This is a genomic window from Streptomyces sp. NPDC000075 (genome assembly GCF_040301925.1).
Classification (GTDB): domain Bacteria; phylum Actinomycetota; class Actinomycetes; order Streptomycetales; family Streptomycetaceae; genus Streptomyces; species Streptomyces polychromogenes.
Window position 1 is genome coordinate 1 of sequence record NZ_JBEPFL010000048.1, and the last position, 51,953, is coordinate 51,953.

Sequence of the window (51,953 nt, forward strand, 5' to 3'; positions counted from 1 at the left end):
CCGAAACCCGCGCGGTGCTCGTCAGCGCCCTCGCGATGCTCCGCACCAAGCACGCCGACCTGCCGTCCCGCAAGCACGGCAACCCGCCGCAGTAACCGGTGTCAGGGCAGGTGAGCCATGATTGAGAAACTCGTGCCGGCCTCCGGGGTCGCCACGGCCGAGGCCTTCGGCGACACGGTCCGCGCTCCGCTCCTGGGCGGCGAGCCGGAGATCGTGAGCAGCGCCGTCGAGAAGCGCAGGCAGGAGTTCGCCACCACGCGGTGGTGTGCCCGGCAGGCCCTCGCGGAGCTCGGCGTCGGCCCCGTCCCGATCCTCACCGGGGAGCGCGGGGCCCCCGTGTGGCCCGAGGGGATCGTCGGGAGCATGACCCACTGCGAGGGATACCGGGCGGCGGCCGTGGCCCGGGCCTCCGGGATCCTCACCGTCGGGATCGACGCCGAGCCCCACCTCCCACTCCCCAAGGGCATGCTCGACCTCATCGCCCTCCCGTGGGAACGCCGCCGTACGGCCGAGATGTCCCGCCTGGAGCCCGAGGTCCACTGGGACCGGCTGCTGTTCTGCGTGAAGGAGTGCGTCTACAAGGCCTGGTTCCCCGTCGCCCGACGGGTGCTGGACTTCGGGCAGGCCGAGATCACCATCGAGTACGGCGGGGCGTTCTCCGCCCGCCTCCTGGAATCCGACCCCGGGTTCCCGCGCCGGCTGCTGAGGGGGCGGTGGCTCATCGACCAGGGCCTCATCGTCGCCGGAATCACGGTGCCGTGCCCTGCGTGAGCGGTAGATGAATATGATTGTCGCCCGCTAGTGTGTGGCCCGCCCGCGTCACGGCGGACGACGAGCGAAGGGCGCGGTGTGATGGAGGGTCCGGCGAGCACGGCGACGCAAGCGCCGCCCCACTCCTCGGGCCCGCGGGACGGCGAGGCCGGGACGGGGCGGCGGCGCCGGGCGGGCATGGCCGCGGCCGGCCCGGCCCTGGTCGGCGCCGCGGTGGCCGCCGTGCTCGCCGGCCCGTGGCTGGAGCGGCGTTACGGGCTGGCCGCGTTCGGGGCGTGGCGCACCCTGCTGGTCGCCATCGTCATGCAGGGCATACCGTTCCTGATCCTCGGCACCGTCGTCTCGGCGGCCATCGGCGCGTTCGTCCCCGCCCGGGTCTTCGCCAAGGTCCTGCCCCGTAACCCCGTCCTCGCCGTTCCGGTGGCCGGCGCCGCCGGAGTGGTGCTGCCGGGGTGCGAGTGCGCCTCGGTGCCGGTCGCGGGCAGCCTGATGCGCCGGGGAGTGGCTCCCGCGGCGGCCCTGACGTTCCTGCTCGCCGCGCCCGCCGTCAACCCGGTGGTGCTCGTCGCGACGGCGATCGCGTTCCCCGGCAGGCCGGAGATGGTGGCCGCCCGGTTCGGGGCGTCGCTGCTCACCTCCGTCGTCATGGGCTGGCTGTGGATCCGGTGGGGCCGTGAGGAATGGCTGCGGCCGCCCGCCGCGCGAGCGGAGCAGCCGCCCGGCGCCGGCCGGCTGGACGCCTTCCGGCGCGGGATGCAGCACGACTTCCTGCAAGCGGGCGGATTCCTGGTGGTCGGCGCCATGGCCGCGGCGACCTTCGACGTCCTCGTACCGCCGTCCGTCCTGGAGGCCTTCTCCGGGTCCCCGTGGCTGGGCGTGCTCGTGGCGGCGGCGCTCGCGGTGCTCCTGTCGGTGTGCTCGGAGGCGGACGCGTTCGTCGCGTCCTCGTTCACCGGCTTCTCGCCCACCGCCCGCCTGGCCTTCATGGTGGTGGGCCCGATGGTCGACCTGAAGCTGATCGCCCTGCAGGCGGGGGCCTTCGGACGGGCGTTCGCGGTCCGGTTCTGCGCCGCCACGTTCGTCGTGGCGATCCTGTGCGCCGTACTCGTCGGGGGCGTACTCCTGTGACCGGACGACCCCCCGCCCGCGCGGACCGCGACCGCCTGCTGGGCGGACTCGGCGCGCCGCTCCTGCTGGTGCTGACCGGCACGGGCCTGCTCCACACCACCGTGCGCAGCGACGTGTACCTGCGGTACGTGAAGGCGGGGCTGGGGCCCTACCTCGTCGCGTCCGGAATCCTGCTGGCCGCCCTGGGCTTCGCCGGCCTCGGGGCCGAGCTCGTCCGCCGCCTGCGGGAGCCGGCGGACGGCCACGAGGAAGAGCGGCACGAGGGCAGCGGCCACGGTCACGGGGCTGACGGCCACGACCACGGCGCTGACGGCCACGACCACGGCGGGGTCACGCCCGTCGCCTGGCTCCTCGCCGTACCCGCCCTCACCCTGATGTTCGTCGCCCCGCCGGCGCTCGGCGCGTACACGGCCTCGCGGGGCGGGGCCGCGTCCGGCGCCGGGCAGAGCGCCTACGGGGAGCTGGGGGACGCGCCGGTGACGCCCCTGGCCCTGGAGGAGTTCATCGGGCGCTCCGTGCACGCGCCGAAGACCCTGGACGGCCGCGAGGTCCGGCTGCTGGGGTTCGTCTCCGCCGGCAAGGCCCCGGGCACCTGGTACCTCAACCGCCTGAAGCTCAGCTGCTGCGCTGCCGACGCGCGGACCCTCCACGTGGAGATGCACGGCGCGAAGGCGCCCGCCGACGACACCTGGGTCGAGGTCACGGGCGTCCTGAGGGCCGGGCGCGTCACCGTCGAGAACCCGGTCCCGGCCATGGAGGCCGGCGTCCTGAAGCCCGTCACCCCGCCGCGCAACCCCTACCTCGACGCGCCGCCCACGGGACTGGGCTGATCCGCCGCTCAGGCGGAGGGCGGGCGGCCCTCCGCAGGCCCGCCGGATGCCGGCCCGCCGAGGGTGATGGCCCCCGACGGGCACACCCCGGCGGCCATCCGCGCGGCCGCGAGACGGGCGGCGTCCGGCTCGGCCTCCAGCAGGACCACCAGGCCCTCGTCGTCCTGGTCGAAGACGTCGGGGGCGGTCATGGCGCACATCCCGGCGCCGATGCAGCGTTCGCGATCGACGCTCGGGCGGGCCGCGCTCACTTGGCGTCCCAGGTGACCGGCAGGCTCTTCACCCCGTAGATGTCGGCGGTCTCCGGGCGCAGGCGGACCTCGTCGGCCGGTACGGCCAGGCGCAGCGTGGGGAAGCGCTCCAGCAGGGCCCGGAAGGCCACCCGCATCTCCACGCGGGCCAGCTGCTGGCCCAGGCACTGGTGGATGCCGTGGCTGAAGGCGAGGTGTCCGTCGTACGGGCGGCGGATGTCGAGGACGTCGGGGTCGGCGAAGCGCTCGGGGTCGCGGTTGGCGGTGTTGAACGACAGGACGACCGTCGTTCCGGCCTCGATGGTCCGCCCGCCCACCTCGACGTCCTCCAGCGCCGTCCGGTGGAAGGTCTTGGCGACGCTCAGGTACCGCAGCAGCTCCTCCACCGCGCCGTCGGTGAGCGAGGGGTCGGCGCGCAGCGCGGCCAGCTGGTCCGGGTTGCTCAGCAGGGCGAAGGTGCCGAGGGAGAGCATGTTCGCGGTGGTGTCGAAGCCGGCCGCGAGCAGGATGAGGCTGATGCCCTTCAGCTCCTCGTCGGTCAGGTCGCCGTCGGTGAGCTCGCTCAGCACGTCGTCGGTGGGGTTCGCGCGCTTGGCGGCCACCAGCCGGGCAAGGTATTCCTGGGTCGCGGTGTAGGCGGCGATCAGCTCCTCGTCGCTCACCTCCCCGCCCATGAAGGCGTCGATCTGCTCCTGGAAGGAAGCCCGGTCCTCGTAGGGCACGCCGAGGATCTCGCAGATCACGATGGTGGGGATCGGCTTGGCGAACGCGGTCACCAGGTCCGCGGAAGGGCCGGCCGCCTCCATGGCGTCCAGGCACTCGGCGGTGATCCGCTCGATCCGCTCGGTCAGCAGCCGCATCCGCCGCACGGTGAACTTGCCGACCAGGGGCTTGCGGTAACGGCCGTGCTGCGGTTCGTCCATGAGGAGGAACTCGCCGGGCGGGGCCGGAGGGAGCTCGAAGTCGGCGATGTTCATCAGCTCCTTGCGCGAGCTGAACCGGGGGTCCGCCAGCACCGACCTGACCAGGTCGTACCCGGTGATCAGCCAGCCGGGCCTGCCCCCGGCGTGGGTGAAGCGGCTGATGGGACCGTGCCGCCGGGCCTCGCTCAGCTCCGCCGGCGGATCGAAGGGACAACCGGCCCGACGCTCCGTCGGCATGGCCTCGACGGTGTGGAGGGACTCACTCATGACCATTCCTCATCTCGCGATATGACGCGTTCGGCGCCTCTCGAAAGCTACGTTGCGTTCAGGATCCGGTCAATGGACTTAGCGCATAACTCCAGGTCAAAGGCCATGAATTGATGCAATGACCTGCCATCGAATGCAACGCTTCGTTGCAATGAGTGGCGGCGAAGGCAATGTCGCGGGGTGCCCCCGGGAGGGTGGGACCGTAGCGTGGAGGTGGGGTGGGCGGGGTTGTGGAGGGAGTGGCATGCGTCGACGCCGATATCCGCCGATCGGGGACCACGGGCTGATCGGGGACCTGCGGACGGCCGCGCTGGTCTCCTCCGAGGGGGTGATCGACTGGTTCTGCGCGCCGCGGTTCGATGCGCCCAGTCTGTTCGCCTCCCTGCTCGACCACGACCGGGGCGGGTTCTTCGCCGTCGCGGCCGAGGGGGACGGCGCCGTCACCCGGCAGTTGTACCTGGCCGACACCGCCGTGCTCGTCACCCGGTTCATGACCGAGGAGGGGGTCGGTGAGGTCGTCGACTTCATGCCGCTGGGGGAGGCCGAGGCGCCGCCCGGGCTGCACCGGATCATCCGCGTCCTGCGCGTCACCCGGGGCACCGTCCGGTTCGGGATCGAGTGTCAGCCCGCGTTCGACTACGGGCGCGCCGAGCCGGAGTTGGCGGTGGAGGGGGCCACCGCCCGGTTCGGCGGGCCGGAGGTGTCGGCGTTCCTCCAGGTCAGCGGACCGGTGCGGATCCGGCGGGACGGGGCCGGGGTGCGGGGGGAGGCGGAGCTGGGGCAGGGCGGGCTCGCCGCCGCCGTACTGACGGTGTGTCACGACCCCGCCGCCGGGCCGCCGGAGCCGATGGGCGCGGAGGAATTGCGCCGCGCGTTCCGGGCCACATATGACCACTGGCACCGCTGGCTGAGCCGCAGCCGGTACCGGGGCCGCTGGCAGCAGATGGTCAACCGGTCCGCGATCACGCTGAAGCTCATGACCTACGCCCCCACCGGCGCCCCCGTGGCCGCCGTCACCATGGGCCTGCCCGAACGGATCGGCGGGGAGCGGAACTGGGACTACCGCTACACCTGGGTGCGCGACGCCTCGCTGTCGGTGAAGGCCCTGCTCGACCTGGGGCTGGAGGACGAGGCCGAGGCGTTCCGGCGCTGGCTCGGGGCCCGCGTACCCCAGGGCGGTACGGTGACCGGCGAGCCGCTGCAGATCATGTACCGGGTCGACGGGGACCCCCGCCTGGACGAGGAGGTCCTGACGCACCTGGAGGGATACCGCGGCTCCGCGCCCGTCCGGCTCGGCAACGGCGCGGCCGGTCAGCTCCAGCTCGACATCTACGGAGAGGCCGTCTTCGCCCTCAGCCACGCCGCCGACCTGGCCCGGCTCGCCGGGTACGACGGCTGGCGGAACCTGAGCGCCCTCCTCGACTGGCTGGCCCGCTCGTGGGACCGGCCCGACGAGGGCATCTGGGAGACCAGGGGCGGCCGCCGCGACTTCACCTACAGCCGGCTGATGTGCTGGACGGCCTTCGACCGGGGCATCCGGCTGGCCGCCGAACTCGCCCGGCCCGCCGACGTGGCCGGCTGGACCGCCGCACGGGACGCCGTCTTCCGCCAGATCATGGAACGCGGCTACAGCGACCGCCGCGAGGCGTTCGTCCAGCACTTCGACGGCGACGTGCTCGACGCCTCCCTCCTGCTGATGCCCACCGTCGGCTTCGTCTCCCCGAGGGACCGCCGCTGGCTGTCGACCCTCGACGCGATCGAGGCGGGGCTGGTCTCCGACAGCCTCGTGCACCGCTACGACCCGGCCGAGTCCCCGGACGGCCTGCGCGGCGACGAGGGCACGTTCTCCCTCTGCACGTTCCTCTACGTCGGCGCCCTCGCCCGCGCGGGCCGCCTCGGCGCGGCCCGGTACGCCTTCGACAAGATGCTCACCTACGCCAACCACGTCGGCCTCTTCGCCGAGGAGATCGGGCCGACCGGCGAGCAACTGGGCAACTTCCCGCAGGCGTTCACCCACCTGGCGCTCATCGCGGCGGCGCTCGCCCTGGACGAGGAGCTGGACCGGTCCGGAGCCTGACCCGGACCGGGAGCCGCGCCCGCCCGCCATCGAGGCACCCTGTCGCGCACCGCGTTCATTCCCCTACAGTGCGTGATGCCCGTACCGGTCGAAAAACACATGGACCGTACGGGCGCCCTTGCGGAACACTGCGGAACCTTGCCTGACGGTCCGACACAGCAGGGTTGGTACGGGAATGCCAGAATCGTCCAAGAGTTCGCCGAGCAGGGGCTCGGTGTTCCTCGCACTTCGCTACTACGGACGGGAGATGGCCCGGCTCCGCCGCTGGACCGTCCCCGCGATGCTGCTCCCGGCGCTGGGCAACGTCGGCATCAACTACGTCGCGCCCCTCGTCGTCGCCAAACTCGTCGGCCGGATCTCGCAGGGCGCCGCCACCCGTCCGGGTGACATGCTCCCGTACGTGGCGGTCTTCGCCGTGGTCCTGCTCCTCTCCGAGGGGATGTGGCGCCTGGGGCTGCACTGCCTCAACCGGGTCGACGCCCTCGGCGTCGAGCGCCTGTACGTGATCGGGCTGGACGAACTCTTCGCCAAGGACGCCGCGTTCTTCCACGACAACTTCGCCGGCTCGCTCACCAAACGGGTCCTGAGCTTCGCCACCCGCTTCGAGGAGTTCGTCGACGCGCTCACCTTCAACCTCGTCGGGCGGCTGGTCCCGCTGGTGTTCGGGTCGGTGGTGCTCTGGCGGTACGACCCGCTGCTCGTCGTCGGGCTCCTGGTGATGATCGCGGTGACGGCGGTGGGCGTGGCCCCCCTGGTCCGCCGCCGGCAGGCGCTCGTCGACCGCCGGGAGGAGGCGATCGCCCGGGTCTCGGGGCACGTCTCCGACAGCCTGATGAACATGGACACGGTGCGGGCCTTCGCCGCCGAGCGGCGCGAGGCGGCCGAACACCGGGCGCGCGTCGCGGAGTCGCGCCGGCTCATGCTGCGCTCCTGGGACTACGGAAACCTGCGCATCGACACCCTCGTCGCGCCCATGTCCGTACTGACCAACGCGCTGGGCCTGTTCCTCGCCGTCGGGCTCGCGGCGGACGGGCGCGGGGTGGAGGCGGTCGTCGTCGCCTTCACCTACTACGGCAACGCCACCCGCATCATGTTCGAGTTCAACCAGATCTACCGCCGGCTGGAGAGCTCGATGACGGAGGCCGCCCAGTTCACCGAACTGCTGCTGGACCCCCCGAAGGTACTCGACCCGGCCTCCCCGGAGCCGCTGGCGCCCAAGGGCGCCGACGTGTCCTTCGAAGGGGTGCGCTTCACCCACGCGGGCGGCTCCGAGCCCCTGTTCCAGGGCCTCGACCTGGCCGTCGCCGGCGGGTCGAAGATCGGCCTGGTCGGCCGGTCCGGTGGCGGCAAGACCACCCTCACCCGGCTGCTGCTGCGGATGACGGACATCGACTCCGGCCGGATCCGGATCGGCGGACAGGACATCAGCCGGATGTCCCAGGCCGACCTGCGCGGCCTGATCGCCTACGTGCCGCAGGACCCGGCCATGTTCCACCGCACCCTGCGCGAGAACATCGCCTTCGCCCGGCCGGACGCCACGGACGCCGAGATCCGCCGCGCGGCCGAGGCGGCGCACGTCACCGAGTTCGCCGACGCCCTGCCGGACGGGTTCGACACCATGGTCGGCGAGCGCGGGGTGAAGCTCTCCGGCGGCCAGCGCCAGCGGGTCGCCCTCGCCCGGGCGATCCTGCGCGACGCGCCCATCCTGCTGCTCGACGAGGCGACCAGCGCGCTGGACTCCGAGAGCGAGATCCTCGTCCAGGACGCGCTGTGGCGGCTGATGGCCGGACGCACGGCGCTCGTGGTGGCCCACCGGCTGTCCACCGTGGCCACCATGGACCGGCTCGTCGTCCTCGACCGCGGACGGATCGTCGAGCAGGGCACCCACCACGAGCTGCTCGCCGCCGACGGCGCCTACGCCAAGCTGTGGCAGCACCAGTCGGGCGGCTTCCTCGACGACACCCCGGCCGCGGCGGACCTGCGTTAGGGGGTGCCCGCCCCGTCCGGCAGTCTTATACCTAGCCGGACGGGGGCGGGCCGCCCATCATCCGGAGCATGTCCCGCCCGTCGGTCCGCAGGAAGCGGACCACGAAGGCCGCGGCCAGGCCGAGGAAGGCGATGTCGAGGAAGGTGGTGTAGTTCCAGGAGACGCCCTCCTGCGGCAGCCGGGCCGCGGCCTGGTCCGGGATCAGCCCGAGGCCGCCGAAGGCGAACTCGACGGCGTACCCGGCGACCACCGCGGCCAGGTAGAACGTCCCCAGCAGGAACAGGGTCATCCGGAGGCCGTAGTACTTCCGGTAGATGTTCAGGACCGGCAGGATCAGCAGGTCGGCGAAGACGAACGAGACCACGCCGCCGAAGCTGATCCCGCCCTTCCACAGCACCACGGCCAGCGGCACGTTACCGATCGAGCAGACGAACGAGGCCATCGCCACCAGCGGCCCGATCACCGGCCCCCACAGCCGGGCGGCCAGCGGGTGTCCCTCGAAGAAGAAGGCCCGCCAGAAGGCGTCCGGCACCCAGGCCGCGACGGCCCCGGCGATCAGCAGCCCCACCACCAGGTCCCGCAGGATCGCCGCCCACTCCATGACGAAGACGTGGCTCGTGGCGGTGAAACCCCGCCCCGACAGCAGTCGCCGGACGAACGAACCCCCTCCGCCCACCGACATGTCCATCGCGGCGTGCCCCTCCATGGCCCCCGCCACGCCCCGCCCGGCCTGTGCGCGCGCCGGCCCCAGCAGCCCGTCGCTCAGGAACAGCCGGAACAGCAGCGCGAGTACGACGATCATGACCGGGCCGCCGGCGAACTCGGCGGCGGTGAACTGCCAGCCCATCAGCAGGGCCAGGACGATCCCCAGCTCGACGACCAGATTGGTCGAGGCGATCTCGAAGGCCATGGCGGCGGTGAAGTGCGCCCCCTTGACGAACAGTGAACGGGCCAGGGCGACCGCGGCGTAGGAGCAGGAGGAGGAGGCCGCGCCCAGCCCGGCCGCCACGGCGAGGGTGCGGGGGCGGTCGTCACCCAGCAGGCGGACCACGGTGGACGTGCGGACCACCGCCTGGACCATCGCCGACAGGGTGAAGCCGAGGATCAGCGCCCAGGTGATCTCCCAGGTCATCGAGCCGGTGATCGACAGCGCGTGCGCCACTGCGTGGATCATGCCCGCAGCTTCCCCCGGACGCCCCGCCGGCGGGCGCGCGACACGGCAGGCCGAAGGGGTGGGGGCGGGCCGGGAGCCCGCCCGGTCAGGACGCGGGCGCCGGGACCAGGGCGGCGATCAGGCGGGCGGTGGTCTCGCGCGGGTCCGGGCCCCCGGGGTCGCGGGTCATCAGCAGGTGGTGGACCGTGCCGACGAGGGCCAGGGCCACCGCCCCGGAGTCCAGCCCCGCCGGGACCCGGCCCCGGGCGCGCTCCTCGTCCAGGTACGCCCGTACCGACTCCTCGATCCCCGCGAACCCCGGCGCCCCCGACCGCAGGGCCTCGCGGGTGTGCAGGGCGGCTGCCGGCCGGGTCAGGGCGAGGCCGACGACGCCCGGATCCAGGGACTCCAGCAGCCCCAGCGCCACCGCCGCGAGGTTGCCGGCCACCTCGCCCCGCCCCGCCCGGCCGGGCAGCGCCCGCGCCAGCCGGGCCGTGCGCGCGAACCGGTCCAGGACCAGCTCCGCGACGAACTCGTCCAGACCGGCGAAGTGGGTGTGCAGGACCCCCTTGGCGCAGTCCGCCTCGGCGGTGACCGCCCGGCTGGTGAGGGCGGCCGCGCCGTCACGCGCCACGACGCGTTCGGCGGCCGCGAAGAGGCGCTCGCGCAGATCGGGGATGGCTACTCCGCGGGGTGACATGGGGGCGCTCCGGCTGGGGAAGGTGATTGCGGGTATGGGCGGTTGCCCATACTGTAGCGCGAGGGTTTGGGCGTCTGCCCATTCTCGTCGTCCGACCGACCGGAGGAGACCGAGCCATGCACCAGCCGCCCCGCACGGCCATCGCCAACACCGCCCAGGCACAGGCGTGGAACGGCTACGACGGCACCTACTGGGCCACCCACCAGACGCGCTGGGACGCCGTCAACGACGGGTTCAACGAGCCCCTGCTCACGGCGGCGGGGATCCGCCCCGGCGACCGCGTCCTCGACGTCGGCTGCGGCGCGGGCCGCACCACCCGGCTCGCGGCGCGGCTGGCCGCCGGCGGCGCCGGGGCCGGGCAGGGGACGGCCGAGGGGCTGGACCTGTCCGCCCCCCTGCTCGCCCGGGCCCGTGCGTCCGCCCTGGCCGAAGGGGTCGGCAACGTGGCCTTCACCCAGGGGGACGCCCAGGTCCACCCCTTCGCCCCGGGCTCCTTCACCCACGCCGTCAGCCGGTACGGCGTGATGTTCTTCGACGACCCCGCGGCGGCCTTCGGCAACATCGCCCGCGCGCTGCGCCCCGGCGGCCGCCTGGCCTTCGTCACCGCCGCCGAGCCCGGGGCCAGCGAGTGGATGCAGGCCTTCCGCGCCCTGGACGGCATCCTGCCCGTCGGTGACTTCGCCGCCCCCGGCAGCCCCGGCATGTTCTCCCTCGCCGACCCGGACCGTACCGGGGCCCTCCTGCGCTCGGCCGGCTTCACCGGCGTCGAGGCCGTGCGGACGGAGGCGGACGGGGTGTGGGGCGCGGACGCCGAGGACGCGGCCGGCTTCCTGCTGGGCTCCGGGCCCGGACACCACCTGCTCGCCCAGGTCGGCCCGGAGGCGCGGGCCGACGCCCGCCGCGCCCTGGCGGACCACCTGCGCCCGTACGAGCGCGACGGCGCCGTCCGTCTGCGCGGCACGGCCTGGCTGGTCAGCGCGGACCGGGGGTAGAGGGGGTATGCATGCATAGGGGGCCGGGTCCGGGGCAGGTGCAAGGAAGCGCGCGGGAAGGATGATGCCGGATGGTGATGCCGGGAACGGAAGGCGAACGGTTCAGCGTCGCGGTACGGACGGTGGACGGGACGGTCCTCCTCACGCTCGGTGGCGAGCTGGACCACGACACGGCGGAGCCCCTCCGGCAGGCCCTGGAGGGGGCGGCCGTCCGGGGCGGACGGCTGGTGGTCGACATGGCGGGACTGCGGTTCTGCGACTCCACCGGGCTGAACGCCCTGCTGCACGGCCGGATCGCCATCGAGGAGGCCGGCGGCTCCCTGGAGCTGGCGGGGCTCGGCGGGCCGGTCGCCCGGATGTTCCGCATCACCGGCGCGGACACGGTCTTCCCGGTGCACTCGGACGTGACACGGGCCCTGGGCGGAAAACCCGGCCCCTGAGGAGAGGGAAGCGGGACCATGGAACAGCGACGGCCGGTCAACCGGAACTGGCTCCTGGTCCTCGACGGGCTCATGGATCCCGTCTCCCGCAGCCGCGACTTCACCCGCCGGGCGCTGACCGCCTGGCACTGGCTGCCCGGTCCGACGCCGGGAGTGCGTCAGGCCGCCGAGGACGTCCTGCTGCTGGTGTCGGAGGTGGTGGCCAACGCGTGCCTGCACGGGGGCGGTCCCGGGGCGCTGGTGCTGGACTGTACGCAGGACCGCCTCCGGATCGAGGTCACCGACATCAACCCGGCGTCGCCCGTGCCACCGGGGTCCGTCCGCGGGAGCGGTGCGGGCCCCGGTGCCGGGCGGCGGGACGGGAGGACGGGGCCCGGCCGGTCGGGGGATCCGGGGTGGCCGGGCGGGTACGGGCTGCTGATCGTCGACCGCCTGGCCCGTGCCTGGGGTTCGCGCCCCGGGGCGGCCGGCAAGTGCGTCTGGCTGGAGGTGCCCTCCCCGCCCGAGGTGTGCGGCCCGCCGGATTCGCGGGCCCGGGTGGGGCTCAGCGGAGGGCGTCCAGCGCGGCGATGACCTCGGCGGTGGAGCTGACCCGGCCGATGCGGGGGAAGATCTTCCCGAAGGTGTGCGCGTGCGAGTCGGCGTCCAGGTCGGCGGTGGCGTCCTCGGCGAAGACCAGCCCGTAGCTGTGCTCCCAGGCGGTACGCGCGGTGGACTCGACCCCGATGCTGGTCGAGATCCCGGCCAGCACGATGCGGTGGACGCCGCGCCGGCGCAGCTGGAGGTCCAGCTCGGTGCCGGTGAAGGCGCCCCAGTGGCGCTTGGTGACCGTCACGTCTCCCAGGGCCGCCAGTTCGGCCGGGATCTCGGAGAACGCGGCCGGCGGGGCGGCGGCGGGGCCGGGACGGTCGACGTCGGTGGTGGGGAGGTCGCCGCCGTCGGGCGACCAGGCGACGTTGACCAGGACCACGGGCAGCTTGTGCGCGCGGAAGGCCTCGGCGAGGGCGACACCGCGGGCGAGGACCTCGCCGGAGGGGCGGGCCGTGGGCAGGGCGAGGATCCCCTGCTGGAGGTCGATCAGCACCAGGGCGGTGCCGCGGTCCAGGGTCAGGGCGGGGGTGGTCATGCGGGCTCCTCCGGGCGTGGCGGCTGACGGACGCCCCAGTCTGCCGCGTACCGCGCGCCGTGCCGAGGACTGTCGGGGACTGCGGTCGCGCGGCGTTCGGCCCGAAGCCGTCCAGACTTGACAAGATCGTAAGAAACGATCTTCATATGCCGTCGGACCCGACATACTGACCCCTGTGAAGACCGAAGACGAGACCGTTCAGATCGGCACCGAGGGCTGTACGGGCCTGATCACCCTCAACCGTCCCGAGGCGCTCAACGCCCTCACCCGTCCCATGGTGCTGAGCATCGGTGAGGCCCTGACGGCCTGGGAACACGATCCCGCCGTCCGGCAGGTCCTGCTCCGGGGGGCCGGTGAACGGGGGCTGTGCGCCGGCGGGGACATCCGCGCCATCCACGCCGACGCGAAGGCCGGCACGACCGGCTCCCTCGCGTTCTGGCGGGACGAGTACCGGCTGAACGCCCGCATCGCGCGCTACCCCAAGCCGTACGTCGCCCTCATGGACGGGATCGTCATGGGCGGCGGGGTCGGCCTGTCGGCCCACGGCGGCGTCCGGATCGTCACCGAGCGCTCGCGGGTCGCCATGCCCGAGACCGGCATCGGCTTCGTCCCCGACGTCGGCGGCACCTACCTGCTCTCCCGCGCCCCCGGCGAACTGGGCACCCACCTGGCCCTGACCGGGACGGCGGTGGGCCCGGGCGACGCGATGCTGTGCGGGCTCGCCGACCACTACCTCCCCTCGGACTGGCTGGAGGAGTTCACCCGTGAGCTCGTCGCCGCACCCGTGGCCGAGGTGCTGGGCAAGTTCGACGGCGCCACCCTCCCGGCGGCCCCGCTCGCCGCCGAGCGGGAGTGGATCGACCACTGCTACGCCGCCGACACCGTCGAGGAGATCCACCGGCGGCTGCTGGCCACCGGGCTGCCCGCCGCCCGCGAGGCCTCGCAGACCCTGCACGCCAAGTCCCCGACCTCGCTGAAGGTCACCCTCGCCGCCCTGCGCCGCGCCCGCGCCCTGGACTCGCTGGAGCGGGTGCTGGAGCAGGAGTACCGGGTCTCGAGCGCCGCGCTGTCGGCCCCCGACCTCGTCGAGGGCATCCGCGCCCAGGTGATCGACAAGGACCGCCGGCCGCGCTGGTCCCCGGCGGCCCTCGTCCAGGTCCGCGAGGCGACGGTGGAACGCTACTTCGCCCCGCTCGGCGAGGGCGCCGAACTGACCTTCCCCTAGGCCGTCCCTTCCGGATCTTGCTCCCTCCAGCTACCGCTGGGAGGCGCCCCCAGACCCGCGCCGCCCGGCACCGCGCCTCGCCGCCTCGGCAGGGCGCCAAGTACGACGAAGTCCTCGTCGTCCTCGTACGCCTGGACCACCGGCGCGAGTCGGATGTGAAGACCTCGACGGGCATGGGGAGTCGGGACGACGAGCAACCCGGCAGACCTTCCCGGTCGCAGCGCTAGCCCTTGAGGAACGGGGCGAGGTCGGGTCCCGGACCGGGGCTGGGTGCCGGGCCGGTCCAGGACTCAGGGCCGGTGCCGGTGGTCGCACCGGTAGTGGGGATGGTCGTCCTGGGGGCGTGGTGCGGGGAGAGCACGGCCAGGGAGGCGCTTCCGGCGATCACGAGGGCGGCGGCCAGGAGGGGGACGAGATGGCGGGCGTTTGTGGTCATTGGAAGGAGGCTCCTCGGGTGGGGGTCCTGAAGCGGCGGAGACGGTGTCTGCGGTTCCATTGCGCCCCGCCCGGGGTGGTGGGGGCACCGCACGGAAAGTCGTGACTTGACGGCTCCGCCGGACATAGGGGGCGGACCTCTGGGGCTCGCGCGAACGCCCTCTACCAAAATCGGATCCCGCTTTCAAGTCCCGTATTCCTGTGACATGACCCGTGCGCTCCCGCTGGGTTTATTGGAAGCAGGCCCTGACGGGGAATCCCGCAAAGGTCGAGAGAAATGGAAATGTATGGCGGGTGGCTTTCAGTGACCTCCGCACACCGAAATGGAGAAGGCTTATGATGAAGATGTCCCGCAAGATCATGCTGGGTCTGGCTGCTTCTGTGGCGCTGGCTGGCGGCGCTGCCCTGCCGGCTACAGCCATGGCCGCGCCGGTGCCTCAGATGGCGGTCGCTGATCACACACCCAACACGCCGAACACTCCGAACACGCCCAACACCCCGGGTGGTGGGGGCAATACTCCGAACACCCCCAATACTCCGAACACGCCCAACACTCCGGGTCGGGGCAAGAACACGCCCAATACTCCCAACACGCCGAATACCCCGAACACGCCCAACACTCCGGGCCGGGGCAAGAACACGCCCAACACTCCCAACACGCCGAATACTCCGAACACGCCCAACACCCCGGGCCGGGGCAAGAACACGCCCAACACTCCCAACACGCCGAACACCCCGAATACGCCCAACACTCCGGGTGGCGGGGTCAATACGCCTAACACCCCCAACACCCCGAATACGCCCAACACCCCGGGTGGTGGGGGCAATACGCCTAACACCCCCAACACCCCGAATACGCCCAACACCCCGGGTGGTGGGGGCAATACTCCGAACACCCCCAATACGCCGAACACTCCGAACACGCCGGACGGCGGGGACACCCCGAACACTCCCAACACCCCGAACACCCCCAATACCCCCGACTGAGGTGAGGAAGTCGCGCTGAAACACAAAAAGGCACCGCGCAGTGGAATTCGCTGCGCGGCGCCCTCGTGTGTCGCGGAGGGGTCCTGCTTACGTGCTCGGGGTATTCGGTGTATTCGGAGTGTTCGGGGTATTGGGCGTATTCGGCGTGCTCGCGTCGGCCGGGGTGTTCGGAGTGTTCGGGGTGTTCGGCGTGTTGGGGGTGTTCGGCGTCGCGCCGCCGCCCGGGGTGTTGGGCGTGTTGGGGGTGTTCGGGGTGTTGGGCGTGTTCGGGGTGTTCCCGCCGGCAGGCGTGCTCGGTGTGCTGGGGGTGGCGGGGGTGGCGGGGGTGCTCGGGGTTCCCGCCCCGTCCAGCGCGTACGGAGCATAGGGCGCGTAAGGTGCGTAGGGCGCGTAAGGCGTGTACGCGCCGTACCCCGCGTACCTCACCACCTGCCCCGCATGCGTCACGCTCTTCTGCGACACCGCCCGGTGCTGCGCGACCTGCGGCAGGGCGACCCGGGGGAGCTTGGGCAGCGGCGGTAGCGGGGGGAGCTGTGGCAGTTGTGGGAGCCGGGGGAGTGGTGGCAGCTGTGCAGCCCGCGGGGTGATCACATCGGCGGCGTGAGCGCTTCCCGCACCAAGGACGGCCAGACTCGCCACCGCCGCAGTGGCGATCACGACCTGCTGGAGCTTCCGCATGAATACCTACCTCCGTACCGGCTTCGTCTGCGCGCCCCTGATGACCCGATGCGCGCAGTCGGTCGCTAAAAGTAGACACGGGAGCGGCTCGCGCATCTGCCAGGAGGGACGCGTCGTCGGCTCCATCACCCGTTCGTCGTCACAGCACCGGTAGTGCGGTGTCAGCTGGGGACGTGGGGCTGCGAGGGCACGGTCTGCTGCCAGGTGGGGCGGGTGCCGGTCCAGGTGGCGAGTCGTCCACCAGCCACCCCTGCGGCCGCACCATCCGCACGGCCCGCCACGCCGGCCGGCCCCGCGAGGAACGGGCCCCGCGCATACTGGGCCCCTTCTCCGGCCAGTCCCGCCGCACCAACGGCGCGAACGCCTCGGAGGCTAGGCCTGCTTGAGCCGGGTCGCCAGGCCGTCGAGGACCCGCTGGAGTCCGTAGTCGAAGTTCTCCTCGCGCAGCCGCGCCGGGTCCCGGCCCTGCCAGGCGGTGGCGTGGTCCTGGGTCAGCGGGTGGTCCTCCAGGGCCTGCTGGGAGGCGGGCACCAGGGACCGCAGCCACTCGGTCTCGCTCTTGCCGCTGCGGGCGAGCAGGGAGAGGTAGGAGGCCTCGCTGGTCGCCGCCCCGAGTACGTAGGACATGACGGCCTTCATCGCGAGGTCCGCCTCGGCCTTCGGGAACCCGGCCGCCAGGGCCATGGCCAGCATCCGCTCCGACATCCGCATCAGGTTCGGGCCCAGGTGGGCGAGGCCCACCTGGCCGAGGACGGACGCCACCCAGGGGTGGCGCAGGACCATGCCGCGCAGGCTGTGCCCGCTGTGCGCCAGGGCCTCGCGCCATCCGTCAGGGCCGGTGGTTTCGGGCAGTTCGAGCTCCCCGTAGACCTCGTCCACGACCAGCTCGATCAGTTCGTCCTTGTTGGCCACGTGCCGGTAGAGGGACGTGGCGGCCGTGCCCATCCCGGTGCCGAGCCTGCGCATGCTCAGCGCCTCGATGCCTTCGGCGTCCAGCAGCCGTACGGCCGCCGCGACGATCTGCTCCCGGCTGAGCGCGGGCTGCTCCTTCTGCCGGCGGGGCCGGGTCCAGACGGAGGGGACCGGCGCGGAACTCTGCTGCTCTGATGAGGACATGCCCCCAGCCTACCCCGGTGCGCACACTGTACGCATCATGCGTACACCTGAACGGCGGCCTGGCCGGGAAATCCGGGAAACCCCGTCGGAAGCGATCGTGAACACCCCCGCGACGGGCCTGGGCGGGCCCCCGGGCGGGCGCGTGTCCAGGGGTGCGGGGGAGGCGGCCGGGGGTGGCGCGAAGGGCGCGCACACGGTCGTACGGCGGATCCGTGAATGGGCTCTGACCTGGGGTTATGTGGCCGAACTCGATACGATGTCCCCCTAGGAAAAGGGGAGTTCATGGATCGCGACATACGCTCGGTGGAAGACGTGCTCAGCCTCCTGGACGGACTGTTCGCGCCGGGGGCGGACCGCTGGACGGCCGGCGGCGCGGACTGGTGGGACGGCTTCTACGCCGACCGCTCCAAGCCGGTGCCGTTCTTCGTGGCCAAACCCGACGAGAACCTCGTCTCCGCCCTCGACCGCGGCCTGATCACCCCCGGCCGCGCCCTCGACCTCGGCTGCGGCCCGGGGCGCAACGCCCTCCACCTCGCCTCCCTGGGCTTCGAGGTGGACGCCGTCGACCTGTCCCCGACGGCTCTCGCCTGGGCCGGGGAACGCGCCCGGGAAGCGGGCGCCCGCATCCGCTTCCACCACGGCGACGCCTTCGCGCTCGCCGCCTCGGGCGAGCTCGGCGGACCCTACGACCTGGTCTACGACTCGGGTTGCTTCCACCACCTGCCGCCCCACCGCCGCGTCAGCTACCTCGCCCTCCTCGAACGCGTCCTCGCCCCCGGCGGCCACCTCGGGCTCACCTGCTTCGCCTCCGGAGCGATGGGCTCCGAACTCCCCGACGCCCAGCACTACCGGGAGGGCGGCCTCGGCGGTGGACTCGCCTACACCCCCGAATCCCTGCGCTGGATCTTCTCCGGCCTGGAGGAACGGGAGGTGCGCCGCATGAGCCGTGAGCCGGAGGACTCCCCGCGCTTCGGCGAGGACTTCCTCTGGACCGCCCTCTTCCGCCGCCCCGAGGCGGCCCCCGCCGCCGGGCAGCGGTAGCCGGCGAGCGGCCCGGGGTTGCGGCAACGGCGTCGAGGCGCTCCCGGCCCGGCTCGGCACGGCGGTCTGACGACCGGCCGCCGCACGGGGGTTCGCGGCTACGGCGGACCGGCGGGGGCGGAGAGCTCCGTGCTCAGCCAGCCCAGCGCGTCCGGGTACATCCCCGTCCACGTCTGGAAGTTGTGGCCCCCGGCCGGGCGGACCAGGGTCTTCACCCGGACGCCGCTGCCCTGCGCCGCCCTGCTGAACGCCTCCAGCTGCTTCGGCGGGCTGTCCCGGTCCTGCGCGGAAGTGGCCAGGAACAGCCCGACGTCCTCGCCCTTCGCCTGACCGACCAGCCACATCGGGCTGTTGTGCTCCCGCAGCACCGGATCGGGCAGCACCTCCGGATCCCCGGTCAGCGGATCCGGGTCCAGGGCCGCGCCCGCCCGGAACACCTTCGGGTACTGCAACGGCAGCTTCACGGCGCAGAACGCCCCCGTCGACACGCCCATCAGCCCCCACCCCTTCGGCTCCGGCAGGGTGCGGAAGTTCTTCCGCACCAGGTCCGGCACGTCCTCCGCCAGCCAGGTGGCGATCTTGCGCTGCGGGGTGTCGGTGCAGTCGGTGTTCACCCCGCCGGGGTACAGCTCCGGGATGACGAGGATGAACGGATGGGCCGCGCCCAGGCGCACCAGCTGCTCCAGCGCGTCCGGCATGGACCCCAGGTCGATCCAGGAACGCGGGGTGCCCGGATAACCGTGCAGCAGGGTCAGGACCGGGAAGCGGGTCTTCTGCGCGCCCGGGGCGTCGTACTCGGGCGGGGTCCACACGACCACCTGGCCGGCCAGCTTCGAGTGGCTGCCCCGGAAGTACGTGCTCCGCGTGCCGTTCTCGCCCGGGGTGAATCGGGCCCGGCCGAGCGGAGGCCCGGTCATCGTCGAGGCGTCCGCGTCGGCGCCGGTGCCCAGCAGGTCGTCCCATGAGGCGTACAGCCCGTAGCCGTCGTTGATCCAGGCCGCCACCACGCCGATGGCCGTCAGCTGGCACACCCCGATCATCAGCACCCGCGCGACCCACCGCAGCACCGCCGGACCCGGCACCCGGTTCCACAGCAGCAGCGCCAGGAGCATCGCCAGGGCGGTGACGGCGATCAGCGTGACGAGGAACGACGTACTGGTCAGCTCCACGGCGTCGGCTCCTGACGTACGGCCTCATGTCGTCATGTCCCAGGGGATGTCCGGCATCACGGGTATACCCGGCATCCCCGGTATCCCCGGTATCCCACCACAATGTACGGGCCGGGAACGGCTACGCGTGGACGCTCACCGTGACGGAGTGCCAGCCCGTCGCCCCGTCGGGGAGGGTGCCCCGGCGCTCCTGCGGCTGCACCGCACCCCGCCCGTCGGTCGCGCGGACCTCCAGGGTGTGTTCCCCGGGCACCGCCTCCCACGGCCACACCCACTGCCGCCAGGTGTCGTCGCCGTCCGCGTCGCCGAGCCGGGCCTCCCGCCAGGGGCCGCCGTCGGCCCGCACCTCCACGCGGGATATCCCCCGGTGCTGCGCCCACGCCACCCCGGCCACCATCACCCGGCCCGGGGCCGGCCGTGCGAAGGGGCGCGGAGTGTCGATGCGCGACTGCGTCTTGACGGGGGCCTGCTGCGCCCAGGAGCGGCGCACCCAGTAGGCGTCGTACGCGGCGAAGGTGGTCAGCCGCAGCTCGGTCAGCCATTTGCAGGCGGAGACGTACCCGTACAGACCGGGGACGACCATCCGGACCGGGAAGCCGTGCGCGAAGGGGAGGGGCGCGCCGTTCATCCCGACGGCCAGCAGCGCGTCGCGGCCGTCCATCACCGTCTCGACGGGGGTGCCGATGGTCATCCCGTCCACCGAACGCGCCACCAGCTGGTCGGCCGGGCCGCCCTGCGAGGGCGGCCGCACCCCGGCCTCGCGCAGCAGGCCGGCGAGGCGTACGCCGAGCCAGCGGGCGTTGCCCACGTACGGTCCGCCGACCTCGTTGGAGACGCAGCACAGGGTGATGTCGTGCTCGGTCAGGGGCCGGGCGAGCAGGTCCGCCAGAGTCAGGGTCAGCGGCCGGGTGACCCCGTCGCCGTGGATGACGAGCCGCCAGGCGGCGGCGTCGACCCGGGGGACGACGAGGGCGGTGTCCACCCGGTAGAAGTCCCCGGCCGGAGTGAGGAACGGTCCCACGCCCGGTACGCGCAGGTCCGCTCCGGCGGGCACCGGCGGCGCGGGCAGGGCCGGGGGCGGCAGGACCAGGTCCGCGCGGGAGGCGGTGGCCCCGGCCGAGCCGTGGGCGCCGAGCCTCCGCCCGGCGTACCCGGCGACGGCCGAGGCGCCGACGGCCACCGCGAGGAGCCGGCCGAAGGAACGCCGGTCCATCGGCCGGGAAGCGCCGGGCCGTCCGGCCGCAGGGCGGGGCCGCCGTACGGCCGTGACCAGCAGGTACAGCACGCCGGCGGCCGCCGCCCCGCCGGCCAGGGAGGGGAGGGCGTCCTTCCAGCCGGCGCCGGGGCGGCTGAGCGCGGCCGCCGCCCCGAGCACCCCCACGGCCGCCGCGAGCGCGCAGCCCGCGCGGGGGCGGCGCACGGCGAGGATCCCGGCGCCGGCGGCGAGCAGGGCCAGGGCGGCGGCGACGCCGAGGGTCAGCACCAGCTTGTCGGAGGTGCCGAAGGACCGGACGGCCCACTCCTTGACGGCCGCGGGCGTACGGTCCACCACGGCCGCGCCGACGGCGGTGAGCGGGGCGGACTCGGGGCGGACGAAGGCCGCCGCGAGCTCGGCCGCCGCCAGGCCGGCGAAGGCGGCGGCCAGTCCGCCGACCGCGCCGGCGGCGGTGTTCGCTGGAGCGGCTGCCATGGCTCACCTCCGGTGCCCTGCCGCCAACATAACGCCGCCGCCCGCACCCGGCGCCGCGCGGCGGCAGCCTCTGGAACTCAGGCGTCCTGGCCGCCCCCGGCGTCCGGCCCTCGGCGCTGCTCCCCCTCTGCCGCCGGGGCGTTCGGTCTGCGCTTGCGGAGTTCCACCACCCCGTCGGTGATACCGGCGGGGGACGGCGGGCCGGGGGCCGGGGGCCGCTCCTGGGCGTTCTCGTACATGTCGGTGCACTCCTGTCGGCTCTCGTGGCCCGCCGGAACCCGAAGGGGCGGCCGCCGGATCGTTCCGGCGCCGCCCCCAGGGCCTGTCCGGCCGTTCCGCGCCAGTGAACCCACGGCTCGTGCCGGGAGGGGCCGCCGGAGCGGGCGATTCCCCCGGAAGAGTGAAGGCCCGCCTCAGCGCACGCTCACACCGGCAGGGACCAGGCCTGGTCGGCCCGGTGATCCCCGCACGCGGACAGCCGCAGCCGCTCCGCCGGGGCGTCGGCGGTCGCGGGCGCGGGCGGGGCCGTCAGGCAGGAACCGCCGGCCTCCTCCACCAGGGACCCGTCGCGCCGGTGGCGCCAGCTCTGCCCGGCCCGGCGGCCCGGGGCGCAGTCGGCCAGCTCCACCAGGCCGCCCGCGCCCGCGGTGAGGCACTGGCCGGCCAGCGTCAGCCGGCCTCCGCCGGCCAGGGTCCAGCGCTGGGCCGCCCCGGCGGTGCACCCGGCCAGGACGACCGCGCCGCCGCCGGCCCGGGCCCCGTCGGCGCACGCGGCCCCGAGGCCGTTGATCTGCCCGGTGGGCACCGCCTCGGCGCAGCCGCGCGGGGTGAGCCGCCACACCGCCGTGTCGTGCGCGGCGACCCGCCCGGTCAGCGCCGTCCCGACCGTGCTCCGGCCGCCGGTCCACAGGTCCTCGGCGTCCACCGCGCAGGGGGCGGGGAGCCCGATGTGGGCCAGTGGTACGGAGACGTCGCGGTCGGTGCCGGAACGGTTGAGCACCGCCACGGCCCGGTCCCCGCCCGCCAGCGGCCGGGCCAGCACCTCGAAGGTCGCGTTGGAGGAGACGACCGCGCCCTGGCGGCCCAGCGGGTCCTGGTCCAGCTCGATCAGCCGGGTGTTCCCGAGGGCCGCGAGCCCGCCCGGGCTGAGCGCCGAGACGTCCGAGGACAGGATGAAGGGGGCCGCCATCATCGCCCACAGCCCCACCTGGCTGCGGCTCTCGGCGTCCGTCAGGCCCGGGGCGCCGGCGATCAGGAAGTCGGGGTCGTTCCAGTTGCCGGGGGCCGCGTACCGGCCGAGCCAGCGGTTGTAGCCGTAGTTGCCGAGGACCGAACTCCAGCGGGAGGTCTGGGGAGCGGACGGCTTGTAGACCTTGATGTCCTTGCCCTCGCGCCACAACTGGCCGGTCTCGCCGACCCAGTCGAGCACCTTGTGCCAGTCGGAGCCGCCCCACTCGCCCTGCTGGAAGTAGGCGGGGGCGGAGGCGGAGAGCACCATCGCGCGCCCGCTGTCGCGCAGCGCCCGCGCCACCGCGTTGTACGCGTCCCGGTAGGCCTCCTCCTTCGTCTTCCCGGGCGGCACCCACAGGTTGCAGCCGTCCATCTTGACGTAGTCCACGTTCCAGGAGGCGAACAGCCGGGCGTCGCGGGCGTAGTGGTCCGCGCCGCCGCCCTCGGGAGCGCCGCTGCCCGGGTAGCGCTCGCAGGTGAGGGAGCCGGCGTCCTCGTAGATCCCGAACTTCAGCCCCTTGGCGTGCAGGTGCTCGCCGAGCCAGGCCATGCCGTGCGGGAACTTCACCGGGTCGGGCACCAGGTCGCCGTGCGCGTCCCGCTCCTTCAGCATCCAGCAGTCGTCCACGGTGACGGTGTCGTAGCCCTTGGCGGCGAGGCCGGCGGAGACCAGCGCCTCGGCGTTGGCGACCACCTTGGCCTCGTCGATGTCGCACATGTAGTGCGCCCAGTTGTTCCAGCCCATGGGCGGGGTGAGGGCGAGCGGGGTGTCCGAGGTCGCGGTCGGCTCCGCCGTCGCCGGGGCGGGGCAGAGCGCGAGGGCGAGCACGGCGGCCGCGGTCAGACAGGGGAGTGAGGCGCGCAGGCGAGGCGGCACGGGGTCTCCTTGGCGTGGTGCGTACCGACGGGGATCGTGCCTCAGTGCAGCGGTGCGACTACCCGCTGTCAACATAAGTCGATGGATATGGCGTGATGACCAGCAATATGGCCGCCATCGATGTCACACGACCGTGTCACCCCACCGGGGTGCTGTGCAGGGGATACGCCGTATGTGACAGTGGCTGATACGGTGTATCGCATGCCCAGAAGATCAGCGGCCCTCGACCGGGCGACCCCCGAGGCCATCGCCGTCGCCGCCCTGCGCCTCCTCGACGAGGAAGGCCCCGCGGCCCTGAGCTTCCGCGCCCTCGCCGAGCGCCTCGACGTCTCCCACGCCACCGTCCAGCGCCGCTGCACCGACCTGGCCGGCCTGATGGACCTGTGCACCGAGCACCTCGCCGCCCGGCTCCCCGACATCCCCGCCGGAACCGACTGGGCCGAGGCCGCCGAACTGCGCTTCGGCGCGTTCTACCGGCTGCTCACCGCCCACCCCGGGCTGCTCGTCCTGCGCGGCGGCCGCCCCTGGCTCGGCCGCCAGCTGCTCGCCCGGCTCGTCGAACCCGCCCTCGCCGACAGCGTCGCCGCCGGGATGAGCCGGGCCGAGGCCATCACCGTCTACCGCCGCATGTACCTCCTGACCCTGGGCAGCGCCGCCTTCGTCGACCACCGCGACCCCGCCGGGGCCACCGCCGCCTCCCGGGCCGCGCTCGCCGCGCTCGACCCGGCCGAGTTCCCGGTCCTCGGCGGCGACCCGGCCGACCTGCTGCCCGCGCTGACCGACCACGAGGTCTACTACGGCGCCCTGCGCCAGCTCATCGCCGCCGCCCGGCCCGCCCGCTGAGCCGCCGCCCCGAGCACCCACCCCCCCCAGCACCCCCGTCCGAGAGCACGAGAGAGGCCGCCCGCCATGGAACAGCAGCTCGACTACGCAGCCGTCCGCGCCGCCGCCGACCGCACGGCCGGGGCGATCCGGCCCGTCACCGTCGCACCCGTCGCCGACGGCCTCTGGTACGCCCTGGAGTACCTCCAGCACACCGGCTCCTTCAAGGCCCGGGGCGCCCACAACTTCCTCGCCGCCCACCGCGCCGCCGGCACCCTCCCGGCCGCCGGCGTCACCATCGCCTCCGGCGGCAACGCCGGCCTGGCGTGCGCCTGGGCGGCCCGCGCGCAGGGCGTGCCCGCCACCGTCTTCCTCCCCGCCACCGCCCCGCGCGTCAAAGTGGACCGGCTGCGCGGCTACGGCGCCGACGTCCGGCTCGTCGGCGACCGCTACGCCGAGGCCCTGGAGGCCTGCCGGCGGTTCGCGGCCGACAGCGGGGCCCTCGGCAGCCACGCCTACGACCACCCGCTCATCGCGGCCGGCGCCGGAACCCTCGTCGACGAGATCCGCGCCGCCGTGCCCGGCCTGGACACCGTGGTCGTCGCGGTCGGCGGGGGCGGGCTGTTCGCCGGCGTCGCCGCCGCCGCGCGGGCCCACGGCATCCGCGTGGTCGCGGCCGAACCCGAGAACTGCCGGGCGCTGAACGCCGCCCTGGAGGCGGGACGCCCGGTCGACGTCCCCGTGGACTCCGTCGCCGCCGACTCCCTCGGCGCCACCCGGGTCTCCGCCGACGCCCTCGCCGCCGTCCAACAGGACAACGCCGTCTCCGTGCTCGTCGCGGACGAGGCCATCACCGCCGCCCGGCGCGCCCTCTGGGAGGACCACCGGATCGTCGTCGAGACCGGCGCGGCGGCCGCCCTGGCGGCCGTGCGCACCGCGCCGGAGCCGCTCGGCGAGCGGGTCGCCGTCGTCCTGTGCGGGGCGAACACCGACCCCGGCGACCTCTGACCCCGACGGCCTCTGACGCCGACGACGATCGTCGCTGCCGCCCGCGACTTTCGAGGACGGCGCCCCCGCCCCCGCCCCTGCGAGGCTCCACGGTGTCTACGGGAACCACGAGGGCACGGAGGAAACGGGTCATGGCTCAGCGCAAGGGTTGTCTCATCGGCTGCGGGGTGGCGCTGGTGCTGGGCGTCGGCATCGTGATCGCCCTCTTCCTCGGGTTCGGGAAGATGATGGACGTCGCCGAGGAGACCCTCGTCGACCCGAAGGTCTACGAGTCGGTGCGCGTCGGCGACTCCGAGGCCGCCGTCCGCGCCAAGCTGCCCTCGGGCGAAAGCTTCGTCAAGGGCGCCCTCAAGGAGGGCGGCCCCGCCGAGCCCGCGGGCAGCGTGTGCGCCTGGTACGTGTCCAGCGACGGCAAGGCCGACGAGGACGTGCTGCGCTTCTGCTTCAAGGACGGCAAGCTCGCCGAGAAGGTCAGCTACCGCATGAAGTAGCGCCCCCGGCGCTCCGGCCGGTCCTCTCCGCCGTCCAGCTCGGCGGCCGAGAGGGCCAGCCCCTCGGCCGCCCGGCCGCAGCGCAGCGCGAGTTCCTCGACGCGGGCGCGGAAGGCGTCGGCCTGCGGCCCCTTCCAGTCCAGGGCCGCGCAGGCGCCGCGCAGCCGCTCCGCCCGCTCGCGCAGCACGGCGGCGTGCGTGCGCAGCCCGTCGGCGGGGTCCCGCACCCCCTCCGGCCGCCCGCTCACGACCGCCCCTTCCACGGGGCGAACGCGTTGGCCACCCCGGCCAGGTGCGGCTCCAGCTCCGGGTGGTGCCGCAGCAGGACCGTCACCATCGAGTTCTCGTCCACCCAGCGCAGCCCCTCGGGCGTGTACACCTCCGGCCGGTAGTCGGTGGTGAAGAAGCGGTCGCTCTTGAGACGGCGGGTGGCCATCAGCACGAAGATCCTGAAGAGGGTGTCGCTGAACCCGAAGCCCGCCGGGCGCGGTTCGGCGAGATTGCCGACCAGCGTGTCCACCCGGTCGAGGCGGCCGTCGTAGAGCTCCCGCAGCAGCGGGGTGTCGCCCGGGTGGCCGCCGGTGAGCTCCTCGAAGGAGGTGACCGGCCGCTTGCGCAGCATCGTGCGGTAGGCGTTGTAGCGGGGGATGCCGCGCTCCCGGTCCCGCAGCACGTCCACCGTCCCGAGGTCGATGTGCTCGCCGGAGAGCCGGGCGAAGTTCCGCAGCGCGTCCGGGTGGTTGTGCAGGACGAGGGCGCCGGGGTGGGAGACGCCGAAGGTGTACAGCAGGTCGCTGATCCCGAAGTCGTCGACCGCCGTGCGGGTGGTGGCGCCCTGCATGTCGTCGAAGCCGATGACCTTGCGCACGGCGCCGTGCCGGTGGTCGCGGACCGTGATCTCGTCCGGGATCAGCGGGTGCAGCCGGTACGCCGAGACGAACTCCTCCGTCATGGAGAACGGCGCCGCGTGGTGGTCGGTGGCCGAGCCCAGGGTCCCGCTGAGGGCCTCGCCGCCGATCCGGCCGAAGGTCCTCGTCACCCAACGGGGCAGCAGCCCGTACCAGTTGGCGCGCATCGCGTGGTGCAGCACCGGGTGGTCGAGGATGCCCGGGGTCCACTCCACCGTGTGGATCTTCGCCATCAGGGCGGTGTTCACCAGCCGGGCCGTGTGGAAGAGCCGCTCGTCGTCCCAGGTGGGGTGGTGGGAGCGGATCAGGTCGCAGATCGCGTTGTGCTCCTTGGCGAACAGGGTGTGCAGCAGCGACAGGCCGCTCCAGTAGTCGCTGTTCATACCGGTGGCGTCGAGGCACTCCATCCCCGGCCGCGGGTCCCGGGGCAGCCGGCCGTCCTCCAGGATCAGGTGCCCGCGCTCCCCGGTGCGCAGCGAGCGGCAACGGGCCTCGTCCGACCCGTAGATCTGCGAGCCGTCCCACCAGTGGGTGACGGTGTTCTCGTACGTCGGCGGGACCCCGGGGGCGGTGTGCGCGACCGGGTCGGGGCGGGTGCGGTTCACCCGCATCGGGCAGGTCCCGCCCTGCCGCTCCCAGTCGTCGTCGGCGGCGATCGGGACGGTGAGGGGTTCGGCCTCCTCGTTGTCCCCGTGGTTGGCCCAGCCGTGGTTCTGGAACTGGATCCAGGCGGCGGCGAGCAGGTTGAGGGTGGGCGCGGGGACGAAACCCCGGCGGGCCAGCAGCCGCCGGCTGACCTCGCGCGGGCTGGGCGCCATCAGCTCCTCGTCCGCGTCCGGATGGACCAGCTCCAGCGGGGAGTTGCGGTCCAGCCGGGTGCCGGCGCGGCCCATGTCCTCGTCGTACGGGTCATAGCCGGAGCCGTCGTACGAGCGGTGGGGCGCGAGCCGGCGGGTGGGGCGGCGGTCGCGTTCACCGCCCGCGCCGAAGGTGTCGTACAGGTTGTGGCGGCGCAGGTCCTCGCGGATCACGGCGAGGTTCATCAGGCCCAGCGGGCCCGGAAGTTCGTACCACTCGCGGGTGCGGTTGATCCGGGCGAAGGCCGCCGACTCCAGCCGCTCCAGGAGTCCGGGCGGCCCGTACGGCCGGGGGGCCGGGGGAGGCGGCGTACCACCGCCGGACTGGCCGGGCAGCCTGCCGGGGGCCTCGGGGGCGGCCTCGGGGGCCTTGGGGGCCCCGGCGGATGCGGGGCCCGCCTGCGGGGTGGCGTCGGTGGTGTCGGTCATACGGGGTCCTCAGCGGTCGTGGAGGGTGAACAGGTGCGTGCCGGTGACCCGGCCGCGGAAGGCGGCGAGTTCGGAGTCGACGTGGGTGCGCGCATGGGGGACGTCGTGCTCCAGGTTGTGCGCGTACCGCTCCGCGGCATGGCACAGCGGGAAGGCGTGGGTGTCGTCCTTCCAGGTGAACTCGGTGAATTCGTCCGGCAGTTCGTAGGCGGAGACCGACGACCGGCCCTCCAGGGAGGGCACGATGTCGTGCTCGTTGACGAGCGAGACCACCCGGGTGCGCGGATCGCAGGCCCGCTTGTGGTCGATCGGCGAACCGACCGCGACCACGTGCGTGACGGTGTACAGCGCGTTGAAGTCCCGGCTCGCCGCCAGGTTCATGGCGGTCAGCCCGCCCTGGCTGTGCCCGACGAGGGCCACCTCCGAACCGGAGGGCACCAGCCGGTGCAGCGCCCTGCGCACCGCCCGGGTGTATGCGGTGTCGGTGGCGCCCATCGCGTTGCAGCTGCCGACCACGTCCTGGGGGCCCTCCTGGTTGAACCCCTTGCCCATGCCGGCCAGTTGCACCACGAAGCGGCGCTTGCCGTCCGGGCCGGTCACCTCCTGGACCAGGAGCAGCCCGCGCGTGCCGAGGTGGCCGATGTTGCGGACGTAGCCCACGATGGAGCCGGAGTCGTCGATCCGCTCCAGCAGTTCGGCCGTGGCCGCGTGGGGCTCGGCGCGGCCGCGGCCCCGGTCCAGGAAGGACCAGACGGCACTGGGGGTGCCGAGGAAGAAGTCCGAGGTCAGCGGCCGGTGGGTGGCGATCTGCCAGCCGGCGGCGTCGTTGAACGGGTTCTCGTCGGTCAGCGCGCTCCAGGCCATGATGTCGGCGAAGGACGGCGCCAGCAGGGCCAGGGCGTACGCGGCGCCCCGGTCCGTCAGCAGTCCCCTGAACACCCGGACCGCCTCGGTGTGCCGGTCCTCGTCGATGGCGCGCAGCACCCGCGAGGTGGTGGCGTCGGCCAGCAGCTCCGGGTGGCGTACGGCGGCCGCCCGGATCCGCGCCTTGAGCCCGGTGACGGCGAGGCTGACCGCCAGGCTCTCCCGGCTGGTGAGCACCCCCGCCAGCCAGACGGCGCCGGCCAGCGGGGTGCGCCCGTGCGGGCCCCAGCCGAAGCCGGTGGGGTCGAGCAGGGTCCGCAGCAGGCGGCGCCGGCCCGCCCGGGCCCGCCGGGGGCCGCCCGCCGCCGGGAGCGGCGCGGGGCCGAGCGCGAGGCGGGAGGCGTAGCGCGCTGCCTCGCGCACGGCGTCGGCGGCGGCCGCCAGTTCGCGGCAGACGTGGTGCAGGGAGGCGACGTCCGGCTGGGTGACGGGCGCCACCGCGTCGGGCGCGCCGCTCCCGGGCACGGCTTCGGGCACGGGGTGCTCCTCTCTCTTGGCGGGCTCGGTTCGCCTCGGCGGGGCTGTGGTCAGGGGCGGCCGAGGCGGAGCCGGATGGCGGCCGTGTCGACGATGCCGGGCAGCGGACGGCCCGTGTCGAGGGCCGGGCGGGCCCCGGTGAGCCGGTTGCCGCGCAGTACCTCGGCGCAGACCAGTGAGGACAGCAGCAGCCCGAGCCGGTCCCCCGGACAGCGGCCGGGGCCCTGGCTGAAGGGGGCGGTGCGCGGGTCCCCGTCGGCGCCGGGGACCAGCCAGCGGCCCGGGGCGAACAGGTGGCCGCCGGGCACCCGCTCGGGGTCGCGCTGGTGGAAGCCGATGGGGACGAGCACGGTGGTCCCGGCCGGGTGGCGCACCCCGCGCCATTCGGTCTCGGCGCGGGTGACCCGTACCAGGTCCGGGACGATTGGGTAGAGCCGTACGGACTCCTGTACGCAGGCCCGCAGCCGGGGCAGCCCCGGGGTCCCCGCCGCGATCTCCGCGCGCACCTCGTCCTGTTCGGCGGGGTGCGCGGCCAGCAGGAGCAGGGTGCGCGTCACGATCGGCGCCAGGACCTCGATGGCCAGCAGCCAGTGGTGGGTCTGGCCCAGCGGGTCGGCGCCTTCGGGAGCGGGGGCGCTCAGGGCGCGGGCGGCCAGGGTGTGGGGCGGTGCGCCGGCCGCGTACCGGGCGATCCGCGCCTCCGCCCGCGCGTACAGGGCCCGGCTGTCCTCGGGGCGGCTGCGGCCCATCCAGTTGGCCCGGTCGCGCAGGGTCGTGAGCCAGCCCGCGAGTTCCCCGTCGTCCGCGGCCCGGTCGCCCAGGACGACCCGGCGGGAGATCCGGGCCAGGGCGGTGCGCAGGAGGGGGAAGCCGAGGACGGTGGCGGCGGTGAGCGGACGGCACTCCTCCTCGACGACCGCCCCGTACTCGGCGCAGGCCGGGTGCAGGGGTTCGCCGGGGGCCAGGACCCGGTCGTTGACCTCCCGGCGGTCCTCGCGCAGCCGCCCGTGGGAGCAGATCACCCCGGTGGGCTCGAACACGGAGAGGCTGTCGAGCTTGTCCTTGGCGTCCATGGCGAGGACGTCCATGGGCTCGGCGAAGAACCGTGCGACGTCCTCCTCGTCGAAGAGGACGAGCATGTCGCCGGAGAGGGCGCGCACCAGGACGGGCGCCCCGCCGTGCCGTGCCTTCATCGCCCGCAGCGTGGCGTTCGACCAGGCGGGCTGGTTGACCCGGGAGTACAGGGACACCACCCCGAACCGGGGGCTGGCGACGCCGCGTACGAAGGCGGGCACGGTGTGGGTGGCCATGAAGCGGACGGTCTCCGCCAGGCCGGCCCGGACGGGGGCCGTCCCGGGGCGGGCGGCCTCGCGGGTACCGGTGGAGTGCGTCATGCCGAGACCACCTTGCCGGGGTTGAGGAGGTTCTTGGGGTCGAACAGCCGCTTGAGGCCGCGCTGGAGCTCCAGGGAGACGGGGCCCAGCTCGCGCTCCAGCCACTCCCGCTTGAGGGTGCCGATGCCGTGCTCCCCGGTGGTGGTGCCGCCCAGGGCGAGGCCGGCGGCCATGATGTCGTCGTAGGCGGCGCGGGCGCGGGTCAGCTCGTCCGGGTCGGAGGCGTCGAAGACGACCGTGGGGTGCAGGTTGCCGTCCCCGGCGTGGCCGAGGGTGAAGACCTCCAGCCGGTGGTGGTCGGCGATGCCCTCGATCAGGCCGATCAGCCGGGGGAGTTCGGTGCGGGGGACCGCCACGTCCTCGATGAAGGCGGTGAGCCCGCCGCCCCGGGACGCCATACGGGCCCCGAGCGCGGGGGTGACGAGGCGGCGGGCCTCGATGATCTCCCGGGCCTCCTCGGCGGTGGCGGAGGCGGTGACCTCGTCGGCGCCGGCCTCCTTGCAGAGGAGTTCCATGGCGGTCAGGTCGGCGGAGGGGGCCGCCCCGTCGCTCTCGACGATCAGGGTGGCGGCGCCGGCGGCGCGCATCAGCGGGTGCGTCCCGAGGTCCACGACCGCCTGCGTGGTGGCCCGGTCGAGGAGTTCGAGCGCGGAGGGGGTGTGCCCGGCGGCGATGATCGCGGCGACGGCGTCCCCGGCGGCGGTCAGGGTGGGGAACCGGGCCAGCAGGGACAGGGCCGGCGGCCGGGCGGGGCGCAGGGCGAGCGTGGCGCCGACGACGACCGCCAGGGTGCCCTCGGAGCCGACGACCAGCCGCGTCAGGTCGTACCCGGCGACGCCCTTGGCGGTGTCCCGGCCGGTGCGCATCCGCCGCCCGTCGGGGAGGACGAGGTCCAGCCCGAGGACGTAGTCGGCGGTGACCCCGTACTTGACGCAGCAGATGCCGCCCGCGCCGGTGGCGATGTTCCCGCCGATGGTGCAGCTCTCCCAGGACGCCGGGTCCGGCGGGTACGTCAGCCCGTGCTCGGCGACCGCCTCGGCGAGGCGGCGCGTGGTGACCCCGGGCTCGCAGCGCACGAGGCGGTTGGCGGGGTCGACGGACAGGATCCGGTCCATGGCGGTCGTGGACAGCACCACGCAGCCGTCGACGGCGTTGGCGGCGCCCGCCAGCCCGGTCCGGGCGCCCTGCGGGACGACGGGCACCTCCAGCTCGTAGGCGGTCCGCATGACGTGCTCGACCTGCTCGGCGGTGCGGGGGCGGACGACGACGGCGGGGGTGCCGCACTCGGAGAAGGGCGCGGTGTCCCGGGAGTGTGCGGCGAGGTCCGCCGGATCGGTGAGCAGGGCGTCGTCGGGGAGGCCCGAGCGGAGCCTGGAGAGCAGGAGAGGGGGGTCGCTGGTGACGGACATGCCGGCCTTCCGGGACGGGGCGGGGCGGGGCGGGACGTGCGGTGCGGTGCGTGCGGGGGAGGGGCTACAGGGTGGGGAGTTCGGTGGTGACGGGCACGTCGATGAGCACCGGGCCGTCCTGCTGGAGGGCCGACTCCCGTACGAGCTTGGCCAGTTCGGCCCAGCCGGACGCCCGGTGGGCGCGCACCCCGTAGCCGGTGGCGACGGCCGTGACGTCCAGGCCCGGGATGTCGAGCCCGGGCGCGCCCTGGGCCCGTTCCACCTGGGCGAACCACTGGAGGATCGCGTAGCGCTGGTTGCTCAGCACGACGAAGGTGACGGGCACCTTGTAGGCGGCGGCGGTCCACAGGGCCTGGACGGCGTAGTGGGTGGAGCCGTCGCCGATGACGCAGACGACCGGCCGGTCCGGGGCCCCGAGCTGGGCGCCGACGGCGGCGGCGAGGCCGAAGCCGAGGCCGCCGCCTGCCGTGAAGAGGAAGGAGCCGGGGGTGTCGATCCGGGTGGCGTCGTGGAACTGCCCCAGGTTGGAGGGGGATTCGTTGATCCAGAGGGTGTCGTCCGGGGCGCCCTGGGCGATGGCCGTCATCGCCGCGAGGGGGGTGAGTGCCCCGTCGACCTCCTCGAAGGACTCGGCCCGCGCGAGGCGCGGCGCGGCCGGGGCCGCCTCCCGGGCGGGCAGCGCTTCGGTCAACGCACGTACGGTCAGGGCGATGTCGGCCACCAGGGCGTCACCGACGGGAGCCCGGGCGGCCTCGTCCGCGTCCCGGGTCAGCTGGACGAGCTCGGCGCCCTCGGGGAGGTAGGCGCCGGGGAGGTACGGGTAGTAGCAGAAGACGGGCGCGCCGATCACCAGCACCAGGTCGTGGCCCTCCAGGCAGCGGGAGAGCGGCCCGATCGCCGGGGGCAGCATCCCCCGGTACCGCGGGTGGGACTTGGGGAAGGCGACCCGCCCCTCGGTCGGCGCGGACCAGACCGGCAGTCCCGTGCGCTCGGCCAGCTCCACCACGGCGTCCCAGGCCCCGGAGGCGTCCACGTCGTTCCCGGCGACGAGGACGGCGCTGCGGGCGCCCGCGAGCCGTGCGGCCAGCCGCTCCACCACCTCGGCGGCGGGGGCGGCGGCGTGCGTCACGGTCCGTGCCGCCGTCCGCTGGGCGGCCCGGTCCTCGTCCTCGTCGAGCAGCACGTCGAAGTCGTCCATCGGCAGCGAGACGAACACCGGCCCCTGCGGAGGGGTTTCGGCGATCCGCACCGCGCGGGCGAGCGCGGGGCCGACGTCCGCCGGGCGCGGCGGCTCGTACGCCCACTTCACGGCGGGCTGGGGCAGGAGGGTCGGCTGGGGGTTGGTCAGCAGGGCCTCCATGGTGAGCATGGCGCGCACCTGCTGTCCGGCGGTGACCACCATCGGGGTGCGGTTGGCGCGGGCGCCGAGGATCGCGCCCATCGCGTTGCCCGTGCCCGGCCCGGTGTGCAGGTTGACCAGGGAGGTCGTGCCCGAGGCGAGGGCGAAGCCGTCGGCCATGCCGACGACGACGGCCTCCTGGAGTCCCAGGACGTAGCGGAAGTCCTCGGGGAACCGCTTGAGCATGGGGAGTTCGGTGGAACCCGGGTTGCCGAAGACCGTGGTCATCCCGTGGGTTCGCAGGACGTCCAGGACCGACTCTCGGACCGTGCGCATGGCGGTTCCTCCCGTGGGTGGGGCGGGGGCAGGGGTGGCGACAGCGGGTGATCAATCCATCACATTGCGTGGAGCGAGGCAAAACCCATGATCCGTTCGGGTCGGTCACCGGGGAACCCTTGCCCGGCGCCCGCCGCACGTGCTACTGGGCACGGTTCCCCGCGTGCCGATAAACCGCGTGGGCGCGTGCCCTTGCCCTTTATCGGCGTGCCGTGTGACGCACCGTCGACAAGTGGTCAAATCCTGCCGGGAATCACCCGGGCGGCCTTTTCCGCGATTTCCGCCCGGCGGCGCCTGCTAAAGCGCATCAGTGCAGGCCGGTCGCGTGGGGAGGGAATGGCGCACGGCGGCTCCCGGTTCCGCGTTCCGGCCGCGGACACGGGTTTCCCCGGCCATCGGGATTCCGGCCGCATTGACGGGCCCGGCGCGTGCGTACAGCCTGGGGCACCGCCCTCCGGCGCCGGAGCCGGAACTCCCACGAAGGCGGCGACGATGACCCGTTCCCACCTGACCCGTACGGCCGTCGCCACCGCGCTGGCCGCCGGGTTCCTCTCCCTCTCCGCCTGCGGCCTCGGCGGCGCGGGCCGTGACACGGGCCAGGCGCACCGGACCGGCCGGGTGGCCGGGGAGATCACCTTCCGGACCCTCCAGCTCAAGCCCGTCTACACCGCCTACGTGCAGGGCGTCATCGACGCCTTCGAGCGGAAGTACCCCGACGTCAAGGTGAAGTGGGAGGACGTCCCCGGCGACGGCTACAACGAGAAGCTCGTCGCGGACGCCCGGGCCGGGGCCCTCCCCGACGTCGTCAACCTCTCCACCGACTCCTTCCAGCTCCTCGCCGGCCGCGGCATGCTCGCCGACGTGGCCGCACTCGACGGGGCGGTGGCCGCGGAGTACGTCCCGGGAGCCTGGGAGCAGTTCAAGCTGCCCGGCAAGGGCGAGGGGGTCTACGCCTACCCGTGGTACGTGACCCCCGAGATCCTCACCTACAACCAGGACCTGTTCGTGAGGTCCGGCCTCGACCCGGACCGGCCGCCCACCACCGTCGAGCAGTTCTTCGACTACGCCGAGCGGATCGCGCGGAGCTCCGGCGGCCGGTACGCGGCCTTCATGGCCGACCCCAAGGGGAGGCTGCCCGGTGACTGGCAGAAGATGGGCGTCCCGCTGCTGAACGCCGCCGGGGACCGCTTCACCTTCGACACCGACCGGGCCGTCACCTGGGCCGAACGGATGAAGGACCTGTACGCCAAGGGCGCCATGCCCAAGGAGTCCCTGCTGAAGGCCGACGACGTCAACCAGCTGTACGGCAGCGGCAGACTCGTCTTCGGCCCCGGCTCCCCGGGCTTCGTCAAGGACGTCAAGGCCAACGCCCCGCAGGTGTACGCCCAGACCCGGGTCGCGGGCGCCGTCACCGGAACCCTCGGCCACATCGGGATCTACGCCCAGTCCCTCGGCATCCGCAAGGACACCGCGCACCCGGACGCGGCGGCCGAGTTCGCCAAGTGGGTCACCAACGGCCCCAACCAGGTCGAGTTCTCCCGGCGGGCCACCATCTACCCCTCCAACGCCCGGGGCCTGGCCGACCCGCGCTTCGCCGACCGGGGCGACGGCAAGGACGCCGAGACGGTGGCCCGCGCGATCGGCGCCGAACAGCTGAGGACGGCCGCGCTCGACGCCAACACCCCCGTCCAGTGGACCAGTCAGGTCGGCGACGCCGTCGCGCGCGAGATGCAGAAGGCCGTCAAGGGCGAGGAGGACGCCCGCACGGCCGTGCGCCGGGCCCAGGAGGAGGCCAACCGGCTGCTGGCCGCGGCGGGCGAGAGGTGACGGCCCCCGAGGGCGCGGGAGGGCTGCCGCACCGGCGGTGGTGGAGCCCGTACCTGTTCCTCGCGCCCGGGCTGGCCGCGGTGCTGCTGTTCAGCCTCTGGCCGTTCGTCAACACCGTCGTCCTGTCCCTCACCGACGCCCGGGTCCTGGACGGCGGCCGCTTCGTGGGCCTCGCCAACTACCGGCGGGCCCTGGCCGACCCCGACTTCTGGCTGGCCGCCGCCAACAGCGTGCTGTACCTGGTGGTCGTCGTGCCCTGCCTGGTGCTGCTGCCGCTCGCGCTGGCCGTCCTGGTCCGGCGCGAGGTCCCCGGCATCGGCCTGTTCCGGTCCGCGTTCTACACCCCGGTGATCGCCTCCGCCGTGGTGGTCGGCCTGATCTGGCAGTGGCTGCTGCGCAGCGACGGGGCGGTCAACGCCGTCCTGGTCCGGCTGCGGCTGGTCGCGGAGCCCGTGCCTTTCCTCACCGACAGCACGCTCCTGCTGGTCTCCGCGATGATCGTCACCGTGTGGAAGGGCCTCGGCTACTACATGGTCTTCTACCTGGCCGCCCTGGGGAACGTCCCCGGCGCCCTGTACGAGGCCGCCGCCCTCGACGGGGCCGGGGCGGTGCGCCGGTTCACCAGCATCACCGTCCCGTCCGTGAAACCGATGATGCTGCTCGTCGGGACGCTCTCGGCGATCTCGGCCCTGCGGGTGTTCACCGAGGTCTACATCCTGGGCGGGGAGAGCGGCGGACCCGGCGGCGGCGCCCGTACCCTGCCGTTCCTCATCCGGCAGGCAGGCCTGGGCTTCGCCGGCGAGACCGGCTACGCCTCCGCCCTCTCCCTGCTGCTGTTCCTGCTGACCCTGGTCTTCAGCCTGCTGGGCCGCCGGCTGGCGAAGGGGGACGAGGCGTGAGCCGGCCCCACCGCCCGGCCGGCCGCCGGGCCGCCGGCCTCACCGCCCGCTACCTGACGCTCTGCCTGGCCCTGGTGGTCACGACCGGCCCCCTGGCCTGGCAGTTCCTCACCTCGCTGCGCGGGCGCGGCGAGAACGTCTACGAGGGGGTCCTGCCCGCCCGCCCCACCCTCGACAACTACGTCCGGGTCGCCGAGTCCTTCCCGCTGCTCGCGTACACCGCCAACACCCTCGTGGTCGCGGCCCTCGCCGTCGCCTCGAACCTGCTGTGTTCCGCGATGGGCGGCTACGCCCTGTCCCGGGAGGGCTGGAAGGGCCGCAGGACGGTCTTCACCGTGCTGACCGCCACCCTGATGTTCCCCTTCGAGTCCGTGATGATCTCGATGTTCCTCACCGTCCGGGAGATGGGGCTGGTCGACACCCTGGTCGGCGTGTGGCTGCCCGGCGCGGTCTCCGTCCTCAACATCATGATCATGCGGGCGGCGTTCCTTGCCGTCCCCAGGGAGCTGGAGGAGGCCGCGGTGCTCGACGGGGCGAACGAGTGGACCCGGTTCACCCGCGTCTTCCTCCCGGCGTCCCGGGGCGCCCTGGCCGTGGTGGCCGTCACGAGCTTCATGGGAGCCTGGGACGACTTCCTGTGGCCCCTGATCGTCCTGACCGACAGCGACCACTACACCCTCCAGCTCGGCCTCAAGAGCCTGGCCGGCGCCACCACCGTCAACGACCAGCGGCTGATCGCGGCCGGGGCGATGGCCGCCCTGCTGCCGATGCTGCTGCTCTTCCTCGCCCTCCAGCGCTTCTTCTTCCGCGGGGTGGGAGAGGGGGCCGTCAAGGTCTGACCGCCCCGACCCGATCCGCCCCCCCCGCACCGACCCTCCCCTCTGGAGCCGCCGTCATGCACGACGACCGCAGCATCACCGAGCAACGCCTGCGCCGGGTCCTGGGCGAACGCATCAGGCCCGCCGTCCGCTCCCGTACGCTCCCGCTCACCGTCGAACGCTGGGACGCCCCCGGCGAGCCCGTGCCCGTCGCCGAGGGCCTGGCCGCGCCCTACACCCCCTGCGCGGCCGGTGACGCCTGGGGCCCGGCCTGGGGAACCACCTGGTTCCGGATCACCGGCGCCGTACCCGCCGACTGGGCGGGCCGCACCGTCGAGGCCGTCCTCGACCTCGGCTTCGACCGGCTGATGCCCGGGTTCCAGTGCGAGGGCCTGGTGCACCGGGCCGACGGCTCCGAGGTCAAGGGCCTCAACCCGTACAACGACTGGGTGCGCGTGGCCGACCGGGCGGCCGGCGGCGAGCGGATCGAGTGGTACGTCGAGGCCGCCGCCAACCCCGTCCTCGTCGAACACCGGCCCACCACCGAGGGGGACCGGATGACCAGCGGCGACCGGCCCCTGTACCGGCTGGCCCGGACGGACCTGACGGTCTTCGAGACCGAGGTCTGGGAACTCGTCCAGGACCTCGACGTCCTCGAAGGGCTGATGTCCCAGCTCGCCGGGGACGACGCCCGCCGCCACACCGTCCTGCACGCCGTCGGCGCCGCCCTCGACGCGCTCGACCTGGACGACGTCCCCGGCACGGCCGCCGCCGCCCGCGCCCGCCTCGCCGGGGTGCTCGCCTCGCCCGCCCACGCCTCCGCGCACCGGATCAGCGCCGTCGGCCACGCCCACATCGACTCGGCCTGGCTGTGGCCGCTGCGCGAGACGGTCCGCAAGGTGTCCCGGACCGCCTCCAACGTGGTCGCCCTGATGGACGAGCACCCCGAGTTCGTCTTCGCCATGTCCCAGGCCCAGCAGCTCGACTGGATCAAGACGCACCGGCCCGAGCTCTTCGAACGGGTCAAGAAGAAGATCGCGGACGGGCAGTTCGTGCCGGTCGGCGGCATGTGGGTGGAGTCGGACACCAACATGGTCGGCGGCGAGGCCATGGTCCGCCAGTTCCTCTACGGCAAGAAGTTCTTCCTGGAGGAGTTCGGCATCGACACCAAGGGGGTGTGGCTACCCGACTCCTTCGGCTACACCGCCGCGCTGCCCCAGATCGTCCGGCTGGCGGGAAACCGCTGGTTCCTCACCCAGAAGATCTGCTGGTCCCAGACCAACCGGTTCCCGCACCACACCTTCTGGTGGGAGGGCATCGACGGCTCCCGGGTCTTCACCCACTTCCCGCCCGTCGACACCTACAACAGCGACCTGGGCGGCGCCCAGCTCGCGCACGCCGCGCGCAACTACCGCGAGAAGGGCCGGGGTACGCGCTCCCTGGTGCCCTTCGGCTGGGGCGACGGCGGGGGCGGCCCCACCCGCGAGCAGCTGGCCCGCGCCCGCCGGCTGCGCGACCTCGAAGGCTCCCCGCGCGTGGAGATCGAGCGCCCGGACGCCTTCTTCGAGCGGGCCCGTGCCGAGTACGAGGACGCCCCCGTCTGGGCCGGCGAGCTCTACCTGGAACTGCACCGCGGCACCTACACCTCCCAGGCCGGCACCAAGCAGGGCAACCGCCGCAGCGAGTCCCTGCTGCGCGAGGCCGAGCTGTGGGCGGCGACGGCCGCCGTACGCGTCCCCGGCTTCGCCTACCCGTACGAGGACCTGGAGCGCCTCTGGAAGACCGTCCTGCTCCACCAGTTCCACGACATCCTGCCCGGCTCCTCCATCGCCTGGGTCCACCGCGAGGCCCGCGAGACGTACGCCCGCGTCGGGGAGGAGCTGCGCGCCCTCACCCTGGCCGCGCAGACCGCGCTGGCGGGGGAGGGGGACGAGGAACTCGTCTTCAACTGCGCCCCGCACGCCCGGCGCGGAGTCCCCGCCGGCGGCGCGGACCGCCCCGCCCCGGCCCCGCAGCCGGTCACCGTGGAGGAGCGGCACGGCGGCGGGCACGTCCTGGCGAACGGGCGGCTGCTGGTGGAGGTCGACGGCCGCGGCCTGATCGTCTCCGCCTACGACCTGGAGCACGGCCGCGAGGCCCTCGCCCCCGGAGCCGCCGCCAACCTGCTCCAGATCCACCCGGACTTCCCCAACATGTGGGACGCCTGGGACGTCGAGGCCTTCTACCGCAACAGGGTCACCGACCTCACCGGCCTCGACGCCCTGGAGGTCACCGACGCCGGCCCGGACGCCGGCACCGTCACCGTCACCCGCTCCTTCGGCTCCTCCGCCGTCTCCCAGACGATCACCCTGCGGGCCGGCGCCAAGACGGTGGACCTCGTCACCGAGGTGGACTGGCACGAGACGGAGAAGTTCCTGAAGGCCGCCTTCCCCCTGGACGTGAAGGCCGAACGGACCTCCTCCGAGACCCAGTTCGGACACGTCCAGCGGGCCACCCACACCAACACCTCATGGGAGGCCGCCCGGTTCGAGATCTGCGCCCACCGCTGGATCCACGCGGAGGAACCGGGCTGGGGCACGGCCCTGCTCAACGACTCCACCTACGGCCACGACGTCACCCGCGACATCCGCCCCGACGGCGGCCAGACCACCACCGTCCGCCTCTCCCTGCTGCGCGCCCCGCGCTACCCGGACCCGCGGACCGACCAGGGCCGCCACACCCTGGGCTACTCCCTCGCACCCGGCGCGGGCATCGGGGACGCGGTCCGCGAGGGCCACGCGCTGAACCTGCCCGAGCGCGTCCTGCGCGGCGCCGGCCCGGTCGCGCCGCTGGTCGCCGTCGACGACGACGCCGTGGTGGTGGAGTCGGTCAAGCTCGCCGAGGACCGCGGCGGGGACGTGATCGTCCGGCTCTACGAGTCCCGGGGCGGCCGCGCCCGCGCCGTCCTGACCCCCGGCTTCCCCGTCGGGGCGGCCACCGAGACCGACCTCCTGGAGCGCCCGCTGTCCCCCACGGCCGTCGGCGCCCCGACCCCGTCGGGCGCCCTCCCGCTGACCCTGCGCCCGTTCCAGATCGTCACGGTCCGCCTGCACCGCGCCTGAGGGCCCCCGGCCCGCGACGCGCGCCCCTGCGGCCCCTCCGGCACCGGCCGGAGGGGCCGCGGGGCCGTGAGAGTCGCCACAGCTGTTTTGCACTTAGTTGCAAAACCCTCTCCCGCTCGCTTACAACAGGGTCAGGACACCGCGCGAGGAGAGACACACACCCATGAGCCCGTACCCGCACCTGCTGAGCCCCCTGGACCTCGGCTTCACCACCCTGCCGAACCGCGTGATCATGGGCTCGATGCACACCGGCCTGGAGGAGCACCAGGGCGGCTTCGAGCGCCTCGCCGCCTTCTACGCCGAGCGCGCCAAGGGCGGCGCCGGCCTCATCGTGACCGGCGGCATCGCCCCCAACGACGCCGGGCGGCCCTTCGAGGGCGGCTCCCGCCTCACCACCGAGGAGGAGGCCGCCGAGCACCGGGTGATCACCGACGCGGTGCACGCCGAGGGCGGGAAGATCGCCATGCAGATCCTCCACTTCGGCCGCTACGCCTACCACAAGGACCTCGTCGCCCCCAGCGCGATCCAGGCCCCCATCAGCCCCTTCGTCCCGAACGAGCTCTCCGACGCCGACGTCGAGGCCACCGTCGAGGACTTCGTCCGCGCCGCCCGCCTCGCCAAGCTCGCCGGCTACGACGGCGTCGAGATCATGGGCTCCGAGGGCTACCTGATCAACGAGTTCATCGCCGCCGCCACCAACCGGCGCACCGACCGCTGGGGCGGCGCGTACGAGAACCGCGTACGCTTCCCGCTGGAGATCGTCCGCCGCACCCGCGCCGCCGTCGGCGAGGACTTCATCCTCATCTACCGCCTGTCCATGCTGGACCTGGTCCCCGGCGGCTCCACCCTCGACGAGGTCGTCCACCTCGCCAAGGAGATCGAGGCGGCCGGCGCGACCATCATCAACACCGGCATCGGCTGGCACGAGGCCCGCATCCCCACCATCGCCACCTCCGTCCCGCGCGGCGCCTACACCTGGGTCACGCGGAAGCTGATGGGCGCGGTCTCCGTCCCCCTCGTCACCAGCAACCGCATCAACACCCCCGAGAAGGCCGAGGAGATCCTCGCCGACGGCCGCGCCGACCTGGTCTCCCTCGCCCGCCCCTTCCTCGCGGACGCCGACTTCGTCGCCAAGTCCGCCCAGGGCCGCCCGGAGACCATCAACACCTGCATCGGCTGCAACCAGGCCTGCCTCGACCACACCTTCAGCGGCAAGATCACCAGCTGCCTGGTCAACCCGCGCGCCTGCCACGAGACCGAACTGGTCCTCTCCCCGACCCGGACGAAGAAGACCGTCGCCGTCGTCGGCGCCGGCCCCGCCGGCCTCGCCTGCGCCGTCTCCGCCGCCGAACGCGGCCACGCCGTCACCCTCTTCGAGGCCTCCGGCCACATCGGCGGCCAGCTCGACATCGCCCGCCGGATCCCCGGCAAGGAGGAGTTCGCGGAGACCATCCGCTACTTCGGCAACCGGCTCGAAGCGTGCGGCGTCGACCTGCGCCTGAACACCCCCGCCGACGTGGACGCCCTGCGCGGCTACGACGAGGTCGTCGTCGCCACCGGAGTCACCCCCCGCACCCCCGCCATCGAGGGCGTCGACCGGGAGAACGTCGTCAGCTACCTCGACGTGCTGCGCGACGGCGCCCCCGTCGGCCGCGACGTCGCCGTCGTCGGCGCCGGCGGCATCGGCTTCGACATCGCCGAGTTCCTCACCGACAGCGGCGAGGGCGCCTCCCAGGACCCCGCCGTCTACTTCCGCCACTGGGGCGTCGACACCACGTACGCCGGCCCCGGCGGCCTCACCGCCCCCGAACGCCCCGCCGCCCCGCGCCGCGTCACCCTCCTCCAGCGCAAGACCACCAAGGTCGGCGCCGGCCTCGGCACCACCACCGGCTGGATCCACCGCGCGGAACTCAAGCACCGGGGGGTCGTCTCCGTCGCAGGCGCCACCTACGAGCGGATCGACGACGAGGGCCTGCACATCACCGTCGACGGCGAACCGCGCCTGGTCCCCGCCGACACGGTCGTCCTGTGCACCGGCCAGGAGCCGCGCCGCGACCTGTACGAGGCGCTGCGCGCCGAGGGCGTCGAGGCGCACCTGATCGGCGGCGCCGACGTGGCCGCAGAACTCGACGCCAAGCGGGCCGTCCGCCAGGGCACCGAGCTGGCCGCCACCCTCTGATCCGCCCCGGCGGAAAGGCGGTTGTGGCGGCCCGGCGGGGCCGCCACAATCTCCGGGTGACGCTGACACCCGCAGAAGCCGACAAGATCCTCGCCGACAACTTCGCCCCCTGGGTCCTCGCCCTCGGCCTCACCGTCGAGGAGACCGGGGAGCGGCACACCGTCCTGCGGCTGCCCTGGTCGGACTCCCTGGCCCGGGACGGCGGAGGCCTGTCCGGACAGGCCCTGATGGCCGCCGCCGACACCGCCACCGTCATCGCGGTCTCCGCCGCGCGCGGGGCCTACGGCCCGATGACCACCGTCCAGCAGTCCACCAGCTTCCAGCGGCCGGTCGTCGGTACCGACGTGCTGATCACCGTACGGGTCACCAAGCTCGGCAGGCGGATGGCCTTCGCCGACGCCGTCATGACCCCGGACGGTGCCCAGGACCCGGCCGCCACCGCGTCCACGGTGTACGCCCTGCTGGGCTGAGCGGGTGAGCGCTCCCGTCCCGCTCCGGCGCAATCGCGACTTCACCGTCTTCTGGCTCGGCCAGGCCCTGTCCGTCGTCGGCGGCTCGCTCTCCCTGGTGGCGCTGCCCATGCTGGTGCTCGAAGCGACCGGGTCCCTCGTCCAGATGGGCCTCATCACCGTCGTCTCGGGCGTGACCGGGATCCTCACCGGGCTGTTCGCCGGACACGTGGTGGACCGCGCGGACCGGCGCCGCCTGATGATCGCCTGCGACCTGCTGCGGGGCCTGCTGCTCGGCGCCGTCCCGCTGGTCTGGCTGACGGCCGGGCCGCGGATGTGGGTGCTGTACGTACTGACCACGCTGGTCACCGCCCTGAAGACGCTGTTCGACGTCGCGTACGTGACCGCCGTGCCCCATCTGGTCGGGCCCGGCGAGCTCACCGCCGCCAACGCGCGGCTCATGGGCACCTTCGCCCTCGGGACGCTGGCCGGCCCGGTCGCCGCCGGCTTCATCACCGCCGGGCCCGGCGGTGAATGGGCCCTGGGCGTCGACGGGGCGACCTTCCTGGTCTCGGCGGTCAGCCTGCGCTGGGTGACCTTCGGACGCCGAGCACGGCCCGCGCGGGAGACCCCGGCACCGGCACCGGCCTCCTCGGCCGGAGGGCTGCGCGAGGTCTTCACCGTGGGCTTCCGCTTCCTGTGGGGGCACGTGCTGCTGCGCCCCCTGACCGTCCTGCTCACCCTGCTGACCTTCGTCACCATGGGCGCCACCGACCTGCTGATCTACCGGGTCCGGGAGGACCTCGGGCGGGACGCGGCCACCCTCGGCTACGTGATCGCCGTCAGCGGACTCGGGGTCATCGCCGCGGCCCTCGCGGCCGGCCGGCTGCGGCGGGCCCTCGGGTTCGGGCCCTGCTGGCTGGGCTCCGTCGGGCTGATCGCGGTGGCGGTGGCGGGCACCGGCGTCAGCCGCAGCGTGCCCGCGATCGCCGTCCTGGCCGCCGTCTTCATGTTCGGCATGACCCTCGGCGGGGTCAGCTCGATGACCCTGCGCCAGGAGGTCACCCCGGACGCCCTGCTCGGCCGGGTCACCTCCGCCTTCTGGACCGTGCACAACGCCGCCGGCCCCCTGGGCGCCGCCGTCCTGACCGTGGCCGGGGCCCGCTTCGGGGTGCCGGCGGCCAGCGTGGCGGGCGGCGCGCTGTGCCTGCTCATCCTCGCGGCGGGCCTGGCGACCCCGCTGCGCGCCGGACTGCCGCCGGCGGCGGGGGCCGCGGGTGCGCCGGCCCCCGCCGGGCGCCGGGCCCGCGGGGCCGGACAACCGACGCCGGGGGCGTGAGGGACGCCCCCGGCGCGGGGATCAGAACCGGTCGGGCCCGGCCGGGAAGGGCAGCGGCGCCGGACCCGGCAGGGCCCCGCGCCGCCCGGCCGGAGCCGGGACGGTCGTGCAGGTCACGTCGCGGCCGGGCAGCCGGCCGGTGGCCAGATACGTGTTCACCGTGCCGTTCACACAGGAGCCGGGCTCCGACAGGTACACCGTGTGCCCCTCACCGCCGAGGGCCGTGACCATCCGCGAACCCCGCAGGACGGTGTGCATCCCCTGCCCGGTGACGAGCGGGGTCTGCGAGTCCCACTCGTTCTGCACGAGAAGCACGTCCGCCGGGACCCGCATCGGCGTGGCCGCCTCGGCCGGCCGCTGCCAGAAGGCGCACGGCTTGATGTTCGAGGCCATGTCCCCGTACAGCGGATAACGGGCCTTGTCCCGCTCCGCGTCCCGCCGGTACTGCTCCGGGTCGCGCGGCCACGCGTCGGTGTCCCCGCACAGCACCGAGAAGGCCACGGCCATGCCGTTGTCCGGGGCGGGCCCGGCGGCGCGGCCCTGCGGGCTCCCGCGCAGCTCCTCCGGGACGGCCGCGCCCCGGGGCACGGGGGCGCCGTCGGCCGCCGCCTTGAGGGCACTGACGAACGGGGCCGCCCTGGCGGGGGAGAAGAACAGGGGCCGGGCCCTGCGGATGTCGTCGCCGGTGAGCTTCTGGCCGTCGAGCTCGACCGGGTCCCGGTCCGCCCGCGCCACCAGGTCCCAGAACGCGGCCGACACCGCCTCCGGGGTGGTCCCGAGGTGGTACTCGGCGTCGCGCTCCGCCGTCCACCGCGTCCAGCGCGCGAACGCCGGCTCGGCCTCCGTGGCCCACACCTGGATCATGCCGCGCCAGATCCGCCGCGGGTCGATCGAGCTGTCCAGGACGAAGCGGTCGGTCCGGGACGGGAACAACTGGGTGTACACCGCGCCGAGGTAGGTGCCGTACGAGTAGCCCAGGTACGAGATCTTCCGTTCGCCCAGGGCCACGCGGATCGCGTCCATGTCACGGGCCGTGTTGCGGGTGGTGATGTACGGGAGCACCGCACCGGCCTTCTCCCGGCACTTGTCCGCGACCGTGCGGGCCCAGGCCACGTCCGCGGCGAAGGTCTCGGGCCGGTAGGCCCGCTGGAACTGCTGCTCCGCGTCGGTCAGTCCGCAGCTGACCGGGCTGCTCGCGCCGACACCGCGCGGGTCGAAGCCGATCAGGTCGTAGGTCTCACGGACCTCCTTGGGCAGCGCCCCGTCCGCCATCAGCGGCAGGTCGAGCCCCGGTCCGCCGGGACCGCCGGGGTTCATCAGCAGGACACCGCGCCGCTTGGCCGGGTCCGGGCTCTTCATCCGGGATATCGCGAGGTCCAGGGTGCGCCCCCGGGGCTGCCGGTAGTCGAGCGGTACCTTGAGCGTCGCGCACTCGTACGAGGCCGGCTGCGCGGGATCGCACCGGTGCCAGGCGGGCTTCGGCGGCGCGTACTCCTGGGAGGCGGGGCCGGCGGCGGCCTGAGTGGCCGTCAGGAGGGGCAGGGAGCCGGCCAGTAACCCGGCGGCGGCGAGCAGGGGCGCGAGACGTTTCATCTGCGGCACGGAAGGCCGTTCCTTTCGGAGAGGGGCGAGTCTCTGACCACCTTGGAGTACCGGGAGGCGGGGCGAATCATCCCTCGTGACGGCCCTTGTCCTCCTCACGAACGAGGCGATTTCGGACAACGGGCCTGAGTCCCTTAGGGGTTGGGCCGTACCGCGGTCCTGGGCGGGGTCAGTGGCCGGTGTGCGCGGCGCCGGTCTCGACGCTGCCGCCGAGGCGTCCGCGCAGCCCGGCCAGGGCGTCGGCGGAGGGCCCGGTGACCACCCAGCGGTCCCCGACCAGATAGACCCCGCCGTACGGCTCCGCCTCCGTCAGCCAGGAGCGCAGGCCCGCCTCGGCGGCGAACGTGGTCATGCGGTAGGCGCCCTGTCCGGTCTCGCAGGCCCCCTGGCGCAGTTCCTCGGCCTGGGTGCCCAGTTCGGCGGTGCAGCCCAGGGCGGCGGCGAGCTGCTCGACCGTCGCGGGGGCGCTGGTGGCGGGAGCCGTGCCCTGCGCGTGCGCGGCGTGGGCGGCGTGCGCGGACCCGGGGTGGCCGGACGCGGCGCAGGCGCCGGCCGCGAGCACGGCGCCCAGGACGGCGACCGGCGCGAGTGCGCGGCGGATTCGGCGGAGGGACGGGGGCATGGCGACCTCACGGGCGAGTCGGAGCGGGAACGGAGCGGGAAGAGGCCGTGGTGCCCGGCGGGGGAGGGGGGCCGGGCACCACGGGATCGGGGGATGGGCGGGGGCGGGCGCCGGGGCTAGCCGGCGGCCTTCGCCTTCTTGCCCTTGTCGGTGACGGCGAACCAGAGGCCCTGCTTGCCCTGCCCGTTGGCGTCACCCGGCTGCTTGTCGCCGGTGAACGTGTAGACGGGCCAGCAGTCGATGGTCAGTTGCTCGGAACCGTCCGGCCGTTTCACCGAGCCGACCAGTTCGGCGGGAATTCCGGAGACCTCCGCCTTGTCCACCGGTTTGGCGGGCTTCCAGGTGTCCAGGCAGGCATCGAGGCAGCCGAATTTCATCGGCCAGGCACTGTCCTTGTCGAACCGGTAGAGCGTCCAGCCCTCCGCGTTCTGCAGAATTCCGCCCAGCTGGGCGTTCTGCCGGACCGAGAGCGACACCTTCTTCCCGTCCGGCGCGGGATTCGCCCCCGATCCCATGTTCATTCCCATTCCGGAGCCCATTCCGGAGCCCATTCCGGCGCCCGTTCCCGCGCCCTTGCCCGCCGCGGCCGGCTTGCCGTCGGGGCCCACGGCGTGCCAGGTGCCGCCGACGCCCTCGCCGAGGGCGTCCCCCGCCTTGGCGTCCTTCGCGTAGCGGTACACCGGCCAGCCCCCGAGGGTCAGCTGCCGGGTGCCGTCGGCCCGGGTGACCGAGCCCACCGCCGCGGCGTCGATCCCCGCCCCGGCCTGCGCGTCGTCCGCGAGGACGACCGGCCAGGCCTTGGCGCAGTCGCCGTCGCAGTTGGACTTCGGCGGCTTGGCCGTGTCCTTGTCGAACCGGTAGAGGGTGAAGCCCGCGCCGTCGGTGACCGCGGCGCCCAGGCCCGGGCTCTCCTGCACCTTCAGCTGCCCGGCCGGACCGCTCTTCGCGCCCCCGCCGCCCGGGGCGTCGCCGGAGCCGCCGCCGTAGCCCGAACCCGACCCGGACCCCGACCCGTAGTCCGGCGACCCGTACAGATCGAGCTGCTTGCTGTCGCTCACGGGTTTCACCGTGTTCCCCTTTTCAGCGGAATTCCCGCCGGCACCGCAACCGGCCGTCAACAGCAGTACCGCGGCCGCCGCCGACCCGGCGAATATCTCACGGCGCATTGTCTTCACGATCTCTCCTCGAGGTTCTGGTTCGATCCCGTGGGCTCACTGCCTTCGCCCATTGATACGGGGCCCGGGCCGGTCGGAGCCGCATTCCCCGGGAATTTGTCAGATCGCGACAGGATTGAACTCCCGGGCCCGTCGCGGCCGTGCGCGCCTCATTCCCGGAAGCGCAGCGCGAGCGCCGGACAGCGCCGCACCGCGCGGAGGGCCTTGGGCCGCAGCCGCGCCGGGACGGGCATGGAGGCCTGGGCCGGGTAACCGTCCGCGTCGAGCCGTACGACGTCGGGGAGGATGTCCACGCACAGCCCGTGCCCCTTGCACAGCGTCCAGTCCACGACCAGCCGCTCCGCGCCCCCGGCCCCCGCCCCGGGCTCGTCCCGGGGCAGGGCCAGCGCCCCCGTCACCGGGCGGCCGCAGCCGCTGCCGAGGGCGTGGTCGCGGAACTCCTCGGGGAACGCGGCGAGAGCCGAGGCCACGAAGTGCGAGGTGCCGTCCGGATGGCTGCACGCGCCCCGGCGCCGGACCGCCTTCAGCCGGGCCTCCACCGCCTCCAGCGCCCCCCGGCCCCCGCCCCGTACGGCGTCCTCCAGTACGTCGGCCAGCGCGGGCAGCCCCCGTACGCAGGGACCGCACTGCCCGGCCGACTCCTTGGCCATCCAGCGCGCCACCGCCGCCACCTCCCCGGCCGGACAGGTCCCCTCGGGCAGCGGCAGCACCGCGCCGGCCCCCAGCACCGCGCCGAACGCCGCGAGGGACTGCCGGGACACCCCGGCGGACCGGGCCGCCCCGGGGTCCAGCCAGCGGCCGTGGTAGCCGCCGACCAGTACCCCCTGGCCGACGCCGTGCCCGCACAGGTCCAGGACGTACGCCAGGGAGGTGCCGGACGGGGCCTCGACGACCGTGGACCCGGCGACCGTCAGCAGGACCGTCCCCGGCTCGGAGGGCAGTCCGGCCGAGCGGTACGCCGGGGCGCCGAGCCGGGCGGCGACGGCGAGCTGGGCGTAGGTCTCGGTGTTCGACAGCAGGGTCGGCAGTCCGCCCAGACCCCGCTCGCTGGTCCGCACCCGCTGTCCGGACGGCAGCGCCGGACCGCCGTTCAGACCGCTGACCAGGGCGGTGCCCTCGCCGGTCACGAACCGTTCGGGAAGCCGCACCACGCGCACCCGCCGCCCGCCCGGCCCCCGTTCGTCGACGGCGTCCCGCACCGACCGCTCCACGTCCGCCCGGGTGACGGCCACCACCACGTCCTCGGCGAAGACGGCGGCCGCGGCCAGCAGGGCGCCGTCCAGCACCAGGTGCGGGGCGTGCAGCAGCAGGGCCGTGTCCTTCAGGCAACTGGGCTCCCCCTCACTGCCGTTGACCACGACGGCGGTGGCGGACTCCTTCTCCCGCGCCGACCGGGTCACCGCCAGCAGCTTGCGGGCGAAGGGGAACCCCGCCCCGCCCCGTCCCCGCAGGTCGATGTCCGAGGTGAGGGAGGCGAGTTCGTCCGGGCGCAGCCGGGGCAGCGGGCCGTGCGCCGCCAGGTGGGCGTCGCGGTCGAGCCGCGCGGTCCGGTCGAGCCCGGTCAGCAGCCGGGGCGCGCCCACGCAGCCGAGGCCGGGGCGCTCCGCCGGGCCGCTCACCGCCACCCCTCACGGTCGGCGGGCGCCGTGGCGGCGGCGTACGGCTGGGCCTGCGGCCGCGGCGGCGGGGCCGGGCGGGCGGTGGTGTCCGGGCCCGGGGCGGAGCGCTGCCCGGGGACGGAGGGCATCGCGGTGAGGGGGACGTCCCGGACGAAGGGCGCCCGCCCGCTCGCGGGCCGTCCGTCCTGCGGACCGGGGGTCGGGGAGGGAGAGGGAGCGGGAGTGGAGGCGGGGGACGGGGCGGCGGCCGGACGCGGGGCCGCGCCGAGCCGCCGGGAGCGCAGCCGCAGCACGATGACGACGGCGACCCCGGCCAGGCACAGGGCGTACGAGGCCGTCACCCAGGCGTCGGCGGCGCGGCCCGCCTTGAGCCCGTGCACCAGCGCGGCCCCCCAGGCCGGGTAGGCGCCGATGTGCAGCGCCCGCCACCACATGGAGCGGTTCTTGACCGCGAACACACTACGCACGGCGCCGGAGACGGCGACGGAGACGAAGAGATATCCGGCCAGGGTGCCGAGGCCGATCAGGACGGGCCGGTCCGCGTCCGCGAAGGGGACGAACGCGCCCGCCGCCGTGGTGTGCGCCTGGGCCACCTTGACCCAGACGTGCAGGGCGAGGAACCCCAGCCCGGACACGGCCAGGCCGCGGTGCACCCCCTGGGCCAGCAGCCGGTGGCCGGAGCCGAGGACGGCCCGGTCGGTGGCGGCCAGACCCCACAGGACGGTGGCGGTGAGGCTGACGAGCGCGAGCACGCCCGCCCCGAAGTCGAGGAACTCCCACAGCCGGGACAGGGCCCCGGCGCGGACGGCCACGACGAGGGCGACGAGGGCGGCTCCGGCGGCGCAGAGGGCGCTGGGCCGCAGCCTGCCGGAGGAGGGCAGCAGGGGCGGTCGCCGGACGGCCCGCCGTCCCGCGGCCGGGGCCGCCGCCGCATGGCGGCTCCTGCGTCGCGACCGGTGGGAGCGGGGTATGTGCGGCTGGGGCAGGGGCATCCAGTTCTCCTGTGCACCTGGGCTCCGAGCACAGTCCACCTGGCGCTCGGCACCCGGGGTTCGTGGTCGTGACGGCCGGCAGCGCTGTGGAATTCCCGCGCCGGCCGAAGAGGGCTCGGGGCCGGAGTGCAGCAGCATCGTGGAGCTGCGCAGCATCTCCACAGGATTTATCGAAACGTGATAATTTCTCGCACCGCGTCTCCGGCGCATCGAACGACGCCGGAAGATTCCCCTCCAGTGGAGGTCGTGACAGGCCGCCGCGCCGCGTGCCGTCTATGCGTCCCCCGGGGCAAAAACAAGGCAAACCCGGAGGGCGCAAAAGTGGCCGGATCCCTCCAGAAGGGCGCGTGGGGGCTGCAACTCTCTTGACAGGCAGGGTCGTTGGCGAGGCAGACAACCCTGACGGGCTTGTCGCTCCTCCACCGGACAGGCCTCACCCCGGCAAGAACGAGGAAACGATGTGCGAACTTCTGAACCGCATCTGGTCCCGCCCGCGAGGAGAGTGGACGCGTGCCGTGCGCAGGGAACTCCCCGCACTGGCCGCGGAGATAGTGGAGGAGCTGCTCCAGGGAATTCCCGGATTCTCCACACTTGTCGACGGTGATGAGGCCGTCGACGACGATCTGATCAGGCAGCGGGTGGAGGAGGCCCTCCTCACCGCCCTCGGCTACCGCGACGAAACCCTGCGCGAGGAGGGCGGACACGAGGGCAAGGACGTCCTCGGCCCCGCTCTCGACGGCGCACACGAGGTCCGGCACGACGGACGCCGGGAGGACCCCCGCGAGGGCGCCCCCGAGGCCGTCCGCGGCGACGGCCACGCACAGGGCCACCACCAGGTCGTCCCCCAGGGTCTCGCGCAGGTCCCCGCACAGCGCCACGCCCACGGCGCCCGGCACGAGAGCGGAGCCGCCGCCCCCGACCGGGTGCGCCAGGAGCTGTTCAAGGCCCTCACCGACGACCGCGCCGCCTCCCAGGACTCCCTCGACGACCTCGCCCGGGCCGCCGGCTGGCCTCTGCCCGCCGCCGTCCGGGCCATCGCGCTCGCCACCCCCGGCGAGGCCCAGCAACTGGCGGCCGTCCTCGACGACGCCCTCGCCGGCATGTTCGCCGGCCGCCCCTGCCTGCTCCTCCCCAGCACCGACGCGGACGCCCGCCCGGCCCTGGAAGCCCCGCTGCGCGGCCGCTTCGCCGCCGTCGGCCACGCCGTCCCCCTCCGCGACACCGCCTCCTCCCTGCGCTGGGCCCTGCGCCTGCTCACCCTCACCCCCGCCCGCGCGGGCCTCGACGCCCGGGCCGTCTTCGTCGACGACCACCTCTCCACCCTCCTGCTGCTCCAGGACGAACCCCTGGCCCACGCCCTGGCCGCCCGCTGGCTGAGGCCCCTCGCCGATCTGACCCCGCGCCAGAGCGAACGGCTGGAGGTCACCCTCCTCGCCTGGCTGGAGGGCGGCGGCGCCCCCGAGGCCGCCAAGGCCCTCAACGTCCACCCGCAGACCGTCCGCTACCGGATGCGCCAGCTGGAGAAGCTCTTCGGGCCCGGACTGCGCGACCCCCGTACCCGCTTCGAACTGGAGATGGCCCTGCGCAGCCGCCGCCTGATGGCCCAGGTACGCCGCCGGCACTCCCGGGTCGCCCGCCGCGCCGCCCGCGTGGTCACCCCGGACTTCACCCCCCTCGTCGTCGGACGGATGGCCCGCGTCAACGGCCTGTGACCGGCGCGCCGTTCACCCCGCACATGCGGCCGGGCCCGCGGCCCTAGGCTTCCTGCCGGCCGGACCCCCGCCCCGCGCCCGACGCGCGGCCGGCCCCCCCCCGGTGTAACCACCCCCCCCCCCGCCCAGAAG

The 51,953-nt window shown here is 74.0% G+C and carries 45 protein-coding genes; 23 read left to right on the plus strand and 22 right to left on the minus strand.

Annotation, left to right across the window (positions count from 1 at the left end):
• Positions 1 to 117: 117 nt before the first annotated feature.
• The 3 genes from ABT403_RS35465 (at position 118) to ABT403_RS35475 (ending at position 2,729) form a co-directional block, all read left to right on the plus strand.
• Positions 118 to 771 carry a 4'-phosphopantetheinyl transferase family protein gene (locus tag ABT403_RS35465; RefSeq protein ID WP_344156874.1) on the plus strand — a complete coding sequence of 218 codons (654 nt, stop codon included), beginning with the start codon at positions 118 to 120 and terminating at the stop codon, positions 769 to 771.
• A gap of 81 nt (positions 772 to 852) precedes the next feature.
• Complete coding sequence (locus ABT403_RS35470; RefSeq protein ID WP_425580164.1) at positions 853 to 1,899, plus strand: permease; 1,047 nt, start codon at positions 853 to 855, stop codon at positions 1,897 to 1,899.
• The gene (locus tag ABT403_RS35475; protein ID WP_344156880.1) at positions 1,896 to 2,729 is read left to right on the plus strand and encodes a TIGR03943 family putative permease subunit; all 834 of its coding nucleotides are present in this window, start codon (positions 1,896 to 1,898) and stop codon (positions 2,727 to 2,729) included. Before ABT403_RS35470 ends, ABT403_RS35475 begins: the two co-directional genes overlap by 4 nt.
• Before the next feature lie 8 nt (positions 2,730 to 2,737).
• Here the strand turns inward: ABT403_RS35475 and ABT403_RS35480 are convergent, their stop codons facing one another.
• Together ABT403_RS35480 and ABT403_RS35485 are read right to left on the minus strand one after the other, a co-directional pair.
• Positions 2,738 to 2,980 carry a ferredoxin gene (locus ABT403_RS35480; protein WP_344156883.1) on the minus strand — a complete coding sequence of 81 codons (243 nt, stop codon included), beginning with the start codon at positions 2,978 to 2,980 and terminating at the stop codon, positions 2,738 to 2,740.
• The gene (locus ABT403_RS35485) at positions 2,977 to 4,170 is read right to left on the minus strand and encodes a cytochrome P450 (RefSeq protein WP_344156886.1); all 1,194 of its coding nucleotides are present in this window, start codon (positions 4,168 to 4,170) and stop codon (positions 2,977 to 2,979) included. The genes ABT403_RS35480 and ABT403_RS35485 overlap by 4 nt, the downstream gene beginning before the upstream one ends.
• A 244-nt stretch (positions 4,171 to 4,414) precedes the next feature.
• Between ABT403_RS35485 and ABT403_RS35490 the strand changes: the two genes are divergently transcribed.
• Both ABT403_RS35490 and ABT403_RS35495 read left to right on the plus strand, forming a co-directional pair.
• Positions 4,415 to 6,247, plus strand: coding sequence for a glycoside hydrolase family 15 protein (locus ABT403_RS35490; protein ID WP_344156889.1), 1,833 nt, complete (start codon positions 4,415 to 4,417; stop codon positions 6,245 to 6,247).
• Positions 6,248 to 6,422: 175 nt separating this feature from the next.
• Entirely contained in the window at positions 6,423 to 8,234 is a 1,812-nt protein-coding gene (locus tag ABT403_RS35495; protein WP_344156892.1) for an ABC transporter ATP-binding protein, read from the plus strand.
• Between the two features lie 31 nt (positions 8,235 to 8,265).
• Here ABT403_RS35495 and ABT403_RS35500 read toward each other — a convergent pair whose 3' ends face one another.
• Together ABT403_RS35500 and ABT403_RS35505 are read right to left on the minus strand one after the other, a co-directional pair.
• Complete coding sequence (locus ABT403_RS35500; RefSeq protein ID WP_344158896.1) at positions 8,266 to 9,405, minus strand: permease; 1,140 nt, start codon at positions 9,403 to 9,405, stop codon at positions 8,266 to 8,268.
• A gap of 88 nt (positions 9,406 to 9,493) precedes the next feature.
• The gene (locus ABT403_RS35505; RefSeq protein WP_344156894.1) at positions 9,494 to 10,087 is read right to left on the minus strand and encodes a TetR family transcriptional regulator; all 594 of its coding nucleotides are present in this window, start codon (positions 10,085 to 10,087) and stop codon (positions 9,494 to 9,496) included.
• A gap of 116 nt (positions 10,088 to 10,203) precedes the next feature.
• Between ABT403_RS35505 and ABT403_RS35510 the strand changes: the two genes are divergently transcribed.
• The 3 genes from ABT403_RS35510 to ABT403_RS35520 all read left to right on the plus strand — a co-directional run bounded on the left by ABT403_RS35510 (position 10,204) and on the right by ABT403_RS35520 (position 12,092).
• Positions 10,204 to 11,079: a class I SAM-dependent methyltransferase gene (locus tag ABT403_RS35510; protein ID WP_344156897.1), complete on the plus strand. Its 876-nt coding sequence runs from the start codon at positions 10,204 to 10,206 to the stop codon at positions 11,077 to 11,079.
• Positions 11,080 to 11,150: 71 nt separating this feature from the next.
• Positions 11,151 to 11,519 (plus strand): STAS domain-containing protein, encoded by a 369-nt coding sequence (locus ABT403_RS35515; RefSeq protein ID WP_344156900.1) that lies wholly within the window; start codon positions 11,151 to 11,153, stop codon positions 11,517 to 11,519.
• A gap of 18 nt (positions 11,520 to 11,537) precedes the next feature.
• Positions 11,538 to 12,092, plus strand: a complete 555-nt coding sequence (locus tag ABT403_RS35520; RefSeq protein WP_344156903.1) for an ATP-binding protein — start codon at positions 11,538 to 11,540, stop codon at positions 12,090 to 12,092.
• Here ABT403_RS35520 and ABT403_RS35525 read toward each other — a convergent pair.
• The gene (locus ABT403_RS35525) at positions 12,064 to 12,645 is read right to left on the minus strand and encodes a hydrolase (RefSeq protein ID WP_344156906.1); all 582 of its coding nucleotides are present in this window, start codon (positions 12,643 to 12,645) and stop codon (positions 12,064 to 12,066) included. The genes ABT403_RS35520 and ABT403_RS35525 overlap by 29 nt on opposite strands.
• Before the next feature lie 175 nt (positions 12,646 to 12,820).
• Here ABT403_RS35525 and ABT403_RS35530 point away from each other — a divergent pair, with 175 nt between their 5' ends.
• Positions 12,821 to 13,870: an enoyl-CoA hydratase/isomerase family protein gene (locus ABT403_RS35530; protein WP_344156909.1), complete on the plus strand. Its 1,050-nt coding sequence runs from the start codon at positions 12,821 to 12,823 to the stop codon at positions 13,868 to 13,870.
• A gap of 223 nt (positions 13,871 to 14,093) precedes the next feature.
• Here ABT403_RS35530 and ABT403_RS35535 read toward each other — a convergent pair whose 3' ends face one another.
• Entirely contained in the window at positions 14,094 to 14,306 is a 213-nt protein-coding gene (locus tag ABT403_RS35535; protein ID WP_344156912.1) for a hypothetical protein, read from the minus strand.
• A gap of 335 nt (positions 14,307 to 14,641) precedes the next feature.
• Here ABT403_RS35535 and ABT403_RS35540 point away from each other — a divergent pair, with 335 nt between their 5' ends.
• Both ABT403_RS35540 and ABT403_RS35545 read left to right on the plus strand, forming a co-directional pair.
• Positions 14,642 to 15,292, plus strand: a complete 651-nt coding sequence (locus ABT403_RS35540; RefSeq protein WP_344156915.1) for a hypothetical protein — start codon at positions 14,642 to 14,644, stop codon at positions 15,290 to 15,292.
• Positions 15,293 to 15,383: 91 nt separating this feature from the next.
• On the plus strand, positions 15,384 to 15,659 hold the full coding sequence (locus tag ABT403_RS35545; RefSeq protein WP_344156918.1) for a hypothetical protein: 276 nt from the start codon (positions 15,384 to 15,386) through the stop codon (positions 15,657 to 15,659).
• A 683-nt stretch (positions 15,660 to 16,342) separates the two neighbouring features.
• On the opposite strand, the gene ABT403_RS35550 is transcribed toward ABT403_RS35545, so the two are convergent.
• Positions 16,343 to 17,086 (minus strand): TetR/AcrR family transcriptional regulator, encoded by a 744-nt coding sequence (locus ABT403_RS35550; RefSeq protein ID WP_344156922.1) that lies wholly within the window; start codon positions 17,084 to 17,086, stop codon positions 16,343 to 16,345.
• Between the two features lie 282 nt (positions 17,087 to 17,368).
• Between ABT403_RS35550 and ABT403_RS35555 the strand changes: the two genes are divergently transcribed.
• A complete protein-coding gene (locus ABT403_RS35555) occupies positions 17,369 to 18,127 on the plus strand; it encodes a class I SAM-dependent methyltransferase (RefSeq protein WP_344156925.1) in 759 nt (252 codons plus the stop codon).
• A gap of 98 nt (positions 18,128 to 18,225) precedes the next feature.
• On the opposite strand, the gene ABT403_RS35560 is transcribed toward ABT403_RS35555, so the two are convergent.
• The 4 genes from ABT403_RS35560 to ABT403_RS35575 form a co-directional block, all read right to left on the minus strand.
• A complete protein-coding gene (locus tag ABT403_RS35560; RefSeq protein ID WP_344156928.1) occupies positions 18,226 to 19,296 on the minus strand; it encodes an alpha/beta hydrolase in 1,071 nt (356 codons plus the stop codon).
• Positions 19,297 to 19,417: 121 nt separating this feature from the next.
• On the minus strand, positions 19,418 to 20,986 hold the full coding sequence (locus ABT403_RS35565; RefSeq protein ID WP_344156931.1) for a molybdopterin-dependent oxidoreductase: 1,569 nt from the start codon (positions 20,984 to 20,986) through the stop codon (positions 19,418 to 19,420).
• A 77-nt stretch (positions 20,987 to 21,063) separates the two neighbouring features.
• Positions 21,064 to 21,225: a hypothetical protein gene (locus tag ABT403_RS35570; RefSeq protein ID WP_344156933.1), complete on the minus strand. Its 162-nt coding sequence runs from the start codon at positions 21,223 to 21,225 to the stop codon at positions 21,064 to 21,066.
• Between the two features lie 185 nt (positions 21,226 to 21,410).
• Positions 21,411 to 23,093, minus strand: a complete 1,683-nt coding sequence (locus ABT403_RS35575) for a ricin-type beta-trefoil lectin domain protein (protein WP_344156936.1) — start codon at positions 23,091 to 23,093, stop codon at positions 21,411 to 21,413.
• Positions 23,094 to 23,294: 201 nt separating this feature from the next.
• Between ABT403_RS35575 and ABT403_RS35580 the strand changes: the two genes are divergently transcribed.
• The 3 genes from ABT403_RS35580 (at position 23,295) to ABT403_RS35590 (ending at position 25,414) form a co-directional block, all read left to right on the plus strand.
• Positions 23,295 to 23,936, plus strand: coding sequence for a TetR/AcrR family transcriptional regulator (locus ABT403_RS35580; RefSeq protein ID WP_344156939.1), 642 nt, complete (start codon positions 23,295 to 23,297; stop codon positions 23,934 to 23,936).
• A 66-nt stretch (positions 23,937 to 24,002) separates the two neighbouring features.
• Entirely contained in the window at positions 24,003 to 24,923 is a 921-nt protein-coding gene (locus ABT403_RS35585) for a serine/threonine dehydratase (protein ID WP_344156941.1), read from the plus strand.
• 131 nt (positions 24,924 to 25,054) lie between these two features.
• Positions 25,055 to 25,414, plus strand: a complete 360-nt coding sequence (locus ABT403_RS35590) for a hypothetical protein (protein WP_344156944.1) — start codon at positions 25,055 to 25,057, stop codon at positions 25,412 to 25,414.
• Here the strand turns inward: ABT403_RS35590 and ABT403_RS35595 are convergent.
• The 6 genes from ABT403_RS35595 to mdlC all read right to left on the minus strand — a co-directional run bounded on the left by ABT403_RS35595 (position 25,399) and on the right by mdlC (position 33,487).
• Positions 25,399 to 25,662 (minus strand): hypothetical protein, encoded by a 264-nt coding sequence (locus tag ABT403_RS35595; RefSeq protein ID WP_344156947.1) that lies wholly within the window; start codon positions 25,660 to 25,662, stop codon positions 25,399 to 25,401. The genes ABT403_RS35590 and ABT403_RS35595 overlap by 16 nt on opposite strands.
• Complete coding sequence (locus tag ABT403_RS35600) at positions 25,659 to 27,608, minus strand: peroxidase family protein (RefSeq protein WP_344156950.1); 1,950 nt, start codon at positions 27,606 to 27,608, stop codon at positions 25,659 to 25,661. Before ABT403_RS35600 ends, ABT403_RS35595 begins: the two co-directional genes overlap by 4 nt.
• A 9-nt stretch (positions 27,609 to 27,617) precedes the next feature.
• A complete protein-coding gene (locus ABT403_RS35605; RefSeq protein WP_344156953.1) occupies positions 27,618 to 29,009 on the minus strand; it encodes a hypothetical protein in 1,392 nt (463 codons plus the stop codon).
• A gap of 50 nt (positions 29,010 to 29,059) precedes the next feature.
• On the minus strand, positions 29,060 to 30,403 hold the full coding sequence (locus ABT403_RS35610; protein WP_344156956.1) for a cytochrome P450: 1,344 nt from the start codon (positions 30,401 to 30,403) through the stop codon (positions 29,060 to 29,062).
• Complete coding sequence (locus tag ABT403_RS35615; RefSeq protein ID WP_344156959.1) at positions 30,400 to 31,812, minus strand: FAD-binding oxidoreductase; 1,413 nt, start codon at positions 31,810 to 31,812, stop codon at positions 30,400 to 30,402. The genes ABT403_RS35610 and ABT403_RS35615 overlap by 4 nt, the downstream gene beginning before the upstream one ends.
• A gap of 64 nt (positions 31,813 to 31,876) precedes the next feature.
• Positions 31,877 to 33,487, minus strand: a complete 1,611-nt coding sequence (mdlC, locus tag ABT403_RS35620; protein WP_344156963.1) for a benzoylformate decarboxylase — start codon at positions 33,485 to 33,487, stop codon at positions 31,877 to 31,879.
• Positions 33,488 to 33,979: 492 nt separating this feature from the next.
• Here mdlC and ABT403_RS35625 point away from each other — a divergent pair, with 492 nt between their 5' ends.
• The 7 genes from ABT403_RS35625 (at position 33,980) to ABT403_RS35655 (ending at position 44,099) form a co-directional block, all read left to right on the plus strand.
• Positions 33,980 to 35,314 (plus strand): ABC transporter substrate-binding protein, encoded by a 1,335-nt coding sequence (locus ABT403_RS35625; protein WP_344156966.1) that lies wholly within the window; start codon positions 33,980 to 33,982, stop codon positions 35,312 to 35,314.
• The gene (locus ABT403_RS35630; protein ID WP_344156969.1) at positions 35,311 to 36,213 is read left to right on the plus strand and encodes a carbohydrate ABC transporter permease; all 903 of its coding nucleotides are present in this window, start codon (positions 35,311 to 35,313) and stop codon (positions 36,211 to 36,213) included. Before ABT403_RS35625 ends, ABT403_RS35630 begins: the two co-directional genes overlap by 4 nt.
• A complete protein-coding gene (locus tag ABT403_RS35635; RefSeq protein WP_344156972.1) occupies positions 36,210 to 37,052 on the plus strand; it encodes a carbohydrate ABC transporter permease in 843 nt (280 codons plus the stop codon). The genes ABT403_RS35630 and ABT403_RS35635 overlap by 4 nt, the downstream gene beginning before the upstream one ends.
• Positions 37,053 to 37,108: 56 nt before the next feature.
• Positions 37,109 to 40,132, plus strand: a complete 3,024-nt coding sequence (locus tag ABT403_RS35640; protein WP_344156975.1) for an alpha-mannosidase — start codon at positions 37,109 to 37,111, stop codon at positions 40,130 to 40,132.
• Between the two features lie 163 nt (positions 40,133 to 40,295).
• Positions 40,296 to 42,311, plus strand: coding sequence for an oxidoreductase (locus ABT403_RS35645; RefSeq protein WP_344156978.1), 2,016 nt, complete (start codon positions 40,296 to 40,298; stop codon positions 42,309 to 42,311).
• Between the two features lie 56 nt (positions 42,312 to 42,367).
• On the plus strand, positions 42,368 to 42,781 hold the full coding sequence (locus tag ABT403_RS35650; protein WP_344156981.1) for a PaaI family thioesterase: 414 nt from the start codon (positions 42,368 to 42,370) through the stop codon (positions 42,779 to 42,781).
• Positions 42,782 to 42,785: 4 nt separating this feature from the next.
• A complete protein-coding gene (locus tag ABT403_RS35655) occupies positions 42,786 to 44,099 on the plus strand; it encodes an MFS transporter (protein WP_344156984.1) in 1,314 nt (437 codons plus the stop codon).
• Between the two features lie 21 nt (positions 44,100 to 44,120).
• On the opposite strand, the gene ABT403_RS35660 is transcribed toward ABT403_RS35655, so the two are convergent.
• From ABT403_RS35660 to ABT403_RS35680, 5 genes are all read right to left on the minus strand, one after another.
• A complete protein-coding gene (locus tag ABT403_RS35660) occupies positions 44,121 to 45,692 on the minus strand; it encodes an alpha/beta hydrolase (protein WP_344158898.1) in 1,572 nt (523 codons plus the stop codon).
• 178 nt (positions 45,693 to 45,870) lie between these two features.
• Positions 45,871 to 46,323, minus strand: a complete 453-nt coding sequence (locus ABT403_RS35665; RefSeq protein ID WP_344156987.1) for a hypothetical protein — start codon at positions 46,321 to 46,323, stop codon at positions 45,871 to 45,873.
• 116 nt (positions 46,324 to 46,439) lie between these two features.
• Positions 46,440 to 47,489: an SCO0930 family lipoprotein gene (locus tag ABT403_RS35670; RefSeq protein WP_344158900.1), complete on the minus strand. Its 1,050-nt coding sequence runs from the start codon at positions 47,487 to 47,489 to the stop codon at positions 46,440 to 46,442.
• Between the two features lie 158 nt (positions 47,490 to 47,647).
• Complete coding sequence (locus ABT403_RS35675; RefSeq protein ID WP_344156990.1) at positions 47,648 to 49,117, minus strand: NADH-ubiquinone oxidoreductase-F iron-sulfur binding region domain-containing protein; 1,470 nt, start codon at positions 49,115 to 49,117, stop codon at positions 47,648 to 47,650.
• Positions 49,114 to 50,109 (minus strand): hypothetical protein, encoded by a 996-nt coding sequence (locus ABT403_RS35680; protein ID WP_344156993.1) that lies wholly within the window; start codon positions 50,107 to 50,109, stop codon positions 49,114 to 49,116. Before ABT403_RS35680 ends, ABT403_RS35675 begins: the two co-directional genes overlap by 4 nt.
• A 515-nt stretch (positions 50,110 to 50,624) precedes the next feature.
• Here ABT403_RS35680 and ABT403_RS35685 point away from each other — a divergent pair.
• Positions 50,625 to 51,821 carry a PucR family transcriptional regulator gene (locus ABT403_RS35685; RefSeq protein WP_344156997.1) on the plus strand — a complete coding sequence of 399 codons (1,197 nt, stop codon included), beginning with the start codon at positions 50,625 to 50,627 and terminating at the stop codon, positions 51,819 to 51,821.
• The last annotated feature ends 132 nt before the right edge of the window (positions 51,822 to 51,953 follow it).

Excerpts from the sequence above, each read along its gene's own strand:
- ABT403_RS35465 (WP_344156874.1), top strand. The coding sequence starts at position 118 with ATGATTGAGAAACTCGTGCCGGCCTCCGGGGTCGCCACGGCCGAGGCC.
- ABT403_RS35470 (WP_425580164.1), top strand. The coding sequence starts at position 853 with ATGGAGGGTCCGGCGAGCACGGCGACGCAAGCGCCGCCCCACTCCTCG.
- ABT403_RS35485 (WP_344156886.1), bottom strand. The coding sequence starts at position 4,170 with ATGAGTGAGTCCCTCCACACCGTCGAGGCCATGCCGACGGAGCGTCGG.
- ABT403_RS35490 (WP_344156889.1), top strand. The coding sequence starts at position 4,415 with ATGCGTCGACGCCGATATCCGCCGATCGGGGACCACGGGCTGATCGGG.
- ABT403_RS35495 (WP_344156892.1), top strand. The coding sequence starts at position 6,423 with ATGCCAGAATCGTCCAAGAGTTCGCCGAGCAGGGGCTCGGTGTTCCTC.
- ABT403_RS35505 (WP_344156894.1), bottom strand. The coding sequence starts at position 10,087 with ATGTCACCCCGCGGAGTAGCCATCCCCGATCTGCGCGAGCGCCTCTTC.
- ABT403_RS35510 (WP_344156897.1), top strand. The coding sequence starts at position 10,204 with ATGCACCAGCCGCCCCGCACGGCCATCGCCAACACCGCCCAGGCACAG.
- ABT403_RS35515 (WP_344156900.1), top strand. The coding sequence starts at position 11,151 with ATGGTGATGCCGGGAACGGAAGGCGAACGGTTCAGCGTCGCGGTACGG.
- ABT403_RS35520 (WP_344156903.1), top strand. The coding sequence starts at position 11,538 with ATGGAACAGCGACGGCCGGTCAACCGGAACTGGCTCCTGGTCCTCGAC.
- ABT403_RS35525 (WP_344156906.1), bottom strand. The coding sequence starts at position 12,645 with ATGACCACCCCCGCCCTGACCCTGGACCGCGGCACCGCCCTGGTGCTG.
- ABT403_RS35535 (WP_344156912.1), bottom strand. The coding sequence starts at position 14,306 with ATGACCACAAACGCCCGCCATCTCGTCCCCCTCCTGGCCGCCGCCCTC.
- ABT403_RS35540 (WP_344156915.1), top strand. The coding sequence starts at position 14,642 with ATGATGAAGATGTCCCGCAAGATCATGCTGGGTCTGGCTGCTTCTGTG.
- ABT403_RS35550 (WP_344156922.1), bottom strand. The coding sequence starts at position 17,086 with ATGTCCTCATCAGAGCAGCAGAGTTCCGCGCCGGTCCCCTCCGTCTGG.
- ABT403_RS35555 (WP_344156925.1), top strand. The coding sequence starts at position 17,369 with ATGGATCGCGACATACGCTCGGTGGAAGACGTGCTCAGCCTCCTGGAC.
- ABT403_RS35565 (WP_344156931.1), bottom strand. The coding sequence starts at position 20,986 with ATGGCAGCCGCTCCAGCGAACACCGCCGCCGGCGCGGTCGGCGGACTG.
- ABT403_RS35570 (WP_344156933.1), bottom strand. The coding sequence starts at position 21,225 with ATGTACGAGAACGCCCAGGAGCGGCCCCCGGCCCCCGGCCCGCCGTCC.
- ABT403_RS35580 (WP_344156939.1), top strand. The coding sequence starts at position 23,295 with ATGCCCAGAAGATCAGCGGCCCTCGACCGGGCGACCCCCGAGGCCATC.
- ABT403_RS35585 (WP_344156941.1), top strand. The coding sequence starts at position 24,003 with ATGGAACAGCAGCTCGACTACGCAGCCGTCCGCGCCGCCGCCGACCGC.
- ABT403_RS35590 (WP_344156944.1), top strand. The coding sequence starts at position 25,055 with ATGGCTCAGCGCAAGGGTTGTCTCATCGGCTGCGGGGTGGCGCTGGTG.
- ABT403_RS35600 (WP_344156950.1), bottom strand. The coding sequence starts at position 27,608 with ATGACCGACACCACCGACGCCACCCCGCAGGCGGGCCCCGCATCCGCC.
- ABT403_RS35610 (WP_344156956.1), bottom strand. The coding sequence starts at position 30,403 with ATGACGCACTCCACCGGTACCCGCGAGGCCGCCCGCCCCGGGACGGCC.
- ABT403_RS35615 (WP_344156959.1), bottom strand. The coding sequence starts at position 31,812 with ATGTCCGTCACCAGCGACCCCCCTCTCCTGCTCTCCAGGCTCCGCTCG.
- mdlC (WP_344156963.1), bottom strand. The coding sequence starts at position 33,487 with ATGCGCACGGTCCGAGAGTCGGTCCTGGACGTCCTGCGAACCCACGGG.
- ABT403_RS35625 (WP_344156966.1), top strand. The coding sequence starts at position 33,980 with ATGACCCGTTCCCACCTGACCCGTACGGCCGTCGCCACCGCGCTGGCC.
- ABT403_RS35640 (WP_344156975.1), top strand. The coding sequence starts at position 37,109 with ATGCACGACGACCGCAGCATCACCGAGCAACGCCTGCGCCGGGTCCTG.
- ABT403_RS35645 (WP_344156978.1), top strand. The coding sequence starts at position 40,296 with ATGAGCCCGTACCCGCACCTGCTGAGCCCCCTGGACCTCGGCTTCACC.
- ABT403_RS35660 (WP_344158898.1), bottom strand. The coding sequence starts at position 45,692 with ATGAAACGTCTCGCGCCCCTGCTCGCCGCCGCCGGGTTACTGGCCGGC.
- ABT403_RS35665 (WP_344156987.1), bottom strand. The coding sequence starts at position 46,323 with ATGCCCCCGTCCCTCCGCCGAATCCGCCGCGCACTCGCGCCGGTCGCC.
- ABT403_RS35670 (WP_344158900.1), bottom strand. The coding sequence starts at position 47,489 with ATGCGCCGTGAGATATTCGCCGGGTCGGCGGCGGCCGCGGTACTGCTG.
- ABT403_RS35680 (WP_344156993.1), bottom strand. The coding sequence starts at position 50,109 with ATGCCCCTGCCCCAGCCGCACATACCCCGCTCCCACCGGTCGCGACGC.